This window comes from Deltaproteobacteria bacterium HGW-Deltaproteobacteria-18, from assembly GCA_002841885.1.
In the GTDB taxonomy this organism is placed as follows: domain Bacteria; phylum Desulfobacterota; class Desulfovibrionia; order Desulfovibrionales; family Desulfomicrobiaceae; genus Desulfomicrobium.
Genome location: PHBE01000002.1, coordinates 229,899 through 287,176 on the forward strand (window position 1 = coordinate 229,899; position 57,278 = coordinate 287,176).

General features: G+C 59.6%; 53 protein-coding genes (1 of these 53 only partly in view). 19 read left to right on the top strand and 34 right to left on the bottom strand.

The annotated features are described in order from the left end of the window. The first annotated feature begins 94 nt into the window (after positions 1-94). On the top strand, positions 95-1,984 hold the full coding sequence (locus tag CVU60_02455; protein PKN43238.1) for a long-chain fatty acid--CoA ligase: 1,890 nt from the start codon (positions 95-97) through the stop codon (positions 1,982-1,984). Positions 1,985-2,104: 120 nt separating this feature from the next. Next, complete coding sequence (locus CVU60_02460; GenBank protein ID PKN43239.1) at positions 2,105-3,580, top strand: hypothetical protein; 1,476 nt, start codon at positions 2,105-2,107, stop codon at positions 3,578-3,580. Positions 3,581-3,890: 310 nt separating this feature from the next. Here the strand turns inward: CVU60_02460 and CVU60_02465 are convergent, their stop codons facing one another. Both CVU60_02465 and CVU60_02470 read right to left on the bottom strand, forming a co-directional pair. Further along, complete coding sequence (locus tag CVU60_02465; GenBank protein ID PKN43240.1) at positions 3,891-5,117, bottom strand: hypothetical protein; 1,227 nt, start codon at positions 5,115-5,117, stop codon at positions 3,891-3,893. Positions 5,118-5,227: 110 nt separating this feature from the next. Then, positions 5,228-7,528 (bottom strand): lipopolysaccharide biosynthesis protein, encoded by a 2,301-nt coding sequence (locus CVU60_02470; protein PKN43241.1) that lies wholly within the window; start codon positions 7,526-7,528, stop codon positions 5,228-5,230. Between the two features lie 177 nt (positions 7,529-7,705). On the opposite strand from CVU60_02470, the gene CVU60_02475 reads away from it, so the two are divergent. Together CVU60_02475 and CVU60_02480 are read left to right on the top strand one after the other, a co-directional pair. Then, on the top strand, positions 7,706-8,911 hold the full coding sequence (locus CVU60_02475; GenBank protein ID PKN43242.1) for a hypothetical protein: 1,206 nt from the start codon (positions 7,706-7,708) through the stop codon (positions 8,909-8,911). A gap of 46 nt (positions 8,912-8,957) precedes the next feature. Beyond that, positions 8,958-9,674: a hypothetical protein gene (locus CVU60_02480; GenBank protein PKN43243.1), complete on the top strand. Its 717-nt coding sequence runs from the start codon at positions 8,958-8,960 to the stop codon at positions 9,672-9,674. Between the two features lie 96 nt (positions 9,675-9,770). Here the strand turns inward: CVU60_02480 and CVU60_02485 are convergent, their stop codons facing one another. Beyond that, positions 9,771-10,493 (bottom strand): hypothetical protein, encoded by a 723-nt coding sequence (locus CVU60_02485; protein ID PKN43244.1) that lies wholly within the window; start codon positions 10,491-10,493, stop codon positions 9,771-9,773. A gap of 282 nt (positions 10,494-10,775) precedes the next feature. Between CVU60_02485 and CVU60_02490 the strand changes: the two genes are divergently transcribed. From CVU60_02490 to CVU60_02520, 7 genes are all read left to right on the top strand, one after another. Further along, complete coding sequence (locus tag CVU60_02490; protein ID PKN43245.1) at positions 10,776-12,089, top strand: undecaprenyl-phosphate glucose phosphotransferase; 1,314 nt, start codon at positions 10,776-10,778, stop codon at positions 12,087-12,089. Further along, positions 12,044-13,408, top strand: coding sequence for a hypothetical protein (locus CVU60_02495; GenBank protein PKN43246.1), 1,365 nt, complete (start codon positions 12,044-12,046; stop codon positions 13,406-13,408). Before CVU60_02490 ends, CVU60_02495 begins: the two co-directional genes overlap by 46 nt. A gap of 46 nt (positions 13,409-13,454) precedes the next feature. Further along, a complete protein-coding gene (locus tag CVU60_02500; protein PKN43247.1) occupies positions 13,455-14,843 on the top strand; it encodes a hypothetical protein in 1,389 nt (462 codons plus the stop codon). Continuing rightward, a complete protein-coding gene (locus tag CVU60_02505) occupies positions 14,840-16,000 on the top strand; it encodes a glycosyl transferase family 1 (GenBank protein PKN43248.1) in 1,161 nt (386 codons plus the stop codon). The genes CVU60_02500 and CVU60_02505 overlap by 4 nt, the downstream gene beginning before the upstream one ends. A gap of 48 nt (positions 16,001-16,048) precedes the next feature. Further along, complete coding sequence (locus CVU60_02510; GenBank protein ID PKN43419.1) at positions 16,049-16,417, top strand: four helix bundle protein; 369 nt, start codon at positions 16,049-16,051, stop codon at positions 16,415-16,417. A gap of 18 nt (positions 16,418-16,435) precedes the next feature. Then, positions 16,436-17,176 (top strand): glycosyltransferase, encoded by a 741-nt coding sequence (locus CVU60_02515; protein ID PKN43249.1) that lies wholly within the window; start codon positions 16,436-16,438, stop codon positions 17,174-17,176. Positions 17,177-17,407: 231 nt separating this feature from the next. Next, positions 17,408-18,358 carry an NAD-dependent dehydratase gene (locus tag CVU60_02520; protein ID PKN43420.1) on the top strand — a complete coding sequence of 317 codons (951 nt, stop codon included), beginning with the start codon at positions 17,408-17,410 and terminating at the stop codon, positions 18,356-18,358. A 171-nt stretch (positions 18,359-18,529) separates the two neighbouring features. Here the strand turns inward: CVU60_02520 and CVU60_02525 are convergent, their stop codons facing one another. From CVU60_02525 to CVU60_02550, 6 genes are all read right to left on the bottom strand, one after another. Next, the gene (locus tag CVU60_02525; protein ID PKN43250.1) at positions 18,530-19,816 is read right to left on the bottom strand and encodes a phenylacetate--CoA ligase; all 1,287 of its coding nucleotides are present in this window, start codon (positions 19,814-19,816) and stop codon (positions 18,530-18,532) included. A 148-nt stretch (positions 19,817-19,964) separates the two neighbouring features. After that, positions 19,965-20,705, bottom strand: coding sequence for a branched-chain amino acid ABC transporter ATP-binding protein (gene livF / locus CVU60_02530; protein ID PKN43251.1), 741 nt, complete (start codon positions 20,703-20,705; stop codon positions 19,965-19,967). A 2-nt stretch (positions 20,706-20,707) separates the two neighbouring features. Next, a complete protein-coding gene (gene livG, locus CVU60_02535) occupies positions 20,708-21,481 on the bottom strand; it encodes a high-affinity branched-chain amino acid ABC transporter ATP-binding protein LivG (GenBank protein ID PKN43252.1) in 774 nt (257 codons plus the stop codon). Next, the gene (locus tag CVU60_02540; GenBank protein ID PKN43253.1) at positions 21,474-22,421 is read right to left on the bottom strand and encodes a branched-chain amino acid ABC transporter permease; all 948 of its coding nucleotides are present in this window, start codon (positions 22,419-22,421) and stop codon (positions 21,474-21,476) included. The genes livG and CVU60_02540 overlap by 8 nt, the downstream gene beginning before the upstream one ends. 19 nt (positions 22,422-22,440) lie before the next feature. Then, entirely contained in the window at positions 22,441-23,322 is an 882-nt protein-coding gene (locus CVU60_02545) for a branched-chain amino acid ABC transporter permease (protein PKN43254.1), read from the bottom strand. Positions 23,323-23,386: 64 nt separating this feature from the next. Further along, positions 23,387-24,526, bottom strand: a complete 1,140-nt coding sequence (locus tag CVU60_02550; GenBank protein PKN43255.1) for an ABC transporter substrate-binding protein — start codon at positions 24,524-24,526, stop codon at positions 23,387-23,389. Here CVU60_02550 and CVU60_02555 point away from each other — a divergent pair. Further along, positions 24,525-24,713, top strand: a complete 189-nt coding sequence (locus tag CVU60_02555) for a hypothetical protein (protein ID PKN43256.1) — start codon at positions 24,525-24,527, stop codon at positions 24,711-24,713. The two genes, CVU60_02550 and CVU60_02555, sit on opposite strands and share 2 nt — an antisense overlap. Before the next feature lie 18 nt (positions 24,714-24,731). On the opposite strand, the gene CVU60_02560 is transcribed toward CVU60_02555, so the two are convergent. The 7 genes from CVU60_02560 to mfd form a co-directional block, all read right to left on the bottom strand. Beyond that, positions 24,732-24,992 (bottom strand): 30S ribosomal protein S20, encoded by a 261-nt coding sequence (locus CVU60_02560; GenBank protein ID PKN43257.1) that lies wholly within the window; start codon positions 24,990-24,992, stop codon positions 24,732-24,734. A gap of 107 nt (positions 24,993-25,099) precedes the next feature. Next, entirely contained in the window at positions 25,100-27,181 is a 2,082-nt protein-coding gene (locus CVU60_02565; protein ID PKN43258.1) for a glycine--tRNA ligase subunit beta, read from the bottom strand. A gap of 40 nt (positions 27,182-27,221) precedes the next feature. Further along, positions 27,222-28,091, bottom strand: a complete 870-nt coding sequence (gene glyQ / locus CVU60_02570; GenBank protein PKN43259.1) for a glycine--tRNA ligase subunit alpha — start codon at positions 28,089-28,091, stop codon at positions 27,222-27,224. Between the two features lie 29 nt (positions 28,092-28,120). Beyond that, positions 28,121-28,864: a DNA repair protein RecO gene (recO, locus tag CVU60_02575; protein PKN43260.1), complete on the bottom strand. Its 744-nt coding sequence runs from the start codon at positions 28,862-28,864 to the stop codon at positions 28,121-28,123. A 30-nt stretch (positions 28,865-28,894) separates the two neighbouring features. After that, a complete protein-coding gene (locus CVU60_02580; protein PKN43261.1) occupies positions 28,895-29,839 on the bottom strand; it encodes a hypothetical protein in 945 nt (314 codons plus the stop codon). A gap of 39 nt (positions 29,840-29,878) precedes the next feature. Then, positions 29,879-30,796 carry a hypothetical protein gene (locus CVU60_02585; GenBank protein ID PKN43262.1) on the bottom strand — a complete coding sequence of 306 codons (918 nt, stop codon included), beginning with the start codon at positions 30,794-30,796 and terminating at the stop codon, positions 29,879-29,881. Positions 30,797-30,992: 196 nt separating this feature from the next. Then, positions 30,993-34,430 carry a transcription-repair coupling factor gene (gene mfd / locus CVU60_02590; GenBank protein ID PKN43263.1) on the bottom strand — a complete coding sequence of 1,146 codons (3,438 nt, stop codon included), beginning with the start codon at positions 34,428-34,430 and terminating at the stop codon, positions 30,993-30,995. Positions 34,431-34,711: 281 nt separating this feature from the next. Here mfd and CVU60_02595 point away from each other — a divergent pair, with 281 nt between their 5' ends. Further along, the gene (locus CVU60_02595) at positions 34,712-34,921 is read left to right on the top strand and encodes a hypothetical protein (GenBank protein PKN43264.1); all 210 of its coding nucleotides are present in this window, start codon (positions 34,712-34,714) and stop codon (positions 34,919-34,921) included. 72 nt (positions 34,922-34,993) lie between these two features. On the opposite strand, the gene CVU60_02600 is transcribed toward CVU60_02595, so the two are convergent. Beyond that, entirely contained in the window at positions 34,994-35,410 is a 417-nt protein-coding gene (locus CVU60_02600) for a hypothetical protein (protein PKN43265.1), read from the bottom strand. 116 nt (positions 35,411-35,526) lie between these two features. Here CVU60_02600 and CVU60_02605 point away from each other — a divergent pair, with 116 nt between their 5' ends. Genes CVU60_02605 through CVU60_02625 form a run of 5 tightly spaced genes read left to right on the top strand, consistent with a single transcriptional unit; the run spans position 35,527 to position 41,192 of the window. Beyond that, a complete protein-coding gene (locus CVU60_02605) occupies positions 35,527-36,867 on the top strand; it encodes a helix-turn-helix transcriptional regulator (GenBank protein ID PKN43266.1) in 1,341 nt (446 codons plus the stop codon). Between the two features lie 46 nt (positions 36,868-36,913). Beyond that, complete coding sequence (locus CVU60_02610; protein PKN43267.1) at positions 36,914-37,546, top strand: cytoplasmic chaperone TorD family protein; 633 nt, start codon at positions 36,914-36,916, stop codon at positions 37,544-37,546. Between the two features lie 29 nt (positions 37,547-37,575). Further along, entirely contained in the window at positions 37,576-39,828 is a 2,253-nt protein-coding gene (locus CVU60_02615) for a DMSO reductase (GenBank protein ID PKN43421.1), read from the top strand. Between the two features lie 12 nt (positions 39,829-39,840). Then, the gene (locus CVU60_02620; GenBank protein ID PKN43268.1) at positions 39,841-40,398 is read left to right on the top strand and encodes a DMSO reductase; all 558 of its coding nucleotides are present in this window, start codon (positions 39,841-39,843) and stop codon (positions 40,396-40,398) included. A gap of 2 nt (positions 40,399-40,400) precedes the next feature. Further along, on the top strand, positions 40,401-41,192 hold the full coding sequence (locus CVU60_02625; GenBank protein ID PKN43269.1) for a molybdopterin-containing oxidoreductase membrane anchor subunit: 792 nt from the start codon (positions 40,401-40,403) through the stop codon (positions 41,190-41,192). 214 nt (positions 41,193-41,406) lie between these two features. Here the strand turns inward: CVU60_02625 and CVU60_02630 are convergent, their stop codons facing one another. The 6 genes from CVU60_02630 to CVU60_02655 form a co-directional block, all read right to left on the bottom strand. After that, positions 41,407-43,335, bottom strand: coding sequence for a lytic murein transglycosylase (locus CVU60_02630; protein ID PKN43270.1), 1,929 nt, complete (start codon positions 43,333-43,335; stop codon positions 41,407-41,409). Positions 43,336-43,537: 202 nt separating this feature from the next. Continuing rightward, on the bottom strand, positions 43,538-44,215 hold the full coding sequence (locus tag CVU60_02635; protein PKN43271.1) for a lipoprotein-releasing system ATP-binding protein LolD: 678 nt from the start codon (positions 44,213-44,215) through the stop codon (positions 43,538-43,540). Continuing rightward, entirely contained in the window at positions 44,208-45,365 is a 1,158-nt protein-coding gene (locus CVU60_02640) for an ABC transporter permease (protein PKN43272.1), read from the bottom strand. The genes CVU60_02635 and CVU60_02640 overlap by 8 nt, the downstream gene beginning before the upstream one ends. Beyond that, a complete protein-coding gene (locus tag CVU60_02645) occupies positions 45,362-45,748 on the bottom strand; it encodes a hypothetical protein (GenBank protein ID PKN43273.1) in 387 nt (128 codons plus the stop codon). The genes CVU60_02640 and CVU60_02645 overlap by 4 nt, the downstream gene beginning before the upstream one ends. Positions 45,749-45,839: 91 nt before the next feature. Further along, positions 45,840-46,130, bottom strand: coding sequence for a hypothetical protein (locus tag CVU60_02650; GenBank protein PKN43274.1), 291 nt, complete (start codon positions 46,128-46,130; stop codon positions 45,840-45,842). A gap of 73 nt (positions 46,131-46,203) precedes the next feature. After that, positions 46,204-46,845, bottom strand: a complete 642-nt coding sequence (locus tag CVU60_02655) for a hypothetical protein (protein PKN43275.1) — start codon at positions 46,843-46,845, stop codon at positions 46,204-46,206. Positions 46,846-47,170: 325 nt separating this feature from the next. Between CVU60_02655 and CVU60_02660 the strand changes: the two genes are divergently transcribed. Beyond that, on the top strand, positions 47,171-48,424 hold the full coding sequence (locus CVU60_02660) for a hypothetical protein (GenBank protein ID PKN43276.1): 1,254 nt from the start codon (positions 47,171-47,173) through the stop codon (positions 48,422-48,424). Positions 48,425-48,484: 60 nt separating this feature from the next. Here CVU60_02660 and CVU60_02665 read toward each other — a convergent pair whose 3' ends face one another. The 11 genes in view from CVU60_02665 to CVU60_02715 are tightly spaced (at most 58 nt apart) and all read right to left on the bottom strand, a layout consistent with a single transcriptional unit that may run on beyond the window. Next, positions 48,485-49,378, bottom strand: coding sequence for a F0F1 ATP synthase subunit gamma (locus tag CVU60_02665; GenBank protein ID PKN43277.1), 894 nt, complete (start codon positions 49,376-49,378; stop codon positions 48,485-48,487). Beyond that, positions 49,375-50,901 carry a F0F1 ATP synthase subunit alpha gene (locus CVU60_02670; protein ID PKN43278.1) on the bottom strand — a complete coding sequence of 509 codons (1,527 nt, stop codon included), beginning with the start codon at positions 50,899-50,901 and terminating at the stop codon, positions 49,375-49,377. Before CVU60_02670 ends, CVU60_02665 begins: the two co-directional genes overlap by 4 nt. Further along, the gene (locus CVU60_02675) at positions 50,898-51,686 is read right to left on the bottom strand and encodes a F0F1 ATP synthase subunit B (protein PKN43279.1); all 789 of its coding nucleotides are present in this window, start codon (positions 51,684-51,686) and stop codon (positions 50,898-50,900) included. Before CVU60_02675 ends, CVU60_02670 begins: the two co-directional genes overlap by 4 nt. 2 nt (positions 51,687-51,688) lie before the next feature. Continuing rightward, complete coding sequence (atpE, locus tag CVU60_02680) at positions 51,689-51,970, bottom strand: ATP synthase F0 subunit C (GenBank protein ID PKN43280.1); 282 nt, start codon at positions 51,968-51,970, stop codon at positions 51,689-51,691. Between the two features lie 16 nt (positions 51,971-51,986). Further along, on the bottom strand, positions 51,987-52,673 hold the full coding sequence (locus tag CVU60_02685; protein PKN43281.1) for a F0F1 ATP synthase subunit A: 687 nt from the start codon (positions 52,671-52,673) through the stop codon (positions 51,987-51,989). Continuing rightward, positions 52,673-52,954 (bottom strand): ATP synthase subunit I, encoded by a 282-nt coding sequence (locus tag CVU60_02690; protein ID PKN43282.1) that lies wholly within the window; start codon positions 52,952-52,954, stop codon positions 52,673-52,675. The genes CVU60_02685 and CVU60_02690 overlap by 1 nt, the downstream gene beginning before the upstream one ends. Next, complete coding sequence (locus CVU60_02695; GenBank protein PKN43283.1) at positions 52,944-53,270, bottom strand: F0F1 ATP synthase subunit; 327 nt, start codon at positions 53,268-53,270, stop codon at positions 52,944-52,946. The genes CVU60_02690 and CVU60_02695 overlap by 11 nt, the downstream gene beginning before the upstream one ends. Continuing rightward, the gene (locus CVU60_02700; protein PKN43422.1) at positions 53,263-53,646 is read right to left on the bottom strand and encodes a F0F1 ATP synthase subunit epsilon; all 384 of its coding nucleotides are present in this window, start codon (positions 53,644-53,646) and stop codon (positions 53,263-53,265) included. The genes CVU60_02695 and CVU60_02700 overlap by 8 nt, the downstream gene beginning before the upstream one ends. Then, positions 53,636-55,117, bottom strand: coding sequence for a F0F1 ATP synthase subunit beta (locus CVU60_02705; protein PKN43284.1), 1,482 nt, complete (start codon positions 55,115-55,117; stop codon positions 53,636-53,638). The genes CVU60_02700 and CVU60_02705 overlap by 11 nt, the downstream gene beginning before the upstream one ends. Before the next feature lie 46 nt (positions 55,118-55,163). Beyond that, complete coding sequence (gene lgt / locus CVU60_02710; protein ID PKN43285.1) at positions 55,164-55,955, bottom strand: prolipoprotein diacylglyceryl transferase; 792 nt, start codon at positions 55,953-55,955, stop codon at positions 55,164-55,166. A 58-nt stretch (positions 55,956-56,013) separates the two neighbouring features. Next, positions 56,014-57,278 carry the 3' portion of a hypothetical protein gene (locus CVU60_02715; protein PKN43286.1) on the bottom strand. Its footprint extends 37 nt past the window's final position, so 1,265 of the gene's 1,302 nt are visible here — the last part of the coding sequence; its start codon lies off the right edge, out of view; it ends in the stop codon at positions 56,014-56,016.

The window sequence follows — 57,278 nt, forward strand, 5'->3', positions numbered from 1 at the left end:
GCTTCGTGACCATGGCACCTTCTTCCGCATGCGCGACCGTTACCGGAGAAGTTCTTATCGACCGGATTCATTTCCTCACCGGGAGACCATCGAAATGGCCTTTGAACCCACGTTTTTCCACACCTTTCTGGAAACCTGCGATCGACACCGCGACAATCTCGCTTTCATCTACCGCGTGGGCGAGGACGAATTCAGAGTCACCTACGAAAAATTCTTCGAGGATGTGCTCATTCTTGCCCGGGCCTTCAAAGCCAACAAGGTGCGCAAGGGCGACAAGGTGTTCATGCTCTCCGACAATCGCTATTCCTGGATTGTCACGGACATGGCCCTGCAAGCCCTGGGAGCGGTCAGCGTTCCGCGCGGCACCGACACGCCTCCGAGCGAAATAGAATTCATCGTCAATCATTCGGACTCTGAATTCCTGATTGTCGAGACGGACAAGCTCTACAAGGAATGCCAGGCACTGATAAAAAGCCTCAAGCTCAAGGGCGTATTCATCGCCGCCAGCTCCGAAAAGCACTCCTGGTTCGACAAGGCCACGTCATATACGGAACTGCTTGAAAACCGCTCCATCGAACCCAAGGACATCGAATGGTTCAGGGGGCTGGCCGACAAGATCACCCCGGAAGACCTGCTGACCATCATCTACACCTCCGGCACCACCGGAACCCCCAAAGGGGTCATGCTCAGCCATTCCAACCTCATGCACAACGTACGCACCCTGCCGCCGCTCATCAGGCTGCAGTCCGACGACGTGTGGGTGTCCATTCTTCCGACCTGGCACATCTTCGAACGCACCGCGGAATACATAGGCATCGCCAGCGGCAGTTGCCTGGTCTACTCATCCATCCGCACCTTTGCGGCGGATCTGGAATCCTACAAGCCCACTCTGGTCGCAACCGTGCCACGCATCTGGGAATCCCTTTATTCCAAAATCACGACGGGCCTGAAGAAGAAAGATCCCAAAAAGGCCAAGATCTTCAATCTGCTGGTTCGGGTCTCCGCCGCCTACCGCCGCAATGCGCGCGTGCTGCGCGACCAGTTACCCGTCTTCGAGAAAAAAGCCTTTCCGCTGCGCTTTGCGGACAAGGTGCAGGCCCTGGTTTCAAACATGTTTCTCTTCCTGCCCAACCTCCTGGCCAAGAAGAAGCTCGTGCTCGTGCAGGAAAAATTCGGTGGTCGCCTGAAAGGCGCCATCAGCGGCGGCGGCAGCCTGCCGCCCTATCTGGATGAATGGATCGACGCCATCGGCATCCGCATCATCAATGCCTACGGCATGACCGAATGCTCCCCCGGCATCGCCGGACGCGGCTTCAACTGCGACGTGTTCGGCACCATCGGCCCTCCCGTGGATGAGACTGAGCTTCGCATCGTCAACGAGCAGGGGGAGCCGTTGCCAAACGGCGTCGAGGGCGAGATCCAGGTCCGCGGCGCACAGGTCTCCAAGGGGTACTACAAAAACGACGAGGCCAACGCGAACGCCTTCAGTCCCGACGGGTTCCTGCGCACCGGCGACCTTGGGCGGCTGACCCTGACCGGGGAACTGGTCATCACCGGCCGGGCCAAGGAGATCATCGTCCTGGCCAGTGGAGAGAATGTCGACCCGACCAACATCGAGGCCACCCTGTCCATGTTCCCCTTTGTCCAGGACGCGGTGCTCGTGGGTCAGGACAAGAAGGGACTTGGTGCGCTCATCGTACCGGATCTGGAAAAGCTGCGCGAGTTCGTGCAGGAAAAATACAATCAGGTGCTGGAAGAAACCGAAGGAGCGCTGCGCGACAAACAGTTGCTCGACCGTCTGCGCGAAGAGATGAACAAGCTTCTGAATGCCAAGAAAGGCTTCAAGCCTTACGAGAAGCTTCAGAACATCCATTTTCTCGACAAGGAGTTCACCCTCGGCGAGGAGTTGACCAACTCCTTCAAGAAAAAGCGCCACGTCATCGAAAAAAAATACAAGGACATCATCAACCGGTTGCTGAAATAACTCAAATGTTTAAAGGGGCGAAACGCGAAAGAATCCCCGGGCGGCGCACTGAAAACGCGCCGCCTTCAGATCCGCCCGGACGCTGGGCCTGCTTCATCAACACGCAAAGAGGATGCCCTCATGACCTCTCGTGAGCAGTATTGGGAGCAGGACTGCGGCTCAGCGAACTGGGTGGGGAGAGATCGCGATGAGTGGTCCCTGCGCGTTCTGGTCCTTTCGCCCATCCTGCTGCTGGTTTTTTTCTTCGGAGGCGCAAGGCCCTGGATCTGGCAAGGCGTGACCGGACTTTTCTTCATCTGGCTCGGAATCTGGGTCTTCCGGCATGGGCTGCCCGCGCCCGCAAAGAACGTAAAACGCCTCGCAACCGTGGCATGCGCCCTTATGCTCGTACCCCTGCTGCAGACCATCCCTCTTCCCGTCGCCCTGCTGGAAGCGCTCTCGCCGGTCCGTGCGCAGTGGTCAGGCGCCCTGCTCCAATTCGGCGGCATCTCCAGCACGATCATCAGCTACGATTCCCTTGCCACGTGGACGCATCTTGCGTGGTGGCTCTTCCTGGGCGTGTTCGCCGCGCTGCTGTGCCTGGCTCTGAACTCCCGCACGACGAAAATTCCGACCTGGTTCCTGCATTTCCTTTTTGCCCTGGCCGGGATGCAGGCCCTGTACGGCATCATGCAGACCCTGCTTCCGTCCCTTGGCGTGCTGTGGGATACCGACACGGCTACCGGGTTGGCCTACAGCGGCTACGCGCGCGGCACGTTCATCAACCGCAATCACTTCGCCGCATTTCTGGGTCTTGTCTGGCCCCTGCTCCTTGGCCATGTGCTCATGCTCAAAGCTCCGCGCAGGATGGACCCGGTCCAAAGCAGGCGCGAACAGACGCTGGTCCTCCTGCAGAAGCAGGCCCTTGGCATCTTCTGCCTTGCCCTGATCATGCTCGCCCTGGTCTTCAGCCAGTCGCGGGGCGGAATTCTGGCCGCCCTCTTTTCCTTCACCCTGCTCTGCCTCTTTGCCGGGCTGCGGCGCAAAAGAGTTGCAGGCGTGGTGTTGGCGTGCGGGCTCATCATGCTCGGGTACGGCGCGGCCATCGGCTTCGAAGGGCTGGCGAACCGGTTCCAGCAGATCGAACACGGAGCATCCGGGAGAATGGAACTGTGGCAGGACGGCTTGAAGGCTGTTCTGGACCACCCCCTGACCGGCACGGGACTCGGGACCTATCCGGAAGTCGGCCGCGCCTACCAGAACGCGTTCGGCCCCGGACAGCGGGCCAGCCACGCTCACAACGACTACCTCGAAACCGCCGTGGAACTGGGGCTGCCGGTCGCCGGGATTCTCACCCTTGGCATCTGGGGGCTTTGGTGCTGGAAGGCCGCCCGGCTGTGGCGCGTCCGCAAGAGCATGGATCACGGCCAACTGCTCCTGGCCGCGGCTTCCCTGGCGTCCCTTGGAGGATACCTGCTGCACGGCTGGGTGGAGTTCAACAACGCCATCCCGGCGAACCACCTGACCGCGGTGATCATCGCAACTTTCCACTTCCACATCTCGGAACAGGGACTTGCTGCGGACAGCCTGACAAGGCCCGCACAAACAGCCGTCTAGCAGGCCGCCCCAAAACTGCGATCTACTGCGTCAGCGAAAAAGCCAGACCGCTTATCAATGCATGACTGCGCGTCCCGGCTTTTTCGCGTCCCTGCATCTCACCATTTTTTCAGCGGCCTGCGAATTTCGATTTTTCAAGGCAGTCAGCTGACGATGGAAGCGGTTTATGTGCGGACTCTGGGCAACTGCGGCGCGGTGCGGACAGAATATCTTTCAGTTCAGGCCCAGAGCCGCGCCAGACCAATCCGGCTCGCGCCAACCTGTGCGCTCATGATTTACCCCGGCCTCAAAAAGAGTCGACCTCATTCCTTCAGTGCCCCTGCCTTTCAACCAATTCCACGTCATCGAGCCAAACATCTCCCGCGATTTTGCCGTCGAATCTCAGGCTCTGGTCTCTTCTGAGCGCTATCCTGGCCAGCTGACATCCCTCAGGGACATCAAAGGCCAGCCTCTCCTCGTTCCAGTCCCGACTGCCGGTGATCGCAGGGCTTCGTGCGGACAGTCCGTCGCAGTCCAGACCCCGCACATCCACATACATTCCCTGGTCAGTGGTAAGCCCACGCGCCTTCCAATTGAAACGCAGCTCACAGGTAGTTCCCGGCCGCAGCGGCACGTACTGCCGGAAATGCTCGTAGCGCAGATTGGCGGTGCCGGGAAAATGAAAACGCATGACCTGCCCTGTCGCATCACCCGCCACGCAGCTAGGTTCACGACGGGCTTCCACGCCCCGGATTGCAGTCAGACGCCAACCGAAAGCCGCTCCGGACAGAGGGGAATCGAAGCGTCCATTGGTGACGGGCCCATCCTGGAACAGACTGCCGCGTCGCCCAACAAGGGCAGCTTCGCCCCACCTCCTGTGGCGGAGAAGAAACTCAATGAATTTGGCTTCCCGCTCGCGGTCAGGTACTGCGTCGCAGCCATCCTCCAGAAGCGGATACAGCCCGACGCATGCATCGACCACCCCCCGCGCCATGCACTCCTTCAGTAGAGCCGACCTGTTCTTACAGTCCGTATGCTTGAGAATGACGGGCCACTCGGCCCAAAATCCAAGAGCGACCTCCACGGCCTCCTGCCTGTATTTGGAAAGGCGGTACAATACATCATTGAAGGCCTGCGCAAACCGGGCCTCGTCCCTTCGCGCCGCGGCCAACAGCAGCTGTTGCCAACGCCATGTGACAGAGACAGGGGCGTGTGCGATGATAAAATCATGCAGTGCATCCGCAGATTCCCCCTCCCGCTGCCCTTCCAGGCGAGCCAGGGCAAACCAGCCGTCAAACAGGAGAGGGTTGCGCCCGACCCCGCGCCAGTACGCCTCCACGGCGCGTGCGGTATCCAGTTCCTGATACCGCGCCCTGTCCCCGCGCCAGAGCCAGGTTCGAGCCCAGGGCTCCATAAGTGGGCTGCCCTGCACGAATTCCAGATCCCGGGCTGCAAAGCGGGACGAACAATACGCCGAGACCAACAACATTACGCCGAGCAGGACTCCCAAGCCTGCGCAGAGATAGCGCAACATTCTCCGATTACTTTTCACGGGCATGGTTTATCCGTTGTCCGCATCAGACGTCCAAACGTGCCGACACCACTTCGACTGCGGCCATCTTCCCGGAAATGAAACACACGCATACGTTCCAGAGTTCAGCGTCCGCTTTACCGGGCAGGCTCGGACCTGCCGTCGCCATAGGAATAAGGATGGTAGTAATACTTGTAATATTTGGAATAATGATCGCTGAAACGATGCTGGACATTGAAGCGGTTGACCATGCCCCCCAGCAGGCGGGCGTCGATATCGTTCAGGGAACGGCGGAAGAGACGCAACGCGTGCCTGTGGGTCCTGCCGAGGGTGCTCACCAGAATGACCCCGCTGACCAGGCTGCTGAGCACCAGTACGTCGGCAAAACCAACGGATGGCGGACCGTCGATGATGATGCGGTCGAAATCCGCACCCAATTGAGCCAGAGTCAGACGCATTCGTTCCGAGGCCAGGAGTTCGGCGGGGTTGGGAGGCACCGGTCCAGCTGGAATGAAAGAAAGGTTCTCAATACCGGTAGCGCGAACAACATCGGCCAGACTCTTGCTGGCGATGAGCAGTTCGCTTAGCCCCCCCACTTCTTGCGCATTCAGGTCAAAAACCTTGTGCAACCTGGGTCGCCGCAGGTCCGCGTCGATCAGGAGCACCCTCTCGCCTGCGGCGGCAAAGGCCAGGGCCATGTTCACCGCGATGGTCGACTTGCCTTCCCCTTCCGCAGTGCTGGTGATGAGCAGGGTCCTCGTGCCGCCCTCGGCGGCAGTGGACAGCTGGATGGAAACCCGGGCGGTACGGATGGCTTCAGAAAATCCCGCGCGGGGATCGGAATCCACCAGCCGGTCGAGCTTGTCACGGAACTGCTCCTCGGCCTCAGGGATCACGCCCAGAATGCCTATGCTGAAGCGGTCTGTTATTTCGTCGATGCTTTTGACGGTGTTATCGAGGAACTCAAGCATGAAAGCGGCGGCTATGCCCAACAGCAAGCCAATCCCGATGCTCAGCAACAGGTTGAGCATGATGCGCGGCCTGTCCGCTTTCACCGGCAGGAGGGCATGATCCACCACCTGAATGTTGCTTATGTCCGTGCCCACCGTGGCGTCGATCTCCTTGCCGCGCTGCAGCAGGGACTGATGTATGTCCCTGTTCGTGTCCACTTCGCGCTGAAGAATCGTGTACTGCGTGGCCCGATCATTGAGTTCCAGGGCTCTGATTTTGGCCTGCTCGGCCTGCTCGCGCAGGGATTCCTCGTTTCTGAGCGACACGAGATAGTCGTTGCGGATACCTCCGAGAATCCTGTCCTCCTCGAGAGCGATCCTTGACGCGACATCGTCCAGACGGGCCTTGAGCCGCCTGGCTTCCGGATAGTCAGGTTTGAAGACTACGAGCTTGTCCTCGTATTCGGACACAAGTTGAACGTACTGTCGCCGCAGTTCCTGGATAAGCTGGTTGTCGATGACCATTGACAGGGCCGAGACGCCGACTTCACGCGCCTGTGCGTCCAGGGCTTCCCTGGTCAGGCGCTGGGCGTGGGCATGCGCAAGGGCGGCATTGATCTCCTCCAGCTGCTTGTAGACGAGGTTCATGCGGCTATCGAGGGATACAATCCCAGCCTTCTGGGCAAAAGCGTTGAGTTCAGACTCGGACTTTTCCAGACGGATCCGCGCCACCTCGACCTGTTTGTGCAGCTGCTCGTTGGCATGGCCTGCGGCAGCGACTTTCTTGTCCATCTGCCAGGCGATGAAGGAACCGATGAGCGTATTGACCACATCCTGGGCCAGAGCCGGATCGGAGGAGGAAAAGGCTAGGTTGAGGATGGTGGTGTCCCGTTCCGCCTTGAGCTCAAGATTTTCCGAAAATTCCTTGAGCAGCCGCTGCTGCACCTCCGCCTTCCGGGCACGATCCTCCAGGCTTTCAACTCCCCGTCCCGAACCTTGCCCAATGTCGCCGGGCAGATCGCTCCCCCCCTCATCAGGGACCGTTGTATCGACATCGTACTCCGTGTTGAAATGAGGGTTTCGGATCAGGTCAAGGGTCTCGATCACCCGCCAGGCCAGCGAATCCGAGGCCAGCAGTCTGGTCTGGGTGTTCATGAATTCCTTGGTCTGGGTCTGGGGAACGACCATGTCCTCGAATTTGGTGACCTTGGGCGGCTGCAGGGAAAATTCAAGCTTTCCCGTGGCTTTGTAAATCGGGGTCATGGCCAGGGTGACAATGAGCGTGGAGACAAAAACCGCAAACAGCACGCCGCAAATAAGCCACTTGCGCCTGACGAGCACCTCGATACAGCCCCGCAGATCAAACTCGTCTTCCGCCTGCAAACCTGAGGACTCCGTCGAGTGCGGCAGAGCATATTCGGGATGCAATGAAGTCATCAATGACGACAAACCTGGGGAAAAGAGCCTGCGAGCGTATTTTTCATCCATGTATACAATCCTTTCAGACACGAACCTGTTAAGACCAAACAAAAAACGCCTTGCCTAGCTGCAGCAAAGAAAATTTGTTTTTTGCAACTTTCATTTATAAATTACAATCAGCAACCATAAGAATTAACAACAACCAATTCATAAATAATACTTACATACAAAGAATCAAAAATTCTTATGATTACTTATTTATGTGTATCGGAAAATACTTCATTCACGATTCGGAGCAACACACAAGTCACTTCTCCAACTCAGGCGGCAGGCGTCGGCGACACCGCCGCAATCTCGAGCCATTCAACTAATACATCGGATCATGAAATGATAAAATTTTTGAACCTCTTGAACGCATCCAGCTGGGCCGAAAAAATGGCGACAGCATCGCGCATCTTGTCCATAGCGACCTTAGGCCTGTGCTTCGCTTGCGGGGCAAGGGGTCCGGCGGCCACAGTAGAACTCGACCAATTGGCCACCATTGCCGCGACGGAATACAACGCGCTGGAGGTGGCCGAACTGAACGGAAAATTCAGCGAAGCATTCACAACTCCTCTCAAATACGAAGACTACGTCATTGGGGGTGGAGATCTCATCCGTATCAACATCTTTGAAGCTCCCGACCTGAACACCGAGACGCGAGTCAGCGCACGCGGCGACGTAACCTTGCCGCTCATCGGCACAGTAGCCGTCGCAGGACTCTCCGTCGGCAAGGCCGAGCAACATGTCGAACGCCTCTTTCGGGAACAATATCTCCAGGACCCGCACGTCACCATTTTCGTCAAGGAACAATTCGGCTCGAAAATCACCATGATGGGAGCGCTCAAAAAGCCGGGATCATATGATTTTTACGCAAGCATGAGTCTCATGGACGTTCTCGCCATGGCCGAAGGTCTGAGCGACCGGGCGGGACGAACCGTGCAGATCCGCCGCAAGGCCGACAACGGCGAAGACACCATCTCGCTGATCATCGATCTCGACCAGATGACCAAAGTCGGGTGTGAAGATCTCAATGTGGGCATCAAGGGTGGCGACATGGTCTATGTGCCGGAAGCGGGCTCAGTCTATGTAGACGGAGCCGTCCGCAAGGCCGGAGCATATCCCCTTAACCAGGAGATGTCCGTCCAGGAGGCTATTGTAGCAGCAGGCGGTTTACAGTCCTTCGCCGATGCAAAGGACATCAAACTCGTCCGTTATCTAGGCAAAGGCAGAAGAGAGGTAGCCAGAATGTCCCTTGAAGACATGCAGTCGCAAAAGGCGCACATGCTTAAAGTTCAGGACAGGGATATCATATATGTGGAATCCAGTGCATCCAGCGCATTCTTTCAAGGGCTGCGCCTCTCGCTTGGTACTGGTATTTTTGGTTTCGGCTACACTCCACCCGTACGATAATCGAACATTAGTGATTCAATCAGACACCACAAACAGAGCAGGTACCATGATCATTAAAAAGACTTTGACGTTTTTCGTTGCGGCCATGTTGATTTGCCCTCCTCTTCAGGTCAGCGCAGGTTCCACACCCAGATTGATACCTCAAAATTCGGTGACTCTGCTGGCTACCGGCCTTGTCGTTGACAAGGAAATTCCCGCGCCCTCGGGAATGCTTCTGGCATGCACGGGAGAATGCGTCGTTGAAGCTGACGGACTGCAACTTGTCGGCGCCGACCAGACGGTGTTTGCCTTGGAAGAGGGAAGCACTCGCTTTCTTGTAACCATCAATGAAGGCAGACTGGACTTTTCTCTAAACGCCGACGCCAAACCCCTGGCATTCAAGACTCCATATCAAGATCCCGAGGACAGCAATACCTATCTGGTTCCGGCCAGCTCAGACGAGGTCTTCAGGGGCAGCCTGCTGATAGACACCCAAAATGACAAAGCAATCCTGGACATGACCAAGGGTTCCCTCAAACTCGTGGCGATAGACGGACAAAAGGTGGTTCATGCAGGCAACGCCATCTTCCTGCCCACACACACTCCGGCAGGAACCGGCACGGTGACCCTGGCTTCAGGATCCGGTGGTTCCGGGGCCGAATTCAGCGGGACGGGGTTGGCTGTCGGCGCAGGCGCACTGGGCATCCTGGCCGCCACAGGCATGGCTCTGGCTGGCGGGGGCGGTGGTGGAGGCGGGGGCGGTAGCGAAACCAGCCCAAAATGAGAAGGCTGAAATGTTGTTCGCGGGGCCTGATGGCGGAATCTTCCGATTACTTCCGGAAATTTCAGATCAACACGGTGCGCGCCACAGTGCGGGTTCTCACCAGAACTTAAACCAGGGGCGCTTTGTAGGCAGGGGCAAGGGCGCAAAGTCGACCAGGGGCAAGGGATCGTCACCGATGACTGCCTGCGGGTGCAATTCGGTCAAGCGCACGGCGTCATCAACCCCCGCAATTTCACCTGCGCGCGTGCATGCATCCCGCAGCAGGGGACGACGGTTACCGACACCATGGCCATCGCTGGCTAGAAAATGCACCAACCGGTGTTCAAGCAGGACATGGCAGAGACTGGCTATTTTCGGCCCCAGCCTGCCGAGCAGGCTTGCCGCCGTGATCTGTACGGCCAGCCCCATCTCGACCCAGGCGTGCAATCGGGCAGGATCGCGCTGCACAAACGAATAGCGCTCGGGATGAGCCAAGACGATTCGGTGACCAGATCGAAGTAAATTCAGAAGGAATTCATCGATTCCGGACGGGGGATAAGCGCCGGGCAGTTCAAGCAACACCCAGGACCCGCCGTTCAGGGTTCCCAGACGTCCGCCCTCGATCCCGGCTTCCAGGTCCGCGTCCAGGCTGAGTTCGCTACCGGGCCAGACATCAAAAGTAATTGCCTCGGCCTGCAACCGCAAACGGAGCGATTCCACGGCCTCGGTAATGGCGAATCGCTCATTTTGCCAGAACATCGGATGCCAGTGCGGAGTGCAGATCGCCCCCTGGATTCCATCTGCCAAAGCCAGACGCACCATGGCCAGGGATTCGTCCATGCTGGCAGGTCCGTCGTCCATTCCTGGAAGCAAGTGGCAATGGATATCAATCATAACTTCTGCCTCAATACCGCATTTCGGCATTGATGCATGAAAAATAATTTTATCGCACAGGGCATATTCATGACTACAAGTTTCTCTTCAGTTTCGTGTATTTATAACGTGACAGATTTTGCTCATGCATGGTTTGAAAAACAATATCAAGGGCTTTGAAACGTGATTTTCTTTTCAAGAGTATCTACGCTTACCCGCATCGCCGAGCTTCTGGCGATTATCGCAGCCATGCTCTTGTCCCACCTTGTTCATCCCGCAGGAGATCCTGCCGCCCTGACCGTCAGCGCCCTGCTCGGCGCCATCGTGTATTCCTTCGCAGCGGAACTGACCGGCGCCTACGGAGAACTGCGCCTGCGTCCCTTCATCATCGAGGCCCGCCGCGTTCTCGGCGCTTGGATTCTGACCTTTTTCTGCCTGACGCTCATATCCTGGGCAATCAAATACACGGCCGTCTTCTCGCGGGTGCAGATCGGACTCTGGGTCGTTGTCGGATCGGCCATGCTCGTTGGCTCGCGCTGGGGCATCCGCGCCTTTCTCCGTGCGCATCGCCGTCAAGGCCGCAATCAGCGCAAGGCCGTTCTCATCGGCGCAGGCACCCTGGCCAGGCAATGGATATCCACCGTGAATGCGTTTCCGGAGCTCGGACTCAAACCCGTGGCCGCATTCGATGACGACCCGGCCAAAATTGGCGGCACATGTGAAGGCGTACCCATCATCGACCCTTGCGACGAGGCGGTTCATTTCACCAATGATCGCCTCGTTCCCATGGTTTTCATCACCCTGCCCCTGCGCGCGGAAAAGCGCCTGCAACACATTCTCGAACAATACCTCAACAGTCCGGCCAATCTCTACATCATCCCTGACATATTCACATTTCAACTCATGAACCTGAGTGCCTTCCAGGCCTGTGGGACACCGGTCATCGCCCTTTCCGCTTCGCCCATGTCGAAACGCAAGGAAATTCTCAAACGCGCCGAAGACCTGATTCTCGGAACCATGGCCCTGATCATCGCCAGTCCGCTGATGATGCTCATCGCCCTGGGCATCAAACTGACCTCGCCCGGACCGGTTTTTTTCCGGCAGTGGCGCTACGGAATGGACGGGAAAGAAATCCTGGTCTGGAAATTCAGAACCATGAATGTGACGGAGAATGGTCACAACTATCGACAGGCGACCAGGAACGACTGCCGCGTGACTCCCTTCGGGGCATTGCTGCGCCGCACTTCCCTGGACGAACTGCCGCAACTTTTCAACGTACTGGCGGGCAACATGAGCCTGGTCGGCCCCAGGCCGCACCCCGTGGCGCAGGACGAAAGCTTCCGCAGACTTCTGCCCGGCTACATATGGCGCCTCAAAATCAAGCCCGGAATTACGGGCTGGGCCCAGGTCAACGGCTGGCGCGGAGAGACGGACACGATCGAGAAGATGGAACAGCGCATACGCCACGACTTCCACTACATCGAAAACTGGACCCTGACCTTTGACATGTGGATCCTGTGGATGACGATCCGCCGAGGCTTCGCGAACCCGAACGCATACTAATCCCCTTGTTTATTATCACACTACAACCACACGTCGGTCCAAAATCAATTTTGCTAAAATCCCTTTCACAATACCACATTTCATGCGCTGCCCTGAGAAACTGGGTCGGCAAAGGCTTTTGGGCCGTAACCGACCAGGCCCTCTTCGCCGGTACCAACTTCCTGGCGAGCATCCTTCTGGCCCGATGGCTGGAACCGGCAGCCTATGGAGCCTTTTCCCTGACCTATGCGGTTTTTCTGTTGCTCGGCGCCATGCATGCCGGCCTTTGGACAGAGCCCATGCTGGTCTTCGGCTCCGGGCGTTTCAGAAAGTCCTTCGCGGCCTACCAACGAATACTTTTTCGCTCTCACTGGTGCTTCGGGGCGCTTACGGCTCTTGTCTTTCTTCTGCTGACTCTGGGTTTTTGGACCTTTGGCGAACAGGAAATAGCGCTGAGTTTCCTGGGACTCTCCTTCGCTGCTCCCACAGTGTTCTACCTGTGGCTCGTGCGCCGGGGCGCCTACGTACTCCTAGAGCCACGCCTAGCGGCGTTGGGCGGCGGGCTTTACCTTCTCCTCTACCTGGGCCTTACCATCATCCTTTTGCGCGCCAGCATGTTGAATGCGACCACCGCCTTTCTGGCAATGGCCGTAGCCGGACTTCTTTCGGCTGAGATTATCCGGTGGCGCATAAAAGACGACTTGGACCTAATCGCAAACGAAAACGAGGTGCGCAGTCTGCACTGGAACTACGGAAGATGGGCTTTGCTCGCGGGACTTTTTTCTTGGGTACCAGGGAACATCTATTATCTGATCCTGCCCGCCTATCATGGCCTTGAGGCTGCTGCACGATTCAAGGCGCTCATGAACCTGCTCATGCCCATCCTGCATTTCAACGGCGCACTGGGGCAACTTCTGGTGCCAGGAATGATACGAGCTTTGAGTGCGGGCAAACTCAGACGATTTGCCTTGGCCAGCCTTGCAGTACTTACAACTTTCGCGCTCTCGTATTGGCTCCTCCTTATCGCCTTGGGATCAAAGCTCATGGAGTGGATGTATGGAGGTAAGTATCTGGAAGATCCAACCTGGATCATCTGGCTCGGCTTCGCTCCAGTTTCGGCTGCGGTAGTCGCGGTCATGAGTTCCTTGCTTCGAGCAATTGAGAGGCCAAAGATCGTGGCGCAGATCTATGGACTGCTGGTTGTGTTCACATTCCTTGTTGGGCTCCCGTTAGTGTGGGTTTATAGTCTTGGTGGTTCCGCCATGACACTATTATTTGTCAATGCACTTTCTGCTCTTTACTTTTCTTACAAAGTCGGAAGTGAAATAAAAATATGGTAACTACAAAAATTAATTACCAAAAAAACAAAAATTTTAAAATAATTAAATGAAAATAATAGAAAAATTTTTTTTAGGTTCATTATGCTTTACACTCATTGGCTACGCATATCTTAACAAGGGATTCGCCTACATTGGCATTACTCCGTTTTATATAGACAGCATTATTTTAGTAACGGCATTTCTTGTCTTAATTTTGCGTCCACGCTGTTTGCAGCTTATCACGGACCCTACAGTCGCTCTCCTTTTATTATTAATAATTTGTGGAGCAGTCCGGACTTTCCCCTTTGTTGAAACTTATGGAATCGACGCAATTCGTGACAGTGTGATCTGGTCGTGGGGGGTGATTGCCTTGGCGGTCGCCCATCTGGTTCGCCAGGGATTGCCGCTACATGCCATCACCTCTTGTTACGGCAAGGCCATGAAATGGTTTGTCGCATGGATTCCGGTTGCTTTTATAATTTACATTACGATGGGTGACATGCTTCTGCGATGGCCATGGGGGCCGGAAGGAGGGGTACCAATCATTGTTTTCAAAGGAGGAGATGTCGGCGTACAGCTCGCTGGTATCCTGGCATTTATCCTTGTCATAACTCCTGCAATGTCCAACGCCAAGCTCATGCTGCCAACATGGATAACACTGCCCTGCTGGCTCATCAGCTTCCTTGTAGCTGCGTCCATCAATCGCGGCGGATTTCTAGCCCTGCTTATTGCAAATTCTTTTGCATGCTACTGCGCCCGATTCCAACGAGTTGCTGCATCAGGACTTGTTATTGGCCTGTTCGTTCTACTAACTGCGTTCGGCTCTGCATTCGATATTCTTCCAGAATATAAGCGCGGAGATCGCGAGATCAGCGTCGACCAAATGTATACAAACATTCAAAGCATATTCTCAGATTTAGATAATTACGGCGGAACCGGAACCAAACATTGGCGTCTGGAATGGTGGAACTCCATCATCACGTACACTTTTGAAGGGGATTATTTTTGGACTGGCAAAGGATTTGGAATTAACCTCGCCGATGACGATGGATTCCAGGTTACGGCCGACAAGTCGCTACGCAGCCCGCACAATGGTCACCTGACCATACTCGCTCGTATGGGAGTGCCAGGCTTTAGTCTCTGGATATTATTCCTGCTGACCCTCCTAGCCAGACTTTGGAAACGTTACAAACAGTGGAAAGAACTCGGCGAAGAGCTCACAGCTGGCGTATGCGTCTGGGCTTTGACCTTTCTTGGGGCCGCCCTGGTCAACGCAACTTTTGATGTATACCTCGAAGGTCCAATGGGAGGAATCTGGTTCTGGTCGATGACTGGTTTGGCAATGGGCTTGATCAGCCAGCGACCCATAGTGAAAGTTGCGCCCGCACTCTGCCCAGTTCGTTTAAATCGGGTTGCGCGACCAGCAAATGCGAGTTCATTTCGCAGACTGAAATGAGAATTCTCATCCTCCATACCCACTACCAACAGCCCGGAGGTGAGGACCAAAGCTTCTTTTCAGAAGCGACTCTTCTCCGCGAACAGGGCCATGCGGTACATAATCTGATCTTTCAAAATCAGGACATGAACAACATGTCACCCTGGCGGCAAGCCTGGACCACGCTTTGGAACCAGGAGGCCTATCGCCGGACACGAGCGTCAATTCGAAAACTCCGCCCTCGTGTTATGCACATAAACAACACATTTCCCCTTGCATCCCCTGGAGTCATTCACGCCGCCAAGGCCGAAAATGTGCCGGTTATTATGTCGCTACGCAACTACCGTCTCCTCTGTGTGAATGGCCTATTCTTCCGTAACGGCCGTCCATGTGAAGCATGTCTGGAGCACCTTCCTTGGCAGGGGGCGCTTCACGGTTGCTACCGGAATAGTCGGCCCGCAAGCACTGTCGTTGCGGGAATGCTCACTCTACATCGAAGTGTGGGCAGCTGGCATCTCGTTGACTCCTACATCGCTCTTACCGAATTTGCGCGTCAAAAATTCCTGAAGGCGGGCATTCCCTCGGAGAAAGTAGTCGTGAAGCCCAATTTCATCCACAACGATGCGGGCCCCGGGGACGGACGAGGAGGATACGCCCTCTTCGTGGGACGGCTCTCGGCAGAAAAAGGAATAGCTCTACTCCTGGCGGCCTGGGGTCTTCAAGGACAGCGAGTGTCTCTGAAGATAGTCGGGGATGGGCCGTTGCGGGCCGAGGTGGAGCGAGCGGCAAATAATTCATCGAACGTGGAATATCTGGGCGCCAAGAATCCTGAAGATGTATCTATCCTGATGTCGGAAGCGGCCTTTCTGATCTTTCCGTCAACCTGCTACGAAACATTCGGACGTGTGGCCATGGAAGCCTTTGCCGCAGGTACGCCGGTGCTGGCTGCCAATATCGGAGCCATTGGCGAAATCACCGACAACGGCCGCACCGGCCTCCACTTCCACCCCGGTGATTCATATGATTTGGCTGCAAAAGTTGACTGGCTTCTCTCGCACCCGGAGGAACTTGCTCAAATGCGTAAAGAGGCCAGACGGGAGTATGAATTGAAGTACACGGCGGAGAGGAATTATGAGATTTTGATGGGGATTTATAACAACGTAATGCGTAACGCGTGATGCGTAATGCGTGACTGAGAGGGGTGGAGGGGAGTATTGATGAGCAAATTGCGTTCTCATAAGGATCTTGATTTATGGAAATTCGCCATGCAATTGGCCAAGCAGACATATTTGGCGTCAGCCAATTTTCCCAAAGAGGAAATTTATGGCTTGACCGCGCAAATAAGACGGGCTGCTGCTTCTGTTCCCAGCAACATTGCAGAAGGAGCAGCCAGAAAAGGCAGCAAAGAATTCTGTCATTTTCTATACATTGCACTTGGCTCTTTGGCTGAACTGGAAACGCAGTGGATCATATCTCAAGACCTAGGATACACCGCCAGCACAAGCCTTGAGAATAATATTGAACGTGTCCGCATGATGCTTTTAGGTATGATACGACACCTAAAAAGCAATCAGAGTCCCACTCCTAACGCATAACGCATCACGTATCACGCAATGCCCCCCATCCTCGCCACCAACATCCACCCCACCACCTACCACGACGCCACCGCCGCAATCCTCGCGTGGACCGGGCGGGGGGAGAGTCGGAGCGTGTGTCTGGCCAATGTGCATGTAGTCATGGAGGCTTACGATGATCCTGCATACAGGGATGCGGTCAATGGGGCTGATCTGGTCGCGCCGGATGGCATGCCGCTGGTTTGGGTTTTACGACGGATGGGGCATGGCCTCAAAGACCGTGTATACGGACCGACGCTGATGCTGCGGGTGCTCGAAGACGCCGCCAAACAGGGGGTGCCGGTGGGCTTTTATGGAGCATCCTCTAACGTGCTGGTCGCGTTGGTTAAAAACGTGCAGCGCGAATTTCCCGGACTCTGTGTCGTCTATTCTCATAGCCCGCCCTTTCGGGAACCGACGCAGGAGGAAGACGATGCGGCTGTGAGAAAGATCAACGCCTCCGGTGCGCGCATTCTCTTTGTCGGTCTGGGGTGTCCAAAGCAGGAGCTGTGGATGCACAAGCACAAGGGACGAGTGCAAAGCGTAATGCTCGGAGTTGGCGCGGCCTTTGACTTCCATGCCAGTGCGACCACGCAGGCTCCTTCATGGATGCAGGACCGGGGTCTGGAATGGCTGTTCCGCCTCTGCATGGAACCTCGCAGGCTTTGGAAAAGATATCTCAAGCATAATCCGCGCTTCGCGATTTTCTGTATTCTTGAACTGATGGGCCTGAAAAAATGAAATCGGAGTTCCGCAGAGGAGATGCCTTTAAAAAAACGGGATGCCTATCTGACCATGCCGGCAACAGCGCGAATGTCGGGCAATAGCGCGAAATTATTTATTCTCAGATAGTCAAAAATGCATAGATCCCCTTCTTCAAGGGAATGACAGCTTATTGTAGTGACTTCATTGCTGGCACGAATCACAACAGGAGTTGTTAATAATGCAATATTCAGCGGAGAAACGATGCGCATAGCGAATCGGAAAAGAGTTTTGGTCACGGGCGGCGCCGGTTTTTTGGGTTCCAATTTGTGCGAACGCCTGCTGCATGGCGGATGCGAGGTGCTGTGCGTTGACAACTTTTACAGCGGCGCGAAGGACAACATCAGCCATCTCGTGGGCAACCCCCGTTTTGAACTGATGCGACACGACGTGACCTTCCCCCTCTATGTCGAAGTCGACGAAATATACAATCTGGCCTGTCCCGCATCGTCCATCCACTATCAACGGGACCCGGTGCAGACGACCAAGACGAGCGTACACGGCGCCATCAACATGCTCGGTCTGGCCAAACGGACCAGGGCCAAGATTTTCCAGGCGTCCACCAGCGAGGTCTACGGCGACCCGGAAATCCATCCGCAACAGGAATCCTACTGGGGCCACGTCAACCCCATCGGACTGCGATCCTGCTACGACGAGGGCAAGCGTTGCGCGGAAACCCTCTTCTTCGACTACCACCGCCAGCACAGGTTGAGCATCAAGGTCGCGCGGATATTCAACACATACGGCCCGCACATGCACCCCAACGATGGCCGGGTCGTATCCAACTTCATCGTGCAGGCCCTGAGTGACGAACCCATCACGCTCTATGGCGACGGGAACCAGTCCCGCTCTTTCTGCTATGTGGACGACCTGATCGAGGCTTTTGTGCGTCTCATGGACAGCCCGGACGAAATCACCGGGCCGATCAATCTCGGCAATCCCAGCGAGATGACCATTCGCGAACTGGCCGAGACGATCATCGACATGATCGGATCGCGCTCTTCCCTCATTTATCTCCCGCTCCCCTCGGACGATCCGAGGCAACGCCGCCCCGACATTTCCCTGGCCAGAAAGTCCTTGAATTGGGAACCCGGAACGCCTTTGCGGGAAGGCCTTGCCCGGACGATCACGTATTTCAGGGAAATGCTGGGCAAGAAATGAGCGTGACATTCGCGCCTCAAGCGCAATGATGGCGTCTATTGATCGAGAGCAGCATTGCAGGAACGATCCGCAAATTTGAGAACAAGCACGGCATGCCATTTTCCTTCGCCCCACGCAAAAACGCCCCCGGCCAGACGACCAGGGGCGTTTTGTTTGCGGATGAGAAAAAGCCTACATCTTGCGCCGGTCCACGATCCTGTCCCCGCTGCCCCTTTCGATGGTCCGCGGTTCCACCAGGCGGACCTCGAAGGCCACCCCCAGTTCCGTCTGCAGGCGGATGCGCACGTTTTCAAGAATGCGCTGGGACTGCTTGATGGAATCGGTGCAGAATGATTCCGGGGCTTCGAGCTTGATGGTGGCCAGATCCATGTGTCCGACCCGATCGAGAACGATCTGATAGTGCGGATCGATCAGACCCGTACCGGCGATTACCGCTTCGATCTGGGACGGGAAGACATTGACGCCATGAATGATGAGCATGTCGTCGCTGCGTCCCGGGATGCGGGTCATGCGCTTTAGTGTCCGCCCGCAGGCGCAGGGGGCGTCGATCAGGGTGGTCAGGTCCCCGGTGCGAAAACGGATCAGAGGGAAGGCTTCCTTGGTCAGGGTGGTCAGCACCAACTCGCCCTTGGCGTCGGCGGGCAGGACCTCTCCGGTCTGCGGGTCCACGATCTCGGCCAGGAAATGATCCTCGTTGATGTGCAGCCCGGCCCGCTCCAGACACTCCCCGGCCACGCCCGTGATCTCGCTCAAGCCGTAATTGTCCGTAGCCAGGATGCCGAGACGGTCTTCGATCTCGCGGCGCGTCTCCTCGGTCCAGGGTTCGGATCCGAACAGGCCGAAGCGAAGGCTGAGCGCCGTCTTGTTGACCCCCATCTCGTCCAGGGTGTCTGCCAGATGCAGGGCGTAGCTCGGGGTGCATACGAGGGCCGTGGTGCGGTAGTCCTGCATGATGGAAATCTGGCGGCGCGGGTCCCCTCCGGAGCTGGGGATGACCGACGCGCCGATAAGCTCCGCCCCGGAGTGCACGCCGAAAGCGCCGGTAAACAGGCCATAGTTGAAGGCGATCTGCACGGCATCGTCCTTGGTCACCCCGCCTGCCGTGAGGATGCGCGCAGCAAGCTCGGACCAGCGGCGCACATCGCCGGAAGTGTAGCCCACCACCGTGGGTTTGCCGGTTGTGCCCGTGGACGCCTGCATACGCACAACGTCGCGCAGGGGAACGGCAAAAAGGCCGTAGGGATAGTTTTGCCGCAAATCTTCCTTGGTGGTGAAAGGCAGCCGCTTCACATCTTCCAAAGATTGTACGTCATAGGGATCGATGCCCAGTTCCGCGAAACGCTTACGGTACAGCGGCACGTTGCGCGCCACCCGGTTCAGGGTGGCCTGCAGGCGCTCCAGCTGCAAGAGTTCCAGCTCTCCACGCTCCATGCATTCATATTCGCTCTGCCAGTACATATCTCCCCCTATAATCCCATAATTTCGGAATCATGCGCTGGACGCTTGAAAAGGTTCGAGTGCAAGGCGCAAGGGCAAAACGAGGTCGAAGCGTATCTTAATACGTGAGGCCTCGTTTTGGCCGCAGCAACGCAGCAATCGGGCCTTTTCAAGTGTCCAGCTCGCGGCCCAGGTAGGCGCGTTGGACGTCTCGGTTGGCCAGCAGTTCGTCGGCCGTGCCCTGCAGAATGACCCGTCCGTTTTCGAGCACGTAGCCCCGGTCGGCAATCTTGAGCGCGCTGCGGGCGTTCTGCTCCACCAGCAGCACGGTCAGACCCAGCCGATCGCGCAGTTCCACAATGTGACGAAAAATATCCCTGGCCACCAGCGGGGCCAGACCCATGCCCGGCTCGTCCAGGAGCAGCAGCCTGGGCCGAGCCATGAGCGCCCGGCCGATGGCCAGCATCTGCTGTTCACCGCCGGACAGGGTCCCGGCGGCCTGGGCGCGGCGCTCGCGCAACACCGGAAACATGGAGTACATGGTCTCCAGATCCTCGGCAATGCCGGCGCGCTGCCGGAAACGCGGCCGGGTGTAGGCGCCGAGCCGCAGGTTGTCCTCCACGGAGAGCGGGCTGAACACCAGCCGCCCTTCGGGAACATGCGAGATCCCGGCGCGCACGATCTGCTCGGGACTGCGCCGCGCCAGGTCGAAGTCATCGAACATGACGCTGCCCTGCCCTGGCCGGATCAGTCCGGAGATGGTGCAGAGCATGGTGGTCTTGCCCGCGCCGTTGCCGCCAATGAGAGCCACGATCTCGCCCTTTCGGACGTGCAGGGTTGCCCGGCGCACGGCGTGAATGCGACCGTAGAAAACATCCATGTTCTTGAGTGAAAGAAGTGTGGGCTGCATGATCAGTCCTCGTCCCCGCCCAGATACGCGGCGATGACCCTGGGATCCTTCTGGACCTGCGCCGGGGTGCCGCGGCTGATGGTCTGACCGAAACACAGCACCAGGATGGAGTCGCTGATGCGCATCACGAGTTCCATGTCATGCTCGACCAGGATGACGGACAGATTGTAGGTGTCGCGAATGCGCATGATCAGGTCGGCCAGAAGTTGTGTCTCGGCGATGTTGAGCCCGGCCGCAGGCTCGTCGAGCAGCAGGAGCTTTGGCCGCGCCGCCAGCGCGCGCGCCAGTTCGAGCAGGCGCTGTTTGCCGAAAGCCAGATCCTTGGCCGTGGCTGAAGCCAGGTCGGACATGCCCACGAACTCCAGAGCTTCAAGGGCCTCGCGACGGACCTCGTCTTCCAGACGCCGGGATCTGGGCGTGCGCAGCAGGCTGTGCCAAGCCGGGACGGTCAGCCGTCCGTGGCAGCCCATGGTCACGTTTTCAAGCACCGTCATGTTGGAAAAAATTTCAAGGTTCTGAAAGGTGCGAACCATCCCGCCCCAAGCCCGCTTGTGCGCCTGCAGGGATGTGATGTCGCGTCCATCGAAAAGCATGGTCCCGTGACTCGGCGTGACCATGCCCGAAATGGCGTTCAGCAGCGTGGTCTTGCCCGCCCCGTTGGGTCCGATGATGGCCGTGATCTTTCCCTTTTCGGCCTCGAAAGCAATGTCGGCCAAGGCCTGCACACCCCCGAAACGCACCGCTACTCCGCTACAGGCGAGAATGGCATTATCCATGAGCACCCCCCGAAAGCCGGGCCTTGCCCCAGGACCACAGCCTGTTCCACCCACCGGCCATGCCGTCAGGCAGAAACATCATGCACAGAATCAGGATGCCGCCAAAAAGCAGCACCTCGATATTCTCGAAGGCACGCAGGAATTCAGGAAGGACAGTGATAAAAAATGCTCCCACGATGGCTCCCGGCACGCTGATCATGCCGCCCAGCACAACCATGACGATAAGCTCTACGGAAAACATGAAGCCAAAGGACGAAGGGGCGATAAAGGTCAGGTAGTGTGCGTAAAGAACCCCGGCAATGCCCGAAAAGGCGGCGGACAGGACAAAAACGAGGAGCTTGTATCGCGCGATGTCCACCCCCATTGCCTCGGCCGCCCGCTCGGAGGTGTGCAGCGCGCGCAGGGCCCGGCCGACGCGGCTGTGCAGGAGGTTGAAGGCAAGCCAGACAATCAGGCACAGCATCACGGCCACGGCGCGATAAAGGGTCACATCCTTGCGCAGCTCAAGGCCGAAAAGGGACAGACGCGGAATACCCACAAAACCCGACGGGCCGCCGGTTATATCCACGGTTTCGGTGAAGAGAATGGAAAGGATGATGCCGAACCCGAGGGTCGCCATGGCCAGATAGTGTCCTTTGAGCTTCAGCGACGGCAACCCCACCAGGATGCTGACCACCACTGTCAGGGCCACGCCTGAGAGCATGGACAGACCGACCGACAGGCCCACGGTCGTGCTCAGGTAGGAGCTGGTGTATGCCCCAAGACCATAGAAACCGGCATGTCCCAGGGATATCTGTCCGGCATGTCCGACCAGCAGGCAAAGGCCCACGGCGTTCATGGCATGCAGGCATCCAAGAATGAGGATGGTCAGATAGTAGTTGTTCGGCAGCAGCGTCGGGGCCAGCATCAGCAACCCGAAAAAAAACGCCAGCCAGATCATGTCCTTTCGATACGCCACTTCACACCCTTTTGGAATCTTTGAGGCCGAACAGGCCGGAAGGTTTGACGAAAAGAAGAATCAGCAGAATGACAAAGGCCAGCGCGTCCTTGTAGGCCGAGGACACGAATCCCGCCCCCAGCGATTCCAGCACTCCGAGTATCACGCCACCCGCCGCCGCCCCGAACGGATTGCCAAGCCCGCCCAGGATACAGGCCGCGAACCCTTTGAGACCGAGCATGATGCCGACGTCGTAGGAGGTCATGGTGATGGGCGCCAGAATCACGCCGCCGACGGCACCGACCAGGGCGGAAATCATGAACGACAGGAGCACCATGCGCTGCACGCCGATGCCGACCAGGGATGCAGCCTTGGAGTCGTATGAGCAGGCCAGCATGGCCTTGCCGTGGATGGTCCCGGAAAAAAAAAGCTTCAAGGCCCCGAGCAGGAAAAGGCTTATGACCAGCACCCAGATGGCCTGCGGCATGATGGCAGCGCCCAGGAACATGATCGGCTGATTTCCGGAAAACGGCTCAAGGACATGAGTGTCCTTGCCCCAGAGCAGCATGGCCAGACCGCGGATGAGAATGGACACGCCGATGGTGATTATGATCAGGTTGATGGTCGGACAGTCGCGCACCGGACGGATGGCCAGACGTTCAACCAGAGCTCCGGCCATGGTGGCACCCAGGACGGCCAACACCACGGCTGTGGGCTCGCCAAGACCCAGGGAGTGCATGAAATAGACGCTCATCATCCCGCCGAGCATGACGAATTCGCCCTGGGCGAAATTGATGACGCCCGTGGTATTGAAGATGATGGTGAAACCGAGGGCGGTGAGCCCGTAGGTGCTGCCCAGCGTCAGGCCAGTGATCAGATATTGCAGCAGACTAGATGGATCCATGTTCTCACGTTAAAAAAGCCGGCGGATATGTTTTTCCACCGGCCTTATCAGCATTGATACATTGTTAGTTCAAGACCTTCCAGGTGCCGTTCTCGATGGTGACCATTATGAACGCGGACTCGTCGAGGCCGTTATGGTTATCGGGCGAATAGGTGTACACTCCCGAGGTACCCGCAAAGCCTGAAATCTTCTCCAGGTTGCCGCGGATATCGGCGGATTTGGCGGAACCGCCCTTGGAGATGGCTTCCATAACCAGAGCGAAGGCATCGTGGGCATAGCCGCCGAAAGACGAGACCTGGGTGCCGTAGGTTTTGGTGTATCCAGCCACATAGGCTTCAAGCGCCGCCTTCTGGGGATGATCGGCCGGGACCTGATCCACTGCCACCAACCGCCCGGCGGGCAGGACAAGCCCTTCGGCGGCTTCCCCGGCAAGCTCGATGAACTTGTTCGAGGCCACGCCGTGGCTCATGTACAGAGGCACGGTCAGACCGAGCTGCACGCGGTTGCGCGCAACCACTGCCGGGCCGGGATTGGTGCCCCAGCAAATGATGGCATCGGCGCCAGAGCCCTTGATCTTGGTCAGCTGCGCGGTCATGTCCGTGTCCTTGGGCCCGTATACCTCATCGGCGGCAAGCTCGAATCCCTGCGCGGGGATGAGTTCCTTCAGGACGTTGCGACCGGCCTGGCCGTAGCCGTCGGAGACGGTCAGAATGGCGAGCCGCGAATACCCCTTGGCCTTGGCGTCCAGGAGAATTCTGGTCACGGCGTGGCGATCAAGCTGCGGCGTATTGAACACCCACGGATCGACAGGGCGCACGATCTTCTCTGCGGCTGCGCAAGAAACCAGCGGAACCTCGGCGGAAGAAAAAAACTTGGAAATGGCCAGGGTATTGCCAGAAATGCTGGGCCCGATAACTACGGCCACCTGGTCCTGATCGAGCAGCTTCTTGGCGGCCATGACGCACTTGTTGACGTCGGATTCGTCGTCGTAAACGATGACTTCGAGCATCTGCCCGTTCACCCCGCCGGCTGCGTTGAGTTGGTCCTGGAGCATGATCAGCGTGTTTTTTTCGGGCTCGCCCAAAAAGGACGCCGGACCGGTCACGGAAAGAATGGCGCCTATCTTGATGGCATCGGCCGCAAAGGCGGGAACACTCGCAAGCAGATACACTGCAAGCACAACGATACATTTCGCCACTTTCATGGAACCCTCCGAAAATTTTGATGAAAAAAACGAAAAAAAAGCCTATCGAACGATAATCGATAACTTGATCGCACAGCAGTGTCAATTCATGGACTTTTCGAAGGCCACAGGGGTCCCAGAAGACCTATCCGCCCGCCCAAAAACAAAAAGCCCATCATGCAGCATCATGATGGGCTTTTATTTCTGAATTGAAAGCGTAGAGTGACTAGATTTTGTTCGAGGCCACGGAGAGCCTGGAAATCTTTCTGGCTGCTGTACGCCAGTGTACAATCTTCTTGCTCGCGGCCTTGTCCAGAATGGCGGTGACGTTCTTCAGGGCAGTTGTGACAGCTTCGGTGTCTTTGGACTCGATGGCTGCATGCAAAGCCTTTGTGGCATTCTTCACCCGAGTTTTCATCATTCTGTTGCGCTCACGGGCCTTCAGGCTCTGGCGGTGTCTCTTCAGGGCAGACTTGTGATTGGCCAAAATATAACTCCTTCTCAAATTAAACGCGTGTTTCTATCAGCATCAAGATGCCTCTGCAATCTGGCGTCATTAGCTGAAGCGTTCGGGCGCTGTCAAGCTTTCATAGCCTAGACTTGGAATTTTCCAAAATCCGCGATGCGCCCCAGGGTGTTGACCAGTCGATAAAGCAAATTCAAGCGATTGGCACGCAGTCCGGGATCTTCGCACATGACCATGACCCCGTCGAAGAATTCGTCCACGGCCGGGCGCAGCACCCTCAGACGGGACAGCATGTTCGGATAGTCCGCCGTCGCCGCCAGTTCGACCCAAACAGGCTCGATCCCCTGCAGCGTGGCCCAAAACGATTTCTCCGCATCGACCTCAAGAAGGTCCTCGCGCACCACGCCCGAAAGATCCTGATCGGCCTGCTTACGGATGATGTTCGCCGCACGTTTGAAGGTCAGCACCGAAGCTTCGAAATCATCTTCGCGGCTGAATTCCGCCAGGGCGTTCACACGCAGCCAGGTATCGTGAATGTCGGCAAAACCGGGAGCCATGGCCGCCTCCAGCACCAGGGTCGGAACACCCTGGCCGTTCCAGTAGGCGCGCAGGCGCTGCCCGAAGAAATCCATGAGCTTTTCCAGGGCCTCGTCCTCGCCGAACTTCCAGTTTACTCCGGCATAACCCTGCTGAGCCTGGCGCAGCAGGACCGAGATATCGACCTTGAGTCCCAATTCCAGAATGATGCGGCACGCGCCAAGGGCGTTGCGGCGCAGCGCGTACGGGTCGGCAGCACCCGTGGGCATCATGCCCAGGCCAAAGCACCCGGCAAGGTTATCGAGCTTGTCGGCCAGAGACAGGATGGCGCCGGCCATGCTTGAAGGCAAATCCGAATCCTGCCCCGCAGGAAGGTACTGATCGTAGAGAGCCTGGGCCACGACCTCGCTCTCCCCCTTGAGACGGGCGTAGATGCCGCCCATCTTGCCCTGCAGGTCATCGAATTCGTAAACCATCTCCGAAACCAGATCGGCTTTGGAGAGGCGTCCCGCGCGGGCCATGGCGTCCTGCAGCTCGGGAGCGACGCTTGACGCGATGAAGGAACAGAGCTTTTCAAGCCTGCGGGTCTTTTCGCCCATGGTGCCCAGAGGCCCGATGAAGATGACCCTGTCCAGCTTGTCCAGCCAGTGATCGAAGGTCGCGGCGCAGTCGGCCTCCCAGAAAAAGCGGGCGTCCTCCAGGCGGGCGCGAAGCACCCTCTCCCAGCCCTTGCGCACAAGTGCCGGTTCGCGGGACTCGATGTTGGCGGCGGTCAAAAAATACGGCAGCAGCTTTCCGTCCGCACCGCGCAGGCCAAAGCTTTTCTGATGCGTCTCCATGCTGGTCAGCAGGACCTCGGCCGGAAGCTCAAGAAATTTTTCATGAAACCCGCCGAGCATGGCGCGAGGCGTCTCGACCAGATTGGCGACCTGATCGAGCAGGGACTGCGACCACTCGACGCTGCCGCCCACTTCGTCGGCAAGCCTGTCGCCCTCGGCCTTGATGGCATGCTTGCGGTCGGCGGCGTCCAGGATGACCTTGCCCTCTTCGGCAAGAATCCGGGCGTAATCGTCGGCATGAGACACCGCGAAGGGCCCAGGACCCATGACCCGGTGCCCCCTGGTCTGGCTGGAAGCCGTGAGGCCGGCAAAGTCGAAAGGAACAACATCACTGTCCAACATGGCCAAAATCCAGCGCACCGGGCGCCCAAAGGTGCATTCCTTGCCCATCCACTGCATTTTCTTGGGAAAAGTCAGATTCGGCAGAATCGCCCGGCAGGCTTCGGACAGGATCTCGACTGCAGTTCGCCCTCCCACGGTTTTCTTCAGGGCCAGATACTCGCCCTTGTCCGTCTTTTCCACGTAGATCCGCTCGAAATCCACGTCCTGGGACTTGGCGAATCCCAGTCCGGCCTTGGTCGGATTGCCATCGGCGTCGAAGGCGATGCGCGCCGGAGGGCCCGATACCACTATCTCCTCGGTCTTCTGCATGTCGGCCAGGCCTGAGATATCGACCACCAGCCGCCTCGGGGTTGATGCCGTGGCGACGCGGCCGTATTCCAGGCCCGTCTCGGACAGATGGGCCACAAAACGATCCGCCAGTTCCCGGTCCAGAAGGGGCAGGAAACGCGCCGGCATTTCCTCCACACCGATTTCAAGAACAAAATGCCTCATAAAAACTCCCTATCTAAAAACCCTTCAAAAAGGGGGACGGTTAGGATTTCAGGAGCGGGTGCCCCATGGCCTCGCGCTGCTCCACGTAAAGCCTGGCTACGTTCGACGCCAGGGCGCGCACCCGGGCGATATACTTGGCCCGCTCGGTGATGGAGATCGCGCCGCGCGCATCCAGCAGATTGAAGGTATGGGAACATTTCAGGCAGAAATCATAGGCGGGCCAGGGCAATCCGGCTTCGCACAGCTTGGCGCTCTCGGCCTCGCAGGAATTGAAGAACCCCAGCAGCATGTCCTGGCTGGAGTGATCGAAATTGTATTTGGAGTGCTCCACCTCGGCCTGATGATAGACCTGCCCATACGTCACATGGTCGTTCCAGGCCAGGTCGTAGACTGACTCCTTTTCCTGCAGATACATGCACAGCCGCTCCACACCGTAGGTGATCTCGCAGCTTATAGGCTCAAGATTGATGCCCCCGACCTGCTGAAAATAGGTGAACTGGGTCACTTCCATGCCGTTGAGCCACACTTCCCAGCCCAGGCCCCAGGCGCCAAGCGTCGGGCTCTCCCAGTCGTCCTCGACAAAGCGGATGTCATGGACGTGCTTGTCGATGCCGAGAACCCCGAGGCTGTCCAGATAAAGTTCCAGAACATTGGCCGGAGAGGGCTTCAGGATGACCTGGAACTGGAAATAATGCTGCAGACGGTTCGGGTTCTCGCCGTAGCGCCCGTCCGTAGGCCTGCGGGTGGATTCGGGATAGGCCACCTTCCATGGCTCGGGCCCCAGCACCCGCAAAAAAGTGGACGGGTTGAACGTTCCCGCCCCGACTTCCATGTCGTATGGAAACTGCAACACACAGCCCTGATCGGCCCAGAAACGCTGCAGGTTGGTAATGACGTCCTGAAAATTCATGCACAAGCTCCTTAAGGAATCTATTCTGCCTAGCTCCGCACGAAGCGATTGCCTTCGCAGGTCAGGCCAAGATGACATTGAACAAAAGCATCCACCAGACGGACGCACTCTTCCCGCACCTTGGCCGAAGGCACCCAGTCCGCCCATTCCCTGGGGCCGGAGCGGGCCAGGCCAAAAAGCAGGCTCAAGGTTTCGCGGGAAGTGGAAATTTTGGCACCACCGCCGGAAGGACACCGCAGGCAGTAAAGCCCGCCTTCCTGCACGGCGAAAACGGCGCGGTGATGGGCATCGAGCGGTCCTCCGCACTGCCGGCACCGCTGCAGATCCGGCTGATAGCCCTGGGAGAAGGCCATCTTGGCCCGGAACATGAGCGGGATGAACCATGATCCCGGCCGGTCCTCGTCCAGGGCCTCGAGAGTCTCGAGCAAAAGCTCGTGGGCCGGGGCATAACCGTCGGGAGTAAATGGCAGGGATTCGAAAAACCGCACGCAGTTGCTGACCATGCCGAGCTTCTTCAGATCACGCTTGAGCTCCCCGAAGCCGTTGATAAGCGTGCCCTCCTGCAGGCACAAATACTCCTGCCGCCCCTGGCTGACGCGAAAATGGACCTGACTGAGCTGATCCAGACAGCCGCAGAAACGCTTGCGACTGCGGCGTCCGCCAAAGGCGAAGGCGGTCAGAAGGCCGTGCGTGGGAGAAAAAAAACGGACCCAGCAGTCCGCTTCTCGAAAAGTGCCCACCCGCAGCACCAGGACCTTTTCAGAAAATTCCATGTTCCGTCCCCGGTCCCACGTCTGCCGCGCCTATTCCACGACCAGGGTCTTAACCTCGCCCAGAGCTCCCTCGAAGGGATAGGGCTGACCGTCGAGTTCAAGCTTGACCCCGCCCGCGTTGCCGAACTTGATGCTCAGGGATTCGCTGAAGGCAACCGTGGCTGACTCGCCCTTGCGCAGGAAATAATCCAGAATCTTGTCGTCGGGCCGGGCCTGCAGCCAACTCGCGGAATGAGCCACAATGCGCAGGCTGCGTTCCCTGACGGGCGTCACGGGAGCGGCAGGCTGCTCCGGCCGGACGTCCTTAGCCACTTCGGCGGACGGTTCGACGGCGGCAGGCTGCGCCGGTTCCGGAGCGCCCGCTTCCACCACAGAAGCGGAGGCCTCGGTGGTGGCGTTCAGTGCGTCTTCAGCGGTGGCATTGGCGCCCATATCCGCTCCGGCCTGTGCCGTCGGCGTGGCCGCCACTTCCTGCATCTGGGTCATCGGGGCAGGCAGAGACCCGGACGGCAGAACTTCCGCCGGAGGGACCGCAGGGCTCATCTCTTCTTCCACCGGAGCGGGAGCTTCGGGAGTCCGCCCACGATAGTGGTCGAAAACATACCATCCCAGGGCCCCGAGGAGCAGAATGCCCAGAATCGCTACAATGCGCACGGTGGTCACGACATTGCCCGAATCGTGCATCTTGACGTGGATATGGGGCGCATGGGAGTCCGCCTGATCGCTATCCTTGGGCACTGGGTATTCACGACTGAAATGCGCGCACAATTCCTGCGCGTCCAGACCCAGCAACAAGGCGTAGCTCCGCACAAAACCCCTGGCGTAGACTGCGTGAGGAAATCTCGCGCTGTTGCCTTCTTCGAGGGCAACAATGACGGAAGGGGCTATCTTGGTCTTCTCTTCGACCGCCTCGACTGTCAGCCCTTTTCGTTCTCGGCCTTCGCGCAGTGCCGTTCCGATCTCAATCAAATCCATATTCAGGAAACTCCATGCATGGTTTGTCGAATCGCAGACTTAAAGCTTGTTCTGGATGATGGCCTTGCCGCGCAGACCGTCCATGTATTCCTTGAAGCGCTCTTCCAGCTTGGGTCGCATGATGGCTTCCCGCACATCTTCATCCATGGCGGCCTGCTCCTGAGGCGCTCCGTCCCGACGGTTCAGCAGTTTCAGGATGACCCATTTGTCCTCGATCAGAAAAGGCTTGCTCAGTTCGCCCACACTCAGAGATCGCAGGCCTTCGCGCCATGGCTCGGCCAATTCCCTCCAACGCACGTCGCTCATGACGCCGTTGTCGGCCTTGGGACCGATGGAATAACGAGCCACGGCTTCATCCAGGCTGACCTCTCCCGCGCTCAAAGACTGCCAGACCGATTTGGCGCGCTCCTCTTCCACGAGCACGAGCATCTGCACGTCCACGATGCGTTCGGTGGTCAGTTCAGCGCTGTTCTGAGCCTTGTAGGCGTCAATCTCTTCCTGGGTGACCACGACCTTGCGTCGCACCATGTAGCCGAGCATCTTGTGCTTGATGATGTCTTCGTGGCTGCGCTCCTTGAATTGTTCGGGAGTCAGGCCCTGAAGACGCAAGGTGCGCTCGAAATCCTCTTCACTCAGACGGCGGCGGGCCTTGAACTGGCGGATCTCATTATCCACTTCGGAATCGGAGACCTCGATCTTGAGCCGCTTTGCTTCCTGCCGCAGGATGATGCCATCGATCATTTCGCTGAGGACCTGGGGAGCAATTTTTTCGGCCGTTTCGGGATCAGGGGTCTGGCCTACGACAAGACGGATCTGCTGCTGCAATTCCTGGTAGGTGATGATCTCGCCATTGACCACGGCCACGATGCGATCGACCATCTGCGCGGCCTGACCGAGGCCCGCGAGGACACAGAAAAGAGAAAACGCCAAGACAGCACAAACACTGCATTTTTTCATAAATCAGGTCTCATTTTATTTATTTGAGGAACCGCGCAGGCCCTTATGTCCCGCACATCATTTTCCGGACCGGCAACAAAGGCACTCTGGCAACCTTTCGGCTGCTCTCGAAGAAGTTGAGACAATGCGCCCACGTACTACCCTCCAGCGCTGACCGAGTCCAGTTCAAACTTGGAGAGGCTCCCGGCGCGGGCCTTCACAGCCTGATCCGCTCCCTGAGCACCAGCAGCATGTCTTTGAGCGCATGCATGGCCAGGGTCGGCGAGGCACCGGACAGGCGCAGCTCAAGCTTGGCCGGAGGCAGAATCCGGGCACAGGCGGCATTTTCGCCCACCCAATCCATGAGTTTGGAAAGGTCAATGTTGTGCCGGGTTTCGTCCCAGTGGATAAGCGCCCTTTCCTCGAACAGATCCACCCGCACCGCGCCCAGCCTGCGCGTGTCGATCTTGATCATGAGCACGGCCACAAAGGTTTTCAGCGCCTCGGGCAGGGAGCCGAAACGGTCGCGCATGTCGTCCACGATCTCGACGATGGCCCCCTCGTCGTGGCAGGAGGATAAAGCCTTGTAGTAATGCAGGCGCTCCTTGCCGTCGGCCACGTATTCCTCGGGGATGAGGGCCTGGAAGCCGAGGTTGAGCTCGGGCTCGATCTCCGTCTCGACCTTTCCGCCGCGCAGCCTGGTGACCTCTTCTTCGAGCATCTCCAAGAAGAGGTCCAGCCCCACCTTGCCGATGGTCCCGGACTGGGCTTCGCCAAGAATGTTCCCGGCCCCGCGCAGACGCAGGTCCTCCATGGCCACCTTGAAACCGGCCCCGAGGTAATCCATGTCGAGGATGATCTTGAGCCGCTTGCGCGAGGTCTCCTGCAGGCGGTCCAGGTCGGGGATGATGAAATAGGCGTAGGCCTGCTCGCTGGAGCGCCCCACCCGTCCGCGCAACTGGTAAAGCTGGCCGAGCCCGAAGAGCTGGGCCTGGTCGACGATGAGGGTGTTGGCGCGGGGAAAATCCAGACCCGACTCGATGATGGCCGTACACACCAGCACGTCGAGCTCGCCGTGCCAGAATTTGTGCATGGTCTCTTCGAGATCCTGGGCCTTCATCTGTCCATGCCCCATGCCCACCCTGGCCCCGGGGACCAGGGAGGACACGAACTCCACCACCCGCTCCAGGCCCTGCACCCGGTTGTAGACCCAGAAAACCTGACCGCCCCGGGCCAGCTCGCGCTCCAGGATCGCCTTGAGCTGGGCCGGATCGCGTTCCAGCAGGGACGTCTCCACGGGTTTGCGGTCACGCGGAGGGGTTTCAATGACGCTGAGGCCCCGGATGCCGGAAAGGGACAGTTGCAGGGTACGCGGAATGGGCGTGGCGGTAAGGGTCAGGACATCGATGGTCGAACGCATCTTCTTGATGCGCTCCTTGTGCTTGACGCCGAAACGCTGCTCCTCGTCGAGAATCAGGAGAGCCAGATTGGAGAATTCCACATCCTTGGAGAGCATCCGGTGGGTGCCGATCAGAACGTCCACCTGCCCGCGCCTCACGGCTTCCAGGGTCCGCTTCTGCGCGGCAGCGGGAACAAAGCGGCTGAGCAGGCCCACAGTGATGGAGAACGGCTCCATGCGCTGCCTGAAAGTCTGGTAATGCTGTTCGGCCAGGACGGTGGTCGGACACAACAGGGCCACCTGCTTTCCGTCCAGGACTGCCCTGAAGGCCGCGCGCAGGGCCACTTCGGTCTTGCCGAAGCCCACATCGCCGCAGACCAGCCGGTCCATGGGCTCGGGCTTCTCCATGTCGGCCAGGACGTCGGCGATGGCCTTCTCCTGGTCGCGCGTCTCCTCAAACCCGAAGCTGGCTTCGAATTCCCAGTAAAGCTCCGAGATGGGATTGTACTGAAACCCCTTGGTGATCTTGCGGAAGGCGTACATCTCGACCAGATCGCGCGCGATCTTGGCGATGGACTGGCGGGTGCGCTCGCGGGCCTTGCTCCAGGCCGCGCTGCCCAGGCGGTCCAGGGCCGGGGCTGCGCCGTCCGGCCCCTTGTAGCGCTGCACCTGACCCAGGCGGTCCACGGGCAGATAGAGCCGATCCTCACCGTCGTACTGCAACAGAAGATAGTCGTTGGCGACATCTCCGAACTTGATGCGATGCAAGCCGCCAAAGCGGCACAGGCCGTAGTCGCGATGGACCAGAAGGTCCCCGCATTCAAGCTCATCGAAAGCATCGAGACCCTTGAACGCCTTGCCCGCGCTGCGTTGCGCCTTGGGAGCACCCGGCTGGAGCACGGACTCGGGCAGAATCTGAATTTCGGCCCAGGGCAGGCGCATGCCATGCCCGAGGGAGCCTACCAGCGCGAAGATTCCCCTGCCCGTGGCGTCGTACTCGGTTTTGAGCACATGGTCGTCTTGGGCCGCGAGCTGCAGAAATTTCTTGCGGGACTGTTCGGTATGGAAACAGAAGATGGTCTGGGCGTAGGTCTTGCGCCAGACGGCAAGCTCCTGCATCAGCGCACGCCATGGCCTGGAGCGGCTTTCCGGAGTCCAGAACAGATCCTCAAAGGAGCTTACCCCCTCTTCCGGCAGGTCCAGCCCGTCCTCGCGCACGCCCATGACCAGGCTCTCACAGAGAATCTGCCGGTTGTCCTCCCAGGTCTTGCGCACATCGCCGGGGGTCTGGATCAGGCCGTGGCGCGGCCATTGCCGCTCGTCGTCGCGAAAAAAATTCTGCCAGGCCCAGCTTGTCTCGTCGAGCTTGGTCCGCAAGTCCTGGGCCTCGGCCATTACAAAGATGCTTCCTTCAGGCAGCCAGGCCTCCAGGCCCACGGTCCGTGGATAGTACATACTCGGCGGAAGGTGCGGCTGAACCTGCATCAGCTCCTTTTCAAGTTCCGCCCGCACAGGCTTTGAAATCTCTCCCAGACGCAGCCATCCGTCGAACATGCTCCGGGCCTCTTCCCTGTAGGTATCGGCGCCGATGCATCCGGCCACGGGCAGGATGGTCAAGGATTTGAGGTCGGCGCGGGACCGCTGGGACATGGGTTCAAAGAGCCGCACCCTTTCAAGGGTATCGCCGAAAAACTCCAGTCGCAGCGGGTGGTCGTATCCGGGACAGAAGATGTCCATGATGTCGCCGCGCAGGGAGGTCTCGCCCACGGCGGTGACCATGGACACGCGCGCATAGCCCCAATTGACCAGCGTCTCCAGGAGATCCTCCTGGGATATCTCTTCACCCTCCGACAGCTCCAGGTGCTCCCGCTGCAAAAGTTCCGGATGCGGCCATTTCTGGATCAGGTTTTCAAGCGGCAAGAGCACTCCGCGCCCCCGCTTCTTCCGTGCCAGGGCGAAAAGAGTCCGCCAGCGTTCCGGCCAGGGAGAACGGCGCGACTCTTCCACTGGATAATGGGGAAAGCGCAGCCAGCGTCGGTCCCAGAAGGAAAGATTTTTGTCTGCGGGCGAGAAGAGGCGAGCCAGGGAATCGTACAGGGGCAGATCCGCGCTCGGCGGCAGCACCAGCACGACATTGTGCCCCTTTTCGATCAGCGCCTGAGCCAGGGACATCTGCGAGGCGGGACCGCTTTTGAAGATTCTGGTTTGACGCTCGGCGCCGTCGATGAGCTTCTGCAAGGCTTGAGGGATGATCACGTGGCGACCGGTCCGGGTTAAAGGCAACGGGTAAAAGCCGCCCCCGGGAAGGAGCGGCTTTGGAGCCATTGGCATATTGAAGACAGGCGCGTGACCTGTCCGCATCGAATCGTTTTACGTTGCCCAAAAGAGGGGCAAGGTCAAGCACTTGCGCACGAGGCGGACAGCCTTCCCGCAAAGAGTACCGTCACGGCCGGACATTTTGGTGGACAGGTCTGAAGCGGGTGCGTATTGGTCGATCCGTACCTAACCGTTCACCACTCACTCCCAAGGAGCAGTTCATGGCACGATTCCTTCCCAACGAGGATCCCTTCACCCTGGAAGACCAGCTCAAGATCCTCGGCAACGACGAGTTGCTTGATTTCTGGGAAGAAAGCCAGATGCTCGACCGCTACCTCGAACCCACGGAACATGAAGAACCGCCGTCAATGCACTACGAAAACGCCATCCTGAACGAACTCAGGCTGCGCTACTCCATGGGCGAAATATAAAATTCCTGCCATAGACGCTCCAAAGCTCCCTTTCCCGGGAGCTTTTTTTTTGATTACGGACTAGGGCACGATTCATTGGCGGCTTTCGGCGGGCAGAATGACAAGGGTCTGCGTCGTTTCCAGGAGCGGGACGGCGTCCACTCCGCCGCAGCTGGACTTGCTGATCTGGTTGAGCCTGAATCTGAGTTCGTAGGTGCCCGGCACGTCGAAGACGAGGCGCGTATGGGGATACCCTGTCAGAATGTCCGGTTTTCCGCCCTGCGGCCGCTTCTCCACGTCGACATTGATCGATGCGTACATGCCTTCAGGCACTTCGTAACCGCCCATCTCGAAAGTGGCGACAAGCTGCGCGCCGACAACCCGGTCTCCGGCAATGGTCAGCCGGGCGTCTTCTGCCTTCCCTATGTCCCTGGGCGGCGTATCGGCCGCGAAAACGGCTCCAGGCAAGAGCAAAGCCGCCATAAGCAGCAAAATATGAAACCCGCGCATCACTTCACCTCGGATTTTGAGCGTTGTCCAAGCTGTCTTGCTGATACCCCTTAAAAGAAATATGGCAAGTCCGTGGGTAGGCAATGGGTAGATCAAGCAAACAACACAAGGGCCTCATGAACGCAAAGGACTCCACATGTTATCAGATCCTGCTTGGGCTGACGGAAGCGCACCAGGACTACTTTCTCGCGCGCTGGTCCCTGCGCATGGAAGCTGCCGGGTATCTGCAACACACCACGGCAAAGCGCGTGGATTGCATGGTCGCCCTGAAGGAGTTTCTGCAGCCCATTATCGAAGACATCGAGCACGACGTCATCCCTGACGAATTCTCCTCACTGCTGCGGCGCGACAACGGCTGGGAACGCTTTCTGATCGAGTCGTCCCGCCGTCACCGCGCCCGCGGCATCACCTTCGACATGTTTCTGGGCTGCTTCAAGACCTTCGTCTACAGCCTGCTGGACGTCATCGAGAGCATGGATGCCCAGTACGACCGCAAGGTCGAGGCACGCAGGCTTGTCCGAATCTACGGAGACGCGCTGGAGGTCCTGTACCTGCAGGACTGGATCCGCATCTTCCCCGAGTTCTCGGACAAAAAACTCGACGACATGAACCGCCTCCTGACCCTCGAAAAGTGCCGCTTCGAGAACATCCTGAACGCCACTTCCGATCTCATGTTCGTGGTGGACGGCAATGGATCGGTGGCCAACATCAATGCCGCGGTAAAGGCGGTCATGGGTGAGGCATCGACGCTGGGTCGCCCGATCTGGGAGGTTCTTTCCCTCGAAGGCTTCTCCGTTGAGGAGTTGCTGCGCTACTATCCGGTCGGCATCACCTGCGAGTTGGCTCCGATTGACGAAACCACAATCTACCGGATGCAGATAAACCCCATCAACTCCGTGAGCCTGGCCAGCGACCAGTACATCTTCGTGCTGACCAACATGACCACGCAGGCCATGCAGCGTCAGACCCTGGAACGCATCGTCGACGAAAAGACCGAGGCGCTGCGCAAGGAAAAAGCTCAGCTCGAGGAGATGAACATCACGTTGCGCAACGTCCTCAAAAGCGTCGGCAAGGAGCACGAGGACCACGCCAGCAACCTGGCCGCCAAGGTCAACACCCTTGTTTTGCCTGCACTGGAGCGCATCGAGTCGGAAAACGATCCGGCGATCCGCAAGGGCTACGTCACCGTCGTCAAGGACCAGCTTACGCGCCTGCTGCCCCGGGACTCAAGCGGCATGCCCCTGCTCCTCAAGCTCACCCAGATGGAAATGAAAGTCTGCCAGTTCATTCAATCCGGCCACTCCAACAAGGACATAGCCGATCTCATGAACCTCTCCGTCGAAACCATCCAGACCCACCGCAAGAACATTCGCCGCAAGCTCGGCCTGCTCGGCAAGAGCATCAGCCTTTACGCCCATCTCAACACCATGGGGCTGAAAGACACACTGGGTAGATAAAGCTACCCAACATATACCCTGAATCCCGCCTGTTTAACATGGCGTCATGCACGTATTCGGTATACAAGGATGTGAAGAACCCTTTTCCCCGTTACCGAGGTGCGCCAGCATGACCGACGCATGTATCACCTGCATCGAAGACCTGCGCGATTTCTTTTCCGCTTCGACCGCCGTCGAACTGAGGGATGCTGCCACGCGCATCGCCGCAAGCGTCGATGCCGTCATCTCCCCCGACACGGACTGGACAACGGTCGAGTATGAATTCAACCGCCTGTTCGTAGGCCCTGCCGCCGTCCCCGCCCCGTTGTATGCCTCCGCGTATTGCGAATCCGACCGGGTAGTTATGGGCAAAGCAGCCCTGGAAGCCCGGCAGCTTTATCACCAACTCGGGCTAACCGTGCCGCAGGAGGGCGTCATCCCCGACGACCATCTGGCCTTTGAACTGGAAGCGATGATCGTCCTCAAAAGCGCTCTGGGCGCGGACGCCCCGCCCTCCCCGGAGACAAAGGCCCTGCACGCATGGTTCGTGCGCGAGCACCTGGCCCGGTGGCTTCCGCCCTTCATCCTGGCGACCAGGACACACGCATCCGCCGGCGGAGTCATTGCCCTTGCAGCGGACGCCCTGGCCGCGTGGTTCGACAAGGAACTCAACACAACTGCGCCGCCGCTCCCGGAATGACCGGACTGGCGACGCGCGAGGAGGATTGCATGTCTCAAAAAACGAGAGCTCTCAGCAGGCGTCAATTCCTTAAAGGGATCTCCGTGGCCGGAGCGGCCTCGCTGCTCCCTCTAAGGCTGCTGATGCCGTATTCGGCCGAGGCCGCAACGGCGTTCAGGGAGCAGGATTTCCAGATCTTCAGGAACGCCTGCCCCAGAAACTGCTATGATACCTGTTCCATCAAGACGTACGTCAAGGACGGGGTGGTCAAATTCATCGAGGGGGCGCAGGAATCCACGTTCACCCAGGGCGGCCTGTGCGTTAAAGGCTACGCCTACCCGAGACGGGTCTACAGCCCGGACCGGATCAAGTACCCCATGGTGCAGGACGGCCGTCGCACGGGCAATTGGCGCCGCGTTACATGGGACGAAGCCATGGACCGCATCGCAGGCAAGATCCTCGAAATCAAGGAAAAGGACGGTTCCCTGCTGGGAATGGGACTGACCAAGTATTCCGGAAATTTCGGCATCACCAACTACGGCGTCGAGGGCATGATGTCTTCGCTCGGCTATACGACCCGCTTTGTGGGCACTCCCTGCTGGCCGGCCGGCATCGATGCCCAGAACTACGACCTCGGCGACATGTGGTGCAACGATCCCGAGGACATGGTCAAATCCAGGTACGTGATCGTCTGGGGGGCCAATCCGGCGTGGTGTTCGGTGCACTCCATGAAGTACGTCAACGAGGCCAAGCGGCGCGGGGCCAAGGTCGTGGTCGTCGACCCCGTTTTTACCCAGACCGCCGCCAAGGCCGATGTCTATTGGCAGCCCGAAACATCAAGTGACGGCGCGCTGGCGCTGGGCATGGCACGCCACATCCTGGACAATGGCCTGGTGGACAGCGATTTCGTGAACAATCACGCCAAGGGCTTCGACGAATTCGCCGCCTACCTGCGCGATAACGTCACCGTGGAGTGGGCGGCAGGCGTGAGCGGCATCCCCGCCGACCAGATCAGGGAAGTGGCCGAGGAGTTTGCAAACGCCGATCCGGCCACAATCTGGATCGGTTACGGAATGCAGCGGCACACCAACGGCGGGGCTTCGGTCCGCGCCATCGACGCCCTCGTCGCCATGACCGGAAATGTCGGCAAGGAAGGCGGAGGGGCGCGCTACGGTCACCTGCGGACTTGGGGCTTCAACTACCATGCGCTGCTCCAGAAGCAGCCCGAAGGTTCCCGGGGATTCATCGGGGCAACCGGTCCCAAGGGCGAATTCGACTTCACCAAGGCCGAGGCCGCCAGCTTCACGGACCGCACCGTGAACATCAACAAGACGGCCCAGGCCATCCTGGACACCAAGGATCCCGCTTTGAGGATGCTCTGGGTTTCGTGCAAGAATCCCTTTGCCCAGGACTTTGACCGCCCCAAGCTGGAAAAAGCCTTCGACTCGCTGGAAATGGTCGTCTCGGTGGAACAGTTCTTCACCGAAACGGTGAACAACTCGGACATCGTGCTGCCGGTGACCACGCTGTTCGAGGAGTGGACCGTCAACGCCTCCTATTGGCATTATTGGGTGGGCATCAACGAGCAGGCCATAAAACCCATGTACGAGACCAAGTCGAACATCGAGATTGCCGCCCTGCTCTCGAAGAAGATGAACGAACTCTCACCCGGATCCTGCACATTCCCGCAGGACATCGATACCAGGGAGTGGCTTGAGAAGGAATTCAACCAGGGCATTTACGACTACCTGGGCATAAAACACTGGACCGACCTCAAGAACGGTCCCGTCAAGGCAAAGCTGGCGTCCTCCGCTTCCTGGAGCGACAGGAAATTCGGCACGCCTTCCGGCCAGTACGAGTTTCACTCGGAACTGTGCCAGCAGAACGGCCACGATGCCCTGCCAAGATACAAGGAAGGACGAAAACCGTACGACGAATTCAGGCTGCTGACGCCGCATACGAAATTCGGCCTGCATTCTCAGTTTATCAATCTCGACTGGATGCATGAATTCAACAAGGAACCGTTTCTCTATATGCATCCCGATGACGCGCGAGAAAAGAAAATTGCGGATCTCGACATGGTGCGTGTCTTCAACAAGGTTGGAGAGCTCAAGGTCAAGGTCAAGCTGACAAGCAACGTCGCCAAAAAATGTCTGGTCATCTATGAAGCATGGTTCGGCAAGGGGAATGACTTCAACGTCCAGAACCTGGTGGACGATGAATCCGCAGACATGGGTGCATACAAGACCGGAGCGCCTGGCGTCGCCATTCATGGCCAGTTCGCCAATGTGGAACGGGTCTAAGGAGTGAATGCAATGAAGAAACAATATGCCTTTTTGGTCGATTCGGAGAAATGCATCGGATGCTTCACCTGTGCCATGGCCTGCCGCAACTATTACCATCAGGAAAAAGGTGTCGTGTGGCGGCACGTCTACCCGCTCAATGAGGAAATATACCCGCATCGGGAGCGGGCCTTCTTCTCGCTGGCCTGCAACCACTGTGAAAATCCGGCCTGCCTCAACGTCTGCCCGGTGGAAGCCTACACCAAGCGCGAGGACGGAGTCGTCGTCCATCACCAGGAAAAATGCATCGGCTGCGGGAACTGCATCCGCTCATGCCCTTACGGCGCGCCGGTGTACAACCCAGTCGAGAAACGCGCGGAGAAATGCAGCTTCTGTCACGAACGGCTTGACGCGGGGCTTTTGCCCGCCTGCGTGCAAAGCTGCCCAACAGGCGCGCTGAAACTCATCGATCTGGCCACCCTTGAGCCCGGGAACCATGTCCAGTTTCCTCCCGGATTTCCGAAAAACGACAAGGTGAACTCCTCCACCCGGTTCATCATGCCCAAAGTCCCGACAATGGTAAGGAGGTAGGCATGCAATCCATGGAATTACCACTGGTCCTGTTCACGGTGCTCTCGCAGGCCGCCATCGGTCTGGTTCTCATGAACGCCGTACGTCTCCACGCGGGCCCCGGCGAGGGCAACGCCCGCAAGGAATGGACGCTGATCGCGGCCTTCATGGGCGCGGGCATCGCGGCCTCTCTCTTCCATCTCGGCCATCCGCTTGAATCGTACCGCGCCCTTGCGCATCTTGAGAAAGCGTGGCTCAGCCGCGAAGTGCTCGCAGCGGGAATCTTTTTCGCGCTGGCGGCCTTTGCTGCAGCCACAGGGCGGGAAAAAGGCTCTCCCGTGCTGGTCTGGGCATCGGTCCTGGCCGGACTGCTGGCGCTCCTGGCCTCGGGCATGACCTATGCTCCTCCCGCGCTGCCGGCGGTGAACAACGCCCTGCCCACGGTCTTCTTCCTCATCTCCGCCGTGGTCCTGGGCGCCGGATTCGCAAGCTGGTTCGCCGCAGCGGTCAACCAGCCATTGCTGGCCCGCATCTTCGTGACGGCCCTCGTGGTCGGACTGGTCGTGCGCCTCACGGTTCCCTGCGCCTGGCTTTCCGGATCTGAAATCATGCGTCAGACAGGCCTGGCCTGGCTCGGCGCTCCGCTGTATTGGGCCCACATCGCGCTGATGGCGGCCTGCCTTGGCGTGCTCTGGAAGAACCGGACAATCCCCGTCTGGCTTCCGCTTCTGGCCCTGGCCGGAGAACTGGCGGGCCGTGCAGTGTTCTTTTCCGAAACAATCCACACAGCCGTCAATATCGGCGCACCCTATTAAGAAATACCCGAGGGGACTGGACCGATTGGTTCGGTCCCCGCCTGGTTTACCAGCCAGCAACCGCCCTGCCCCCCTCCTTGTTGTCAGGCCAGCAGAAATTGGCAACTCCATAAACAATCCCTTGGAACACCTCGCAAGCAAATCATTCAAAACAAATCTTTCGCTGACTTCTTCAGGCTCCTGAATCCTTTACGCCACCACGCCGCGGCACATCTCAGCCACGCGGATACACCATGGGCAGCCGCGCCAGAGGGTTTCGGAGCGCAACGCCCAGGCGGGATTCGTAGATGGCCGTGTAGGCGGCCACCTTTTCCACGTAGTTCCTGGTTTCATTATACGGGATGGTTTCTACCCAGACATCGGCGGGCATGGGGATTGACGGGAGCCAGCCTTTGACCCGGCTTTGCCCGGCATTGTAGGCGGCGGTGGCCAGCAAGGGATTGTTTTGCAGGTCGTCGAGCTGCCTGCGCAGGTAGGATGCGCCGTAGCGGATGTTGCGCTCGGGTTGCAGCAGCAAAATGGGATGGGACAATTTTTCGCCATGCCAGCGCGCGATGCGCCTGCCTGTCTGCGGCATGATCTGCATCAGCCCCAGGGCCCCGGCAGAAGACCCTACGTCAGACATGAACAGGCTCTCCTGACGCGCCACCCCGTAGATCAGGGCCGGGCTGAGGCCCGCGGCGCCGGCCTCGGCAAAAACGATGTCCCTGTGCGGCAGGGGAAAACGTAGCTCCAGGTCCGTCATGTGCCCTGCCGCGGCGGTGGCCACAATGGCCCGGTCATGCCAGCCAAGCCCGTGCGCCCAGGCAGCGGCAGCAGCCAGCTCCATGGCGTCGAGGCCAGGCTGGGCCTGTTGCCACTCGCGTCGGGCCGGGCCGTAGCGCCCAAGGGCATGAAGTTCTGCGGCGCGCTGCAGGGCGGGCAGCTTCCCGACGCGGCGCACGGCCTCGTCCGAAACAGTCAGCGGGTCGTGCTGCACCACCAGCGGCCGACCCAGATGCCCCAGGGCCAGCATGGCGAAGTAATCCTGTCCTCCGGCCAGTGCTTCAAAAATTTCCCGCGCTTCCAGGTCCCGGCCATTCTCCTGCAAGGCGCGTCCCTTCCAGTATCGCCAACGGGACTCCTCTTTCTGGGCTGCGGTGAGGCTTTCAAGCATGCGCAGCGCCACCCGCCAGTCCTGCGTACGCAGAGCCGCACGCACGGCCCACTCGCGCACGGAGTCGCTGCGCAGGTCTTCCGGCATGGACTCCACCCGTGCCAGTGCGCCGGGCTCAAAACGCAGGCACATGTACATGACCGCATTATTTTCGATGGCCGCAAATCGCGCACGATCAAGGCCGCTTCTGCGGCGCAGGCCGTCCCAGTCCGCAGCGGCCCTGGTCGCATCATTCCGGATCATCTTGCGCATGCCGTGGGCGAGGATTGCATCCATCCGATCGTGGGTCACCGAGGACCAGTCACGCTCCAGAATCAGGGAGGGCTGCCGGTCGACCCGCAGCCAGTAGTCGAGCCACTGCGCGTCGGCAGGACCAAGATGACGCTTCAGGTACTTGGCAAGACTGGTCTGCCCTCTGCGCATGGCCAGTTCGATGCGCTGCCAGGTCAAATCCCTGGTCAGGCCGCCACTTTTGATCCAGGCCTCGAAAAGGGGATCGCAGGACTTGGGGCGCGGCGACCCCGAAAGCCACAATGACCTGGCCTGGTCCATGGCCTCGGAACGCCTGCCCGTATTCAGCAGGGCCTGTCCGTATTCGCATTGCAGGTTCTCGTCGTTTTGCGGGCGATAGTCCTCGACAAAGCGGTTCCACTGGCCATTCCTGCCAAGCTGGGCGAGCCATGGCCTGCGCAGCGCATCGGCAGGCGGGGTGCCGTCGTAGTCGCGCAGAAAGACGCGCACCTCCCCGGCGATGCCGGGCTCCATGCGCCCTTCCAGATCCTGCTGCGTCAGATAGGGCAGCAGCGGATAATCGCCCAGTTCGGTCCTGCGGGCCAGGTAATCCTGACGCTGCCCCTTGCCGAGCGCCTCCTCGGCCTGGATAAAAATCTGGCGCCTGTATTCGCCAGAGGCATGGCTCGGCGAGGAAATCATGACACCGAAGGCAGCCATGCATACGAAAACAAGAATGCGAGAGATGAAAATCATGCGTCCTTCCCGATATTTTGTTCCATACTGCCAAGGCTGCCCCAGGCCTGCAAGCCCGACAAATCAGAAAGACCCATGTCTTCCAAAAAACATCCGGCAGCCCACGAAATGACATCTCTCCCACAAATCTCTGCCGGGCAATTCAAATCCGCCCATTATCCTTTGACCGGGGGCGATTTGCGCCCCCGGTGGTCACCCAGCCTCATCCATGACAGATCACGCCGTCGCGCACCCGCACCAGGGTGTCGGCACGGGCGGCGATGTCGGCGCTGTGCGTGACAAGGATGATGGTCTTGCCCTTTTGGACGAGATCTTCAAGCACGCCCAGCACCTCCGCCTCCGCGGCCGAGTCCAGGTTACCCGTGGGCTCGTCCATGAGCAGCACCGGCGGGTCGTTGGCCAGGGCCCTGGCAATGGCAACGCGCTGCTGCTGCCCGCCGGAAAGCTGCCCCGGCTTGGAATGCATCTTGTCCGAAAGCCCGACCAGCGCCAACAGTTCCTCGGCCCGCTCTTTTTGCCGCCTCTCGGAAACGGCGCCCAGCATCAGGGCCGTTTCCACATTTTCCAGGGCCGTGAGGCTCTGCAGCAGGTTGAAGAACTGGAACACGAACCCGATCTTGCGCGAACGCAGCGCGGCCAACTCGCCGTCGCCCAGCGTGAACATGTCCTGTCCGTCGAGATCGACCCGCCCGCTGCCGGGGCGATCCAGCCCCCCGAGCAGATGCATGAGCGTCGATTTGCCGTGCCCGGAAGGACCGACGATGCAGGTCAGGCCGCCGCGCGCGATTTCAAGGTCCACGCCGCGCAGGGCCTGGGTCAGGCTTGCGCCCTGGCCATAGGTCTTGGTCAGGCCCTGGGCCTTTATGATTGAATCATTCATAGCTGATGGCCTCCACCGGTGAAAGTCTGGACGCGCGCCATGCGGGATAGAGCCCGGAAAGCATGGCGATGAGCGTCGAAAAGAGCACGGCCCCGGCCAGCATGAGCGGATCAACCCCGCCCTGCGCACCCTTGACGAAGGACGAGGCCGCGTTCTGGCTGATGAGCGGGGTCGCGAGCATGGACGCCACCAAACCCAGCGCGGCTCCGCCGATGCCGCCCAGCAGCCCGTAGATCCCGGATTCGAGCAGGAAGAGGCGAAAGATCGTCCCCCTGGTCGCGCCCATCGCCTGCAGGATGCCGATCTCGCGCTTGCGCTCGTAGGTCGCGGTCATCATGGTATTGACGATCCCGAAGGCCGCCGCCAGCACGGCCACCGCCGCGATGAGCTGCAGGGTCACGCTGACCGTGCCCACGATGGACAGGACCGAGGCCAGCATCTGCTTGTCCGAGACCACGCCGAGGCTGACCACATCCTTGATCCTCAGCGCATAGGCATCGACCTCTTCCAGGCGGTCCACCCGCACCGCCACGTACGAGACGCGATCCTGCTGATCGTAGAGCGCCTGCGCCACCGGCAGTGGCAGGAACACGGTCAGGTCGTCCTTGCCGCCCGTCTCTTCGAGCACCCCGAGCACCGGCAACTGCGTCCCGCGGATCGCCACTTCTCCGCCCGGCCCAAGGCCGAACTGCCCGGCCACCACCGCGCCGAGCAACGCGCCGCGTTCGCCTGGAGCGTTGAAGTAACGTCCGTCCGCGATACGCCACCCCTTGAACGGCAGTGACTCCTCGGTCGGAACGCCCAGCACGGAAACCGGGCGGTTCTGGATGGCCGAACGTTCGGCCAGGAAGGGAATGGCCGTCATGCCGGGGATTGCGCGGATGGCCGCGACCTCTTCGGCGGTAATGGTGGTCGGCAGCTGTTCGCCGGTCAGGATCGAGACCTGCTCGAAGGCGCAGCTGCCCTTGGGAGTGACGACCAGGTTCGCGCCCAGGGCGGCGGACTCCTTGTTGATCTGCGCAGTGAGGCTTCCGCCCAGCGCCACGAAGGTCACAAAAGAGGCCATGCCGATGATTATGCCGAGAAGGGTGAAAACGAACCGCCCCCGACGACGGACGATGTTCTTGAAAACAAGTTTTGTCGGGGTCATTTGAAGGCCTCCAGGTTGTGCCGCGCCAGGATCTGCACCGCATCCGCCTTGAACATGTATCCCGTGGCGTCCTTGACCATAACACCTGTAACCCTGACCTCATCGCCAATGGCCGGACGCGTGTCGCCGAGCCTGACCGGAAGCAGCGCCTTGGTGCAGCCCGGGCTTGCACACTTCAATTCGCCCAGGTCCATGATGCCCATGACGCCAGGGTCCGAGCTGGAATAGGCATAGGCGATCCCGATGACATCCATGGATCCGCTGAAAGCGCCGGGGTCCGACACCACCTGCCCCACGCCCAGAGGCGGGCTGTTTTTTTCACAACCTGTGACAAAGAGAGCCATGCCGACCAGAAAAATTCCGCAAATCGCAACAATGCGCATGAATTCACTCCTGAAAAGAAAATGGGAAACGATCGCCGGATCGCGACTCTGTGCGTACCGGCGGCCTCAAAAAAAGAGAATCAGGAAAGGATCAGATGAATTCAGGAGGGAATTCGGCGGCACGCAGAACAGGGTCGGGCGCAGCCAGGACGAGCTGCCAATCGAAACGGCTCGCGGTGCGGCTGACGGTCACGGGGAAAGCCTGTTCAGGCAGAAACGATAGAAAGCCGGAAATCATCCCGCAGACCGAATCGGCGCACTCGGCCGTCTCGGTGACGGGCTCCGGGGAGCAGTCCTCGCTGCAGCAGGCCTTTTCCAGGCTGTGCAGAAAAACCACCGTGGACACGGAGACGCAGATAAGCGTGAGCGCAAGCAGCGGCACCAGGACGACTCCAAAGAGACGACTATGCCACAGGTTTCCGTGTCCGCGTTTATTCATGGCTTCACGTCGCCGGTCAGCCGGCGGGGTTGGTCTTGGGGCCGAGCAATTTCTGTCCGCCGCCCGCGTCCTGCGCCGCGCCGGTCATCTCGCGCAGAATGTCCGCGATGGGCGTGCCGTTGGCGTTCACAGCCTGTGGGTTGATGCGCAGCAAATCCTGCCAGGCCGCGATGGCGCCTTCCTTGTCGCCGAGGTCGTAGAGCAGCACGATGCCTGTGTTCATGCGCGCCGTTTCATGCCGGGGATTCACGGCGATGGCCTTGGCGAAGGCATCCAGGGCCTTCTGGAATTCGCCCAATGAGCGATGCATGACGCCCATGTCCGTCAGCACGTTGGGATTACCAGGGCTGATCTCAAGGGCGCGGCTATAGGCCTCGACGGATTTGGCGGGCTGCCCCGTGTCGAAATAGAGGTTGCCGAGGGTGATCCAGCCGTTCACGTCCTGCGGGTTCAGGGCCACGCGATCGGAATAGACCTTGATCTGGCCAAGCATGTCATTGCCCTGGGTCTGGACAGGAGCATCGCCCTGTCCCTTGGTGGAATGGAAGGCCGTGCTGAAAGCGACGCCTATGAGCGCCCCGGCCATCAGGATCACGATTCCGTAAACCAGGGCATTGTTCTTTTTGCCGGGCTGCTGTTTTGCCGATGATTTTGCCATGCATTCTCCTTGTCTGAAATTTTGACCCGGATTCGGGCGGATACGGACCGGACCGTCCGGAGCGCATCAGTGCCCCAAGCAAGCTTCGGACCAGCCGGGGAGACCGCCACTACCGCAGTTCAAAAGAAAAAAAATCAAGAAAAACAAAATTCTGCACACTGGCTGCACAGCCGAACACTCAAAATTGCACATCGAACACAGCAGCAGGGGCACCTGCAAAGCATCCATTCAAGACGCAATCGGTTCGACAGGCAGTGCGTGTTGGGGTAGGGTTTATGCGACAAAGACGCATCACGCCGCGATCCCCGAAAATATCGGAGCCCCAATGTACCTGACCGCCATGACCCATCGGGACGAACTTTTCGACCTGACCATGCGCTGGATGAATGACGATTTCCAACCTGACGACGGGGAAACGCTGACCCGGATTTTTGTCTATGAGAGCGCCATTTCGACCCTGGTCATCGAACGCGTCCTGCGTCTGCTGGGAGGATTTTGGAACACCAGGCTGCATGCCCGGCGCATCCGCTTCAAGCAGGAACTACGCGAGCGCATCATCACGCACATCGGGGCGCTCACACCGCGCATGAATGAACTGGCAGCCGATTTTCGCAGGAACCCCAAATATTTCTTCCCCTACCTGCCCATCGACGCCCTGGTCATCACCGATGATGATTCCCGACTGCTTGCGCTTGGCCGCATCAAGCGCATGGCCCGCGTGGCGGAAAAAGTGTCATTCAGACTGGTGGAGGCGCTGTACCGGGAAATCCGGGGCAAGGCCCGCCACTTTGCCGGGTTGCGTGCCACGCAGGCCGGCGTGCCCCTTGATGCGCTGCTGAGTTCGCAAGAGGCCATGCAGGACGATTTCGTTCAGGCGGAAGAGGCCGTGGCGCGCAGTTTCATGGACAGGACCGTCCAGATCAATACCGAGTCCCTGACCATAAATGACATCATCGGATTCAAGATCATCGCGCCTCAGGAGACCCTTGACCGTCTTCCGGGCATGCTGGGGGACGAAGCCGGGATGCATATCGCAGAAATTGAAAAGCACACCGGCAACTACAACGCCATCAATCTGCTGCTGGATGTTGCCCTGCCTCCCACGGATGTGCTGACCGCCAGGCTTGCCGAAATGGATTGGGACGTGGCCCGCAGGCGGGGTCTGGACCGGGACGAGATACGGCGCAATATAGCCGGGTACGTGGAACAAGGCGCGGATTCGGTGCGCATCGAGCTCATCCTGACTACGCCGGAAGAACTCATGGAGGCGGAGTTCGGCCGCTCCATCCATGAACTGCGCGTGCTGCGGCTGCGGCAGAGGCAGGAATATCGCGGCCCCCTGGGGCAGAACGCGGGCTATCTCATCGAATACATGCTGGCGCTGGCGTCTTCGCCCACGGTCCACGTTCCGGAGCTCCCCATCAAGATGTACGGCCGCTATCTGCCGGAAGAGATCTCCGCCCTGAAACGAGGCCTGTACGGCAACCCCATCGATGACGGCCTGCTCGGGGCGTTCTACCTGCACGAGGGGCAGGCCGAACAGATTCTTCCGATGGACAGGCTGGCCAAAGAGATCTGAATTGTCCCTCGCCCAGGCAACCACGCGAGCAGTTCTTTTTGAAGCGCGAACAAGCTGCGGCTAGGACTTCGCCCCTTCCTGCGACAGGGCTTCAAAGCCCGCAATAACGTCAAAAAGCTCCGCATCGATCCCGGCCTGGCGCAAGCGATGAAAAGCCCCGGACATGTCGGCAAGCAGCTCCGCGATATTCTTCTCCGCCCGCTGCATGGCCACCAGGCGGCTCGCGTTCTCTGCGGCCAGGGATTCGGCGCAGGCCCGGAAAAGGGACACGAAAACATATTCGCGCACCAGTGCGCGCAGAGTGCGCTCCGGATCGCCCGCGATCTCCGGCAGGATTTTTGTGGGCCATGCCATGCTGCCGTAGCGCTGGCGCCACTCCCCATCCAGAGGCAGCAGCTGCAGGTGACGGGGAGTGCACTGCGTGCCGGCGTTTTGGCTGTTGTAAAAAAGATGCACCTGCGCACCATAGCCGAGCCGGGACTCGATCTCGGCCAGGATGCGCCCGATGAGCGGGGTGATGGCCTCCACTGTATTCGGCGCCGGGAACAACCCCGCGACATCCAGATCCGCCTCCTGCAGGAAACCCTGAACCCGCTCGCCCATGGCCCACACAACGGGAACCTGCGTCAGACCTTCCAGGAACTTTTTGGCCTGTTCCGCCACGGCCTCGTTGAACTGCCCCACCAGACCCTGGTCCGAGCCGAGCACGATCACGCCCGTCGCCCTTCCGCCACTGGCCTTGCCTTCCGCACTGGCGGCAGGCTGTCGCCCCGCTTCGCGCAGCGCCAACCCCAGCCCCAGTCTCACGCTGTGGGCATATTCTTCCAGTGCACGCACCGCCTGCTCGTAGCGCACGATATTGGACGAGGCCATGGCCTTCATGGCCCGGACCACGGAATGCAGATCGCCGGCGCTGCGGATTTTACGGCGCAGGCCCTGGGCAGTCCCGCTCATGGCTCGGTCAGCCCCGCGTCGAGGAGCGCCTGCCGGGCCATGCGGAGCAAAGCGTCCCGGTCATCGTCCGACAGGCTCTCGCGGTCCAGACGTTCCAGCATGCTCCCGGAAGCCAAAGCCACAGCCTGGCGCACGGCCTGCTCGGCTTCGGCCATGCGCGGAAGCGGGACAGCGCGGAACAGATCAGAGGTCAGGGCCAGAAGTAAAGCCAGTTGCTCCGGCATGGGCACGGGGGCGAATTCCGGTTGCCGCAGGCAGGCCCGCAGGCGCCGCCCATGCGCCAGGGTTTCAAGGCTGGCGTCATCGAGACGCGCACCGAAGCGGGCAAAGGTCTCAAGTTCCTCAAACTGGGCGTAGGCCAGCTTCAGGTCCCCGGCCACCGCGCGGTAGGCTGGGCGCTGGGCCTTTCCGCCCACCCGCGAGACCGACGTGCCGACATCCACGGCCGGCAGCACGCCCAGATGGAACAACGTCGGCGAGAGGCTGATCTGACCGTCGGTGATGGAGATAAGGTTGGTGGGAATGTAGGCGGCCATGTTCTGGGCCTCGGTCTCGATGACGGGCAGTGCGGTGAGGGATCCGCCACCGCGTTCCGGACGCAGGTGCGTGGCCCGCTCCAGCAGCCGCGAATGGATGTAGAAAATGTCACCGGGAAAGGCCTCGCGCCCCGGAGGCCTGCGCAGCAGCAGCGACAGTTCGCGGTAGGACCGGGCGTGATGGGTCAGGTCGTCGTAGACGATGAGCACGTCGCGGCCCTGTTCCATGAAATGTTCGGCAATGCTGGTGGCCGCATAGGGCGCGATGTAGGACATGCCCGGCGGATCGCCGCCTTCGGCCACGACCACCACCGTGTAGCGCATTGCTCCCCTTTCCTTCAGCATGGCCACCGCCTTGGCCGTGGACGCGGCACGCTGCCCGATGGTGCAATAGACGCAGACGACATCCTTGTCATGCTGGTTGAGGATGGCGTCGAGGGCAATGGCCGACTTGCCGGTCTGGCGGTCGCCAAGGATCAGTTCGCGCTGCCCGCGCCCGATGGGGATGAGGGCGTCGATGACCTTGATGCCGGTCAGGAGCGGCTCGGTCACCGGCGCTCGATCCATGATGGGTGGAGCCGGGCGTTCGATGGGCAGGCGCTTTTCGCTGATCAGCGGCCCCAGGTTGTCCAGGGGGAGACCGAGCGGGTCGACGACCCGGCCCAGCAGCATGTCGCCCACGGGCACATCCATGACCCGCCCCGTACGCTCCACGGTGTCGCCCGCACACAGATGCCCGTGATCGCCAAGCAGCACCACGCCGATCTCGTCTGCGTCCAGATTGAAGGCGATGCCGAAAATCCGTCCCGGGAAGGCCAGCATCTCCTCGAATTCAACGCCGGGCAGCCCCGACACCCTCGCAATGCCCGGAGAGACGCTGACGATATTGCCGATCTCCCTCGCGTCATGCGTCGGGACAAAATCCTCGCGAGCCTTGCGCAGGTTCCGGAAGGTCCTGTCCAGGGTGTCGGCAAGGGAGCAGGTCATGCGTCCCTCCCTCCGTCTGCGGGAGCGACAGCTTCGGAAACGGAAAACAGCTCGTCCATGCTCTTTTGCATCCGGGCCAGATATTCCTCTATGCTCCAGGAAATCTTGCGGTTACCGGTCAGGATCTCGATGCCGCCGATGAGGTCCGGATCGGTTTCAAAGTACACCTTCGCGCTCCCTTCCAGGACGTCCTCCAGAGCTGAACGCACAGCGGCCCTGCTTTCTTCGGACAACTCAAAAGCACTGCGCACCCGCAACGGTCCGGACTTGGCATCGGCGATCAGATCGGAGCGCGAAGGCTCGTCCAGGGAGCGGACCCGCTGCGCGAAGACCAGACTGGCACGCTCATCGAAACTCGCCCCTGCCAGGTCGGACAGGGTCTTGCGCGCAATGGCGTAGGTTTCCTCCCGCGTGCGCCGGGCCATCTCATCGAGCAGGCAGTCCCGGTCCCGTTTCAGGGCCTCGCCCTGCCTTGCGCGCTCGGCTTCGGCGTCCACCCGCGCCTGGCCCAGGAGCTTCTGTCGTTCGTCCCTGGCTTCATTCCTGGCAGTTTCCAGAAGCTCGTCGCGGGTGTCTTCCAGGGCCTTTTTTCGGCGCTCGAATTCCTCCCGCTCGCGGGCGGCCTCGGCCTGCATCCTTTCGCCATCGGCCAGTTCCCTGGCGATGCGTTCCTCGCGGGCGTCGATGGCGCCAAGGATCGGCTTGTAAAGAAAACGCTTCATGAGCCAGACCAGGACGAGAAAATTGACGACCTGCGCGCCGACGGTGAACCAGTCGATGAGCATGGCTACTGCCCCGCTGCCTGCCCGACGGCATGGGTCCAGAACGGATTGGCGAAGAGCAGGATCATGGACAGCACGAAGCAGTAGATGGCCGTGGACTCGATCATGGCCACGCCGACAAAGAGGGTGCGGGTGATGGTCATGGAGGCGTCGGGCTGCTGCGCCAGGGCGGTCAGGGCCTGGGCCACCGCGCGGCCCTCGCCCAGGGCCGGACCAAGGCAACCGATGCCCGTGGTCAGGCCGGCGGTGATGATGGAGGCTACGGCGATGAGGGTCATGCTGTCCATGTTCTCTCCTTTGTGGTCATTTGGTTGTCTCCCTGCGGGCCGAGACGGTGGTGGCGGCCGCGATGTAGACCGTGGCCAGGATGAAGAAAATATAGGCCTGGATCATGCCGGTCAGCAGCCCAAGCGCGGTCATGACGATGGGAAAGAAAATCGGGGTGACCAGCAGCAGGATGGCCGCGATCATGGCCCCGCTCATCATGTTGCCGAAAAGGCGCACGGCCAGGGCCATGGTGCGGGAAAGCTCGCCGATGACATTGAAAGGCAGCATGAACGGGGTCGGCTGGGCATAGGAGGCCAGGTAACTACGCAGTCCCTGCTTGCGGATGCCGTACAGCGGCACGGCCACGAACACGCACAGGGCCAGGGCCGTGGTGGTGGACAGCGAAGCCGTGGGCGCAGCATAGCCGGGAATGACGGAGCACAGGGAGGCAAGGGCCACGAAAAGAAAAAGAGTGGCCAGAAAACCCAGATAGTCCCGGGGGCTGGCAATGCCCACTTCGCGAATCTGCCTGTCCAGGGCAGTGACCACGATCTCGAGCAGATTCTGCCAGCGCGAGCGATCACCATCCCCGGACAGTCGGCGGGTGATCAGCATCGCCGCCAGAGTCATGGCCAGCATGAGCGCCCAGGTGAAGGCGATGGTGGCATTTATCTTCACAAATCCGTACTGCCACAGGAGTATGGCATCGGGGCTGATACGCATCACTTCCCTCCGTTCATACAGCTCTTGGTCAGCCGCGTTGCAGCCATGCGCGCCACGACAAATCCGAGCAGACAGGCCGCAAGGCGCTCCCAGCGCCCGTCGCCGATCAGGTAGAACCCGCCCAGCGTGACGCCGGTGCGGACCACGAAACTGCCCACGAACCAGGCCGCAGGACGGCTGGAGGCCAGAGCCCTGCGGGCGGTCCACCACAGGCCGCCGAAAAAGAAGGCCCCGAGCCCAAGGCCGGCGGCAAGAGCCAGCGCGAAATCGCTAAGTATCATCGTCTTCCTGCTCCTCGCGGATTGCCCGGTCCTCCTTGGCCACCCAATACCAGGCGTTCCAGCAGCCCAGGACCAGCCCTGCCACGAGCAGGGCCAGGGTCCAGGACCGCCCGCCCGGATGATTCTGGTCCAGCCAGTAGCCCAGGAACGCTCCAAGGATGGTCGGGATGCTCACCGACCAGCCTATGATCCCCATCATCCCGAGCCCGAACCATACCTCCCGCCCGGCGCGACTTCTGGCCCGCAGCTTGCGTCTGGCCCGCACATCGACTTCGCGCTCAAGGCCCGGCTTTTGCGGATTTTCGTGACTAGTCACGGTAGAACCCGGCCATGCGGCGGATGAAGCCGCTCTCCATTCTCGCAAGGGCCCGGCGCACCCCCCGCTCCTCTTCGTCCAGATGCATGAATTCCTCTTCCACGGTCCGGCGCAACTGCCCAAGGTCCTTTCCGGCGATGGCGTTGCGCACGCTGACTACGACCCTGGGCCCGGTCTTGGTCAGCACACCTTCGTCCACGGCGACGAAAACTTCCTCATGCGTTGTCTCATAAACCAGAATACCGGGGCCCAGCGCGACCACGCAATCCCGCCGCCGAGGCAGGATTCCGAAGGAACCGTCGCGGCTCTCGGCCACGATGCGCAAGGCCCCCACATCTTCAAAAACCCTGAACGGGAGCAGAATCCTAAGGCGCATTTCCATCACGGCCCTCCTGCCCCTTGCTCCGGGCGGCTTTCTCTTTGGCCCGGCTTACTTCGCCGATCATGTACAGGGCGCTCTCCGGATAATCCTTGAACTCGTCGCCAAGGATGCGCTCGCACCCTTCAAGCGCCGCATCCAGAGAAACGAAAGCGCCCGGAAGCCCGGTGAACTGTTCGGTGGTGAAGAAGGGTTGGGTCAAAAAACGTTCCAGCCGCCGCGCGCGGTTCACCACGCGGCGATCCTCCTGCGCGAGTTGCTCGAGGCCGAGCATGGCGATGATGTCCTTCAAATCCTCGTACTGGGCCAGGGTCTGACGCACCTGGCGGGCGACAGAGTAATGGCGCTGGCCGACAACACCCGGCGCAGCCATCTTGGAGTTGGATTCCAGCGGGTCCACGGCCGGGTAGAAGCCTTCGCCGGCCCGCTTGCGGGACAGGACGATGGAGGCCGAAAGATGTGAAAAAGTGTGCACTGCGGCGGGGTCGGTGAAATCGTCGGCCGGGACGTAGACGGCCTGGATGGAGGTGATGCTGCCGGTATCGGTATTGGCGATGCGCTCCTGCAGCTGCGCCAGCTCCGTGCCCATGGACGGCTGGTAGCCCAGGCGGGACGGCATCTGGCCCATCATGCCCGAAATTTCCGACCCGGCCTGGATGAAACGGAAGATGTTGTCGATGAGCAGGAGCACGTCGCGGCGCTCGTCGTCGCGGAAGTATTCGGCCATGGTCAGGGCCGCGTGGCAGACGCGAAAACGACTGCCCGGGGGCTCGTTCATCTGCCCGAAAATCATGACCATGTTCGGCAGCACCCCGGCGTCCTTCATCTCGCGGTACAGCTCTTCGCCCTCGCGGCAGCGCTCGCCGATGCCGCAGAACAGGCTGACTCCCTCGTGATGCCCGATCATGTTGTGGATCATCTCGGTCAGAAGGACGGTCTTGCCCACCCCCGCCCCGCCGAAAAGCCCGGCCTTGCCGCCCCGCTCCAGGGGCAGCAGCACGTCGATGACCTTGATCCCGGTCTCGAAGATCTCCGTCCTGGTGGAACGCCGCGACAGGGTTGGCGGAGGATTGTGGACGCTGCGCGGTGAAACGTCGCGCACCTCGCCCTCCTGGTCCATGGCGTTGCCGAAAACGTCGAACATGCGCGAGAGCAATCCAGGCCCCACCGGTGCCATCAGGGGCCCGTCCGTGTCGTGAGCGGCCATGCCCCGGGCCAGGCCCTGGGTCGGGGTCAGGGCGATGCAGCGCACGTGTTCTCCGTCAAGGTGGGACATGACCTCGATGACGATGCGCCCGTCCTTCCCCGCACGCAAAATGTTCCGGATGGCGGGCAGGCCGGAGTCGAAACGAACATCCACGACGCTGCCGCGCACGGCGGTGACGAGGCCCGTATTTCCTGATTGAGCGGACTGATTCAGGGCAGGAGGGGTTTCGGAAGAATCGGGGCGGCGAGACGATGTGTCCATGTTCGCTTATCCCCCCTTCACCGGCCAGGGTCAAGCCTCTTCGTGGTCAGCGCCCCTTTGCGCTCTGGCCCTGCCCGCGAAATGTACGAAGCATGAGCCAGAATCCGGACAGCACGCAGGGCACGCTCAGCCACTGCCCCACGGTCAGGAACTGGCCATATTCGTAGGCCGCCTGGGGTGTCTTGCAGAATTCGAGGACAAAGCGCGCGGCAAAGACCAGGACCAGGAACATACCGGCGAGCAGGCCCTGACGACGGCGCAGGCCTTGCGACTGATAAGCCAGGAGAAGGACAGCAAAAATAAGCAGATAGGCCGCGGCTTCGTAAAGCTGCACGGGATGACGCGGCAGATCGTCGACCCGCTCGAAGATCACGGCCCAGGGCACTATGGTCGGTACGCCGACTATCTCGGAGTTCATGAAATTTCCGATGCGGATGAACGCCCCGCCGAGCGCGGCCGGGACGGCAATGCGGTCCAGCAGCCACCAGAATTGCATGCCGCTGCGGCGAGCGTAAACACCAACGGCCGCAAGAATCCCGATCACCCCGCCATGACTGGCCAGCCCGCCTTCCCATATCTTGAGGATCAGCAGCGGATTGGCCAGGTAATAGCCCGGATCGTAGAGCAGACAATGCCCGAGCCGTGCGCCGACAAGGGTTCCGGCAACCACAAATCCGAGCAGCGAATCCAGGTCGTCGGTTGAACGCCCCTCACGCGCGAACATGCTACCCATGATCCACATCCCGGCAATAAAGGCCGCCGCGAAAAACATCCCGTACCAGTGGATGGACAGGGGCCCGATGCTCACGGCGATGGGGTCTGCGTTCCAGTAGATCATGAAAAGAAGTCCTCCATAAAGATATCGACGAGCCCGAATCGTTCCGGGAAAACCGCCGTCATCCCCAGAAGGAACCGTACAGAAGCCCGGAAAACGTGGCCATGACGATGACCAGGGTCACGAAGACCACCGTCTTCTTCACGCCCATGATGCTGTTGATGACCAGCATGTTCGGCAGGCTGAGAGCCGGTCCGGCCAGGAGCAGGGCCAGAGCCGGCCCCTTGCCCATGCCCGAGCCGATGAGCCCTTGCAGGATGGGCACTTCGGTCAGGGTGGCGAAATACATGAAAGCACCGGCAAAAGAGGCGAAGAAATTGGCCATGAATGAATTTCCGCCCACGGCGCTGGCCACCCAGTGCGAAGGGATAAGGCCTTCGTTGCCGACCCGGCCCAACAGCGCGCCCGCGATGAGCACGCCGAAAAGCAGCAGCGGCAGGATCTGCTTGGCAAACCCCCAGGACGACGAGAACCAGTCCCCGACCTCGCCATCATCCGTGCTGGTGAAGGCGGACAGCCCGATGACCCCGGCCGTGAAGGCCAGAAGCGGCTGGCCGGGAACGAAGACGGCCAGCAAGACCACTGGAATGGCGGCTGTTCCCACTTTCCATATTTTCACATCGAACCAGCGCACGAGCATGATGCCCAGGGCCACCGAGAATGCCGAAGTCAGCACCCACTTGGCCCCATAGATGGCTGCCCACAGTCCCGAATCCGTCTGGGGAGCCCCCCAGTTGGCGAAGACCAGGATGGCGACCATGGAGGCGAAATAGAGGGCGTTCTGCCACAAGGGATGCTTCACTTCCTCTTCCAGCATGGCCATCTGCATGACCTGCCGCTCGGCTTCCTCCTTGCGGAAGAAGAAGTGCATCAAGAGGCCGATGATCACGCTGAACAGGATGGCTCCCACGGCACGTGCGATGCCCATTTCAGGTCCGAGGATGCGCGCGGTCATGACGATGGCCAGCACGTTGATGGCGGGACCTGAATACAGGAACGCGCAGGCGGGTCCAAGGCCCGCGCCCATGCGGTAGATGCCCGCGAAAAGCGGCAGCACCGTGCAGGAGCATACTGCCAGGATAGTGCCCGAGACTGCGGCCACGCCATACGCCAAAACTTTATTGGCCTTGGCTCCCAGGTACTTCATCACCGCCCCCTGGCTGACGAAGACAGAGATGGCTCCGGCAATGAAGAAGGCCGGTATCAGACACAGCAGCACATGTTCTCTGGCGTACCATTTGACGAGATGGAAGGCTTCGAGGATGGCGTTGTCAAAACGCGGCAAGCCCACGGGCAGATAAAAGCAGGCCAGAAAGACCGTGACGA

Excerpts from the sequence above, each read along its gene's own strand:
- CVU60_02485 (PKN43244.1), bottom strand. The coding sequence starts at position 10,493 with ATGGACGAATCCCTGGCCATGGTGCGTCTGGCTTTGGCAGATGGAATC.
- CVU60_02640 (PKN43272.1), bottom strand. The coding sequence starts at position 45,365 with ATGACCCCGACAAAACTTGTTTTCAAGAACATCGTCCGTCGTCGGGGG.
- CVU60_02475 (PKN43242.1), top strand. The coding sequence starts at position 7,706 with ATGATTACTTATTTATGTGTATCGGAAAATACTTCATTCACGATTCGG.
- CVU60_02675 (PKN43279.1), bottom strand. The coding sequence starts at position 51,686 with ATGCTCATCGACTGGTTCACCGTCGGCGCGCAGGTCGTCAATTTTCTC.
- CVU60_02540 (PKN43253.1), bottom strand. The coding sequence starts at position 22,421 with ATGATCTGGCTGGCGTTTTTTTTCGGGTTGCTGATGCTGGCCCCGACG.
- CVU60_02465 (PKN43240.1), bottom strand. The coding sequence starts at position 5,117 with ATGCCCGTGAAAAGTAATCGGAGAATGTTGCGCTATCTCTGCGCAGGC.
- CVU60_02635 (PKN43271.1), bottom strand. The coding sequence starts at position 44,215 with ATGAATGATTCAATCATAAAGGCCCAGGGCCTGACCAAGACCTATGGC.
- CVU60_02565 (PKN43258.1), bottom strand. The coding sequence starts at position 27,181 with ATGAGGCATTTTGTTCTTGAAATCGGTGTGGAGGAAATGCCGGCGCGT.
- CVU60_02555 (PKN43256.1), top strand. The coding sequence starts at position 24,525 with ATGGAACCCTCCGAAAATTTTGATGAAAAAAACGAAAAAAAAGCCTAT.
- CVU60_02700 (PKN43422.1), bottom strand. The coding sequence starts at position 53,646 with ATGCGCCTTAGGATTCTGCTCCCGTTCAGGGTTTTTGAAGATGTGGGG.
- lgt (PKN43285.1), bottom strand. The coding sequence starts at position 55,955 with ATGATCTACTGGAACGCAGACCCCATCGCCGTGAGCATCGGGCCCCTG.
- CVU60_02585 (PKN43262.1), bottom strand. The coding sequence starts at position 30,796 with ATGAAAAAATGCAGTGTTTGTGCTGTCTTGGCGTTTTCTCTTTTCTGT.
- CVU60_02580 (PKN43261.1), bottom strand. The coding sequence starts at position 29,839 with ATGGATTTGATTGAGATCGGAACGGCACTGCGCGAAGGCCGAGAACGA.
- recO (PKN43260.1), bottom strand. The coding sequence starts at position 28,864 with ATGGAATTTTCTGAAAAGGTCCTGGTGCTGCGGGTGGGCACTTTTCGA.
- atpE (PKN43280.1), bottom strand. The coding sequence starts at position 51,970 with ATGGACAGCATGACCCTCATCGCCGTAGCCTCCATCATCACCGCCGGC.
- CVU60_02705 (PKN43284.1), bottom strand. The coding sequence starts at position 55,117 with ATGGACACATCGTCTCGCCGCCCCGATTCTTCCGAAACCCCTCCTGCC.
- CVU60_02605 (PKN43266.1), top strand. The coding sequence starts at position 35,527 with ATGAACGCAAAGGACTCCACATGTTATCAGATCCTGCTTGGGCTGACG.
- CVU60_02515 (PKN43249.1), top strand. The coding sequence starts at position 16,436 with ATGCCCCCCATCCTCGCCACCAACATCCACCCCACCACCTACCACGAC.
- CVU60_02685 (PKN43281.1), bottom strand. The coding sequence starts at position 52,673 with ATGCGTATCAGCCCCGATGCCATACTCCTGTGGCAGTACGGATTTGTG.
- CVU60_02490 (PKN43245.1), top strand. The coding sequence starts at position 10,776 with ATGCTCTTGTCCCACCTTGTTCATCCCGCAGGAGATCCTGCCGCCCTG.
- CVU60_02630 (PKN43270.1), bottom strand. The coding sequence starts at position 43,335 with ATGATTTTCATCTCTCGCATTCTTGTTTTCGTATGCATGGCTGCCTTC.
- CVU60_02645 (PKN43273.1), bottom strand. The coding sequence starts at position 45,748 with ATGCGCATTGTTGCGATTTGCGGAATTTTTCTGGTCGGCATGGCTCTC.
- CVU60_02480 (PKN43243.1), top strand. The coding sequence starts at position 8,958 with ATGATCATTAAAAAGACTTTGACGTTTTTCGTTGCGGCCATGTTGATT.
- livG (PKN43252.1), bottom strand. The coding sequence starts at position 21,481 with ATGGATAATGCCATTCTCGCCTGTAGCGGAGTAGCGGTGCGTTTCGGG.
- CVU60_02550 (PKN43255.1), bottom strand. The coding sequence starts at position 24,526 with ATGAAAGTGGCGAAATGTATCGTTGTGCTTGCAGTGTATCTGCTTGCG.
- livF (PKN43251.1), bottom strand. The coding sequence starts at position 20,705 with ATGCAGCCCACACTTCTTTCACTCAAGAACATGGATGTTTTCTACGGT.
- CVU60_02620 (PKN43268.1), top strand. The coding sequence starts at position 39,841 with ATGAAGAAACAATATGCCTTTTTGGTCGATTCGGAGAAATGCATCGGA.
- CVU60_02600 (PKN43265.1), bottom strand. The coding sequence starts at position 35,410 with ATGCGCGGGTTTCATATTTTGCTGCTTATGGCGGCTTTGCTCTTGCCT.
- CVU60_02660 (PKN43276.1), top strand. The coding sequence starts at position 47,171 with ATGTACCTGACCGCCATGACCCATCGGGACGAACTTTTCGACCTGACC.
- CVU60_02625 (PKN43269.1), top strand. The coding sequence starts at position 40,401 with ATGCAATCCATGGAATTACCACTGGTCCTGTTCACGGTGCTCTCGCAG.
- glyQ (PKN43259.1), bottom strand. The coding sequence starts at position 28,091 with ATGAATTTTCAGGACGTCATTACCAACCTGCAGCGTTTCTGGGCCGAT.
- CVU60_02505 (PKN43248.1), top strand. The coding sequence starts at position 14,840 with ATGAGAATTCTCATCCTCCATACCCACTACCAACAGCCCGGAGGTGAG.
- CVU60_02460 (PKN43239.1), top strand. The coding sequence starts at position 2,105 with ATGACCTCTCGTGAGCAGTATTGGGAGCAGGACTGCGGCTCAGCGAAC.
- CVU60_02670 (PKN43278.1), bottom strand. The coding sequence starts at position 50,901 with ATGACCTGCTCCCTTGCCGACACCCTGGACAGGACCTTCCGGAACCTG.
- CVU60_02610 (PKN43267.1), top strand. The coding sequence starts at position 36,914 with ATGCACGTATTCGGTATACAAGGATGTGAAGAACCCTTTTCCCCGTTA.
- CVU60_02545 (PKN43254.1), bottom strand. The coding sequence starts at position 23,322 with ATGGATCCATCTAGTCTGCTGCAATATCTGATCACTGGCCTGACGCTG.
- CVU60_02470 (PKN43241.1), bottom strand. The coding sequence starts at position 7,528 with ATGGATGAAAAATACGCTCGCAGGCTCTTTTCCCCAGGTTTGTCGTCA.
- CVU60_02690 (PKN43282.1), bottom strand. The coding sequence starts at position 52,954 with ATGATACTTAGCGATTTCGCGCTGGCTCTTGCCGCCGGCCTTGGGCTC.
- CVU60_02455 (PKN43238.1), top strand. The coding sequence starts at position 95 with ATGGCCTTTGAACCCACGTTTTTCCACACCTTTCTGGAAACCTGCGAT.
- CVU60_02665 (PKN43277.1), bottom strand. The coding sequence starts at position 49,378 with ATGAGCGGGACTGCCCAGGGCCTGCGCCGTAAAATCCGCAGCGCCGGC.
- CVU60_02595 (PKN43264.1), top strand. The coding sequence starts at position 34,712 with ATGGCACGATTCCTTCCCAACGAGGATCCCTTCACCCTGGAAGACCAG.
- CVU60_02500 (PKN43247.1), top strand. The coding sequence starts at position 13,455 with ATGAAAATAATAGAAAAATTTTTTTTAGGTTCATTATGCTTTACACTC.
- CVU60_02655 (PKN43275.1), bottom strand. The coding sequence starts at position 46,845 with ATGGCAAAATCATCGGCAAAACAGCAGCCCGGCAAAAAGAACAATGCC.
- CVU60_02525 (PKN43250.1), bottom strand. The coding sequence starts at position 19,816 with ATGTACTGGCAGAGCGAATATGAATGCATGGAGCGTGGAGAGCTGGAA.
- CVU60_02615 (PKN43421.1), top strand. The coding sequence starts at position 37,576 with ATGTCTCAAAAAACGAGAGCTCTCAGCAGGCGTCAATTCCTTAAAGGG.